Source organism: Nonomuraea phyllanthi (assembly GCF_006334985.2).
GTDB classification, from domain to species: domain Bacteria; phylum Actinomycetota; class Actinomycetes; order Streptosporangiales; family Streptosporangiaceae; genus Nonomuraea; species Nonomuraea phyllanthi.
Genome location: NZ_VDLX02000004.1, coordinates 570,882 through 627,051, shown reverse-complemented (window position 1 = coordinate 627,051; position 56,170 = coordinate 570,882). Strand labels below are relative to the sequence as shown.

Here is a 56,170-nt window from a genome sequence, read left to right as displayed (position 1 = left end):
GGTGTCGGCCACCGCAACGCGTACGATCTGCCGTCAACGGCCATCTTCACGAACGGGTCCGTGCCGCCGGCGGAGAGCTCCACGAGCGCGCCCTCGACAATCGTCTTGGGCCGCAGCTTACCGCTCTGCTCGATCAGAGTGGTGTCGATAGATGCCCATCCGCTGCCCCGCCTGGCCCGTACCGGACCGGCGGTCACCTCGATTTTGAAGCTCTTCCCGTCAGGCTGGGCGTGGGTGATGCTGGTCGCGGTCGTCTCGTCGGCGACCTCGACGGCCTTGCCCTGTGCGGCCGCCATCCGGGAAGCGGCGATCCGCGCCTGTGACGGCACGTTCGAGACCGCGTTCCCGCTCTTGCCGGCAATCCACGCCGCGGTGTCGTTCAGGCTCGCGTGGTGCTCGTTCCCGGAGGAGTCGGCAGCCGTGCGACCGTCTCCCTCGTCGAACGTCCACTGCGCCGCCGACTGCTTGAGCGTGGTGAAGGACCAGGTGTACGGCACCATGGTGTTCTCCCACGAGTCCATCGCACCCGACAGCTCGACCGTGTAGGTGGCTCCCGCCTTCAAGGGCTGGTCCGGGTCGAAGGTCAGTACCGTTTCAGTGCTGTCGTACGTCAGTGTCCCCACCGCCGGGGCGCCCGCGGCGTCCTTGACGACCATCTGAGCCTCACCGACCGGCTCCGAGAAGGTGGCCTTCACCAAGGTGTCCCGAGGGACGTCGACGGCACTGTCCGCCGGCTCGACCGCGATCACTCGCGGAGCGCCGTTGTCCTCACCGTCGCCGGTGCCTCCGATGCCACTCTCGTCAAAGTCGAGTTGGTCCGTGCCGACCTGGTACTCTTGACCGTCACGTTGCCCGGCGACGCGGGCGGCCACTTCCTTGCTTATCGTGACGTCCTCATCGCCGCCGAGCGGCTGATACATCGACATGGCGATGGCGTCCTCGTACTCGGGAAGATTCGTCAACTGCGTGCCGGTCAGCATGACGACTTCCTCCAGGGGGCCTTCCATCTCGAAGTCCACCGTGAGGATGGGCGGGTGCAACGTGCCCTTGCACTCTTCCCGCGGGGCCGTGGTGCAACCGCCGGCCTCGTCCGTCCGGTAGCGCCGCCAGTTGGTGATGTCCGATTCGCTGCCGGCAGCGAGCTGGATGCCATAGTTGGGAGCGCCGTCGACCCATGCCTGCACGATGTCGTCGACCGAGTGGATCAGATCCCAGGCGTAAGCCATCGAACCGGTGCAGTCGTAGTCGCTGTAGGCGCCGTACTCCGTGTCCGCGCCCACGCTGGTGACGGACGGCTGGGTGTTCCAGGTCAGCGACGCCTCCTCCCAGTCGGAGGTGATCTGACGCGCCGTGATGCCGGAGCCCACGTGCTCCCCGCACGCGTTGGAGTAATAGTTCCACAGGATCAGGTCGGCGTTCTCCACCTTGGCGCCCGCGAACTCATCCGGCACGTCGGGGAACCGGAGGTAGGTCCGCCAGCGCACGTCTCCGCCGTTGGACTTGCCGACCAGGACTCGGTCGAGGCGGAAGTTGTCCCAGCTGTCCTGGTACTCGTAGTCGTTGACGAAGGTGTCCTGGCCGCCGAGGTGATACTCGCTGGTGTCGGTCTCCCACCAGTCGTTCACGGCGGCGGCCATGGTCACCGGGTAGGTGACCATGGGGTCGGCGAGGAAAGCGGGGTCGGGCGTGAACACCAGGACCTCACCATCCCCGGCGAGCGTGACGGCAGCCTTGCCCACCTTGCCCGCATCGATCGGGGCTGTCGCGTCAGCGGCTGTGGCGTCCTGTAGCAGGGTCGGCCGCACCTCAGTGAGCGTCTTGCCATCCTTCCCCACGATAGTGGGCCGGCCGGCGGCGTTCTTCGCGAAGGACAGCCCTTCGGGCAGGTCTACAGGCATCCGGAAGGAGACCGGTCCTGTGGGCCGCTCGGCGATGATGACCTGCTGCTGAAAGCCGGTCGCGGTCGCGTCACCACCAGGTCGCGGCCTTTGCCGTAGGCACCCGGGTAGGTTGCGGTGTCACCCTTCAGCCGGGGCTCGAGCAGTGTAGACGGCCAGCTGATCTTCGCGACGGCATCGGCCGCCTGGCTCTTGAGGAGGGTCTTGTCCCGGCCCGCGGACAGGACCAGGCCGCCGTGTGCGGCCATCGGCTTGATGACGCCATCCGCCTCGACAAGCGTGGTGTCGATCGGCTGAAAACCTTCGCCGTCGGCGTCCTTGACGCGGATCGGCTGGGTGTGCATCTCCATGTGGACGGTTTTGCCATCCGGATTGGCGTAAAAGGTGGCGCTCTCCGAGCGCATCGACTCGATCTCGACGCGCTTGTTGTTCTTCTTAGCCTGCGCCAGCGCCTCATTGGCAGGCGTGGTCAAGGCGCTCGGCGGCGACGTCGCGGGGGTGGGGGATGGCGTGGGGCCCTGGGCGATCGCGGGCGCGCTCATCAGTGAGAACGGCAGCGTCAGAGCGGCGATCAGGGCAGCGTGGCGCCGCGTCCGAGCCGATAAGCCGGACGCTGATCGTGGTGTGTTCACTCATGCCTTTCGAACAAATGTGAGCAAAACGGGTTGATCATCACATGGGCCGCGACTGAAAGTAAAGATCCTTCCGGTCACAGCCGAACCGGTCTCCGTGATCACTGACGGCGTCGCCGGTCAACGGTGCCCCACATGAGATCAACCTCCGCCCAGCCCGCGTTCCGCGTAATTCAGCGGCATGGAGGTCCGAATACGGGCTCTGAATTGGGCTGACATGGGTGTGGCCACCTGGAGGGCGTTTCTCTAGGCGGTGGTGTTCGTGCTGGTCAGCGTGCTGCAGGTTTCAGGTCGATGACCTGCTTGGGGGCGGGGACGGCAAGCTTGGCGAGCAGGTCCTGCTGGGGCTTGGTCAGGGCGGTGACCTTCCCGAACACACCTGGCTGGCCGACCGCGACCGTTGCCAGGCGGCCGGCGTCCCGGACGAGGCAGCCTTCGCCACCAAGCCAGCCCTGGCCACCGCCATGGTGCTGGCCGCGCTGGAGGCCGGCGTGCGAGCGGCCTGGACGACGGGCGATGAGGTCTACGGACAGGACCCGCGCCTGCGTGCCGCCCTGGAAGCACGCCGGATGGGCTACGTGCTGGCCATCGCCGGCAACCGGCGTGTCGATCTGCAGGGCGTTGTCCTGAGCGCGGCTGAGGTCGCGGCGCGGGTCAATGATCGGCACTGGCACCGCTATCGCGCCGGTCAGGGAGCCAAGGGCCCGCGCTGGTATGCCTGGGCCTGGGCCCGCATCGACGAAGGCGCCTGCGATGGCTATCGGTGGCTGCTGATCCGGCGCAACCTGACCACCGGCGAGCTGGCCTTCTACCGCTGCTACGCGCCCGACCGGCAGCCGCTCATGGCTCTGGTCAAGACCGCCGGTATTCGCTGGGCGGTGGAGGAGTCCTTCCAAGCCGCCAAAGGCCAGGTCGGCCTGGACCACTACCAGGTGCGCGGCTGGAGGCCCTGGCACCGGCATATCACCTTGGCCATGCTCGCCCTGGCCCTGCTGGCAGCCATCGCCGCCGCCCAGCCGCCCAGCACCGCCGATGACCGCATCTCGCTGACCCTGCCCGAGATCCGCCGGCTCCTGGTTGCACTCGTCCTGACCCGGCACCACTCCACCACGAACGTTCTGCGCTGGTCAGACTGGCGCCGCCGACACCAAGCCAGAGCCCGACACTGCCACTACCAGCGCAGATCCGAACCATGATCGCGAAGTGTCACTGGAGTACTAGCGCCGCTGGCGGCCCATGGTCGAACGCGTCGTGGCCTGGCTGGTCCCCCGAGGCAACCGCCGCCTGCGCTACCGCGGCACCGCCGTTGACACAACCGCTGGCTCCACCACCGCACCGCCGCCCTCAACCTCCGCCGCCTGGTCAACCTCGGACTCACCCACACCAGCGGCTTCTGGACCTTCGCTCCGACCACGCCCTAACAGGAGGGTGAGCCAGCTGATGCCGACTCACCCGCCAAGATCTTCAGAACATTCCTAGCGAGCGGCGCCCACGCGGCTTGGCGTGACGTTCCGTTCCGGGCTCATCCGGACGGCGCGCTCTTGCAGAGGCCGGCGAGTTGAGGCTTGCCGATTGCCCGCAGCACGATGAATGATCGCTCGATCGGCGGGGCCGGCTGACCGGCCCCGCATGCCCGGCCGGACCCCGCTGAACGCCCGGCCGGGACCTACCCCACCGGCAGCACGTCACCCCGGCGGCACCTGGCCGTTCTTCGCCACTGGCACACCCAGCTGCACGGCACCGGTGAGCGTCGCCCGCTCCGGCGGCAACGACCCCAGCACCGGGTTCAGGTGCCGCAGGCTCAACGTCACCGGCGCGATCGCCGGAGCGACCGTGTCGAACTTCTCCAGATCCACCCAGCGCACCACCTGCAGCACCTCCGGCGGAATGACGTCTCCACCCTTCTGCATCGGCACGCACAGCTGACGGGCGTAGGTCACCCGCACCGTCGCTGCGGGAATCTGGTCGGTCAGCACCGGGTTCAGCTGCCTGAGGTTGAGCGCCCGGTTCATCGGCGTGTTCGGGGTGACTCCGTAGCACAGCAGGTCGATGTGCTGCACCAGCCGCATGACCTCCGCGGGCGGCGCGACGCCGTTCTTCGCCACCGGCACGCACAACTGCTCCGCCCTGCCCAGCACAACCTCCGTACGGGGCAGGTCCTGCAGCACCGGGTTGAGATGGCTGAGCACCAGCGCCTTGCCGGGCGCCGGGGTGACGACCCGATAGCAGGCCAGGTCGACGAACCTGACGAAGTCCAGCACCCCGGGCGGCGGGATGACGTTGTTCTTGGCGACCGGTACGCACAACTGCTCACGCGCGCCCAGGGTGACCTGCTCGATCGGCAGACCCTCGAGCACCGGGTTGAGGTGCCGCAGCGTCAGCCCGACGGCCGGCGGCTGGTACGGGTCGGTCTTGAAGCACTCGAGGTCGAGGTACGACACGAAATCCTTCGGCGTGGGCAACGCCGGCGCAGCGGCCGACGGCGCGGCGACAAATGCCATGATGACAATTCCCAGAGCCACGGATAACGCGCGCCGGATCGTCGGCCGGACGCGCCGGAGCCCGCTGACGGGTCGGTCCACCGTTCCTCCATCGGTCGTGGTTCCTCCTGGTCACCCCTCACTTTCTGCGCACCATGGAGCCTTGACAAGATTAGTGACGGCTTTTCGCTATTTCTCAATCGACGCCGGGCTATAAGTGCCGCCCATAACCGCCCCGAGAACCATCTGGGCATTTTCCGCACATTCCCCCCGAACAATTCGGGCGGTGCGGTATTCGGGCCGTTCCGCCGCTCGTCCCTTCCCCTGGGGGCCGTGCCGCTGGAGTACGCCTCGGCACTGTCGTTGATCTGGTCCTCCTGGAGGGCTCCCTCCAGGAGGGCCTCAAAGAGACCACCCCCACATGACGCAGCTCACCGCCGAGCAGCAGGACGCGCAGATCTCCCGGACTCACGACGTCATCGCGCGGGTCACCGGCGCCACGCCCCGCCTGTTCCGCCCGCCCTACCTGGAGACCGACGACGGGCTGCGCGCGGCGGAGCGCCGGCACGGCCTCACCGAGATCAACGCCGACGTGGAATCCCAGGACTGGAACAACGCCACCGCCGACCAGATCGCGGAGAAGGCCAGACAGCTGCGGTCCGGGCGACGTGATCCTCATGCACGACCGGCCAGCGAACACCGTACAGGCCATCCCGCAGATCGCCGCCGACCTGCGCGAACGCGGCCTGTGCGCCGGAAGGATCTCGCCCTCACCGGCCGGGCGGTCGGCCCCGGCGACGCGTGCGCCGCCGCGTACCGGACGATCGCCGCTCGCGACGGCGCCTTCCGCGGCGAGGTCGTCGTGACCAACACCGGCAGCACCCCGCTCGACGACCGGCACGTCACGCTGGCCCTGCCCGCTGGGGCACGGATCAGCGCCCTGTGAGACGGCATCGCCACCGGCAACACGGGAACGGTGACCGTCACCGGCACCCACCACAACAGCGCCGTCGGGCCCGGCAGGTCCACCGCGTTCGGTCTCACCGGCACCGGCACCGGGGACGGGGCCGTCGCGGGCGTCACGTGCGCCGACCCGTCCGGCGACACCCTGACCAGCGCCCGCACCGCCGGCCGGGTCGAGGACCTGAGCGACAGCGTGCGCTACACCTGGCCGGGCATCACCTTCGAGGGCCGCTTCCAGGGCACCGGGGTCGGGATCGCGCTGAACGACGCCGCCAGCGACTACGGCGTCCAGATCGACGGCGCCGCCCCGATCACGCTGCGGACGCCCGGCAGGACCACGCACTGGGTGACCGGCCTCGGCGGCGGCGTGCACACCGTACGCCTCGCCAAGCGGACCGAAGTCGCCCCCACGGCCACGCTCGTTGGCGATGTCCGCGTGGGGCCGAGGGCGCGCGTGATGTACGGTGCGATGCTCGAGCCGAGGGGTCTCGGATCGAGATCGGAGAGGCGGCGGTGATCTGCGAGAACGTAGTGTTGCGCGGATCCGCGGTCGCTGGCGATCAGCCGGTGCTCGTCGGCGACCACGTCTTCGTGGGGCCGCACGCCACGCTGCTGGGCTGCGAGGTTGGCAGGTGCAGCTATGTGGCGACCGCCGCGACGGTCCTGCAGTGCGCACGGCTGGGGGCCGGCTCGGTTGTCGCTGTCGGCGCGCTCGTCCATGCGCGTACCGTGTTGCCGGACGAGTACTTCGTGCCGCCGCACACCGTGGCGCTCGACGCGCCGGTGCGGCTGCCGGCACCCGGCGATCCGGGCCTGGCCGAGGCCGTCAGGCAGGTGGGCTTCGCACAGGTGGCGTTCGGCGTCGACACGGAGTGGACCGACCGGATCAGCAGGTACGAGCACATCGCGGAGGTGCGCGTCGCCGAGTTCGGCACGCACGCCGACGACGAGGTTCTGAATCCCGGCTAGGCGGGGAAGAGGCTTCACCTCACCCGGAGGATGACCTTGCCGGTAGTGCGGCGGGTGACCAGGGCGGTGAGGGCGGTAGCCGCCTGGTCGAGAGGGTATTCGGCGCCCACCAGAGGCCGGATGTGGCCCGAGGCGGCCAGGGCGAGCAGATCGTGGAGCGGCGCGGCGGCACGGCTGCCGGGCAGACGGAGATGGGCACCCAGCCAGTAACCGCCGACGGCGATGTTGCGCTCGCTGAGAACCCCGGGGTCAAGGGGAGCAGGGTCGATCCCGCCGGAGGTGCCGTAGGTGATCAGGCGGCCGAAGGGGGCCAGCGCATGAGGGGCTGCCGCGAAGACCGGGCCGCCGACGGCGTCGAGGATCACGTTCGCTAGGGCGCCGCCGTTGGCTTCGCGGATGCGCTCGGCGTAGCCGTCGGCCTCGCCGGCAATGGCGGCGTCCGCGCCGAGCTGGAGGACCAGGGCACGCTTGTCGGGGGTGGAGGCGGCGCCGATCACACGTCCGGCGCCGAATTCCCTGGCCAGCTGGATCGCCAGGTGACCGACGCCTCCGGCTGCCGCGTTGACGACAACGGTTTCACCGGGGACGATCCGCGCCGCAGTACGCACCAGATGCCAGGCGGTCAAACCCTGAACCAGCAGGGCGAGCGCGGCGCCCGCAGGCAGGTCCTCGGGGATCTCGACCGGGTCCTTGACCAGCGCCTTGGTGGCGAAGCCACTGCTGGTGAAAGCGAGCACGCGACGTCCGTCCGGGCCTCGGCCGACGACCTCTCCCCCGGGGACGAACGGCAGCTGCGGCGGCAAGTAGGCGCCGCGCAGGCGTTCGGCGTCGGCGAAGTTGAGACCGGCGGCCTCGACCTCCAGAAGGGTTTCACCGGGGCCCGGCGTCGGGTCGGGAAGGTCAGCGGGGGTCAGGACATCGGGTTCGCCCAGGCGTTCTGCAACCATTGCTCTCATGCCGACAACGCTAGGAGCCACACGATTGCGCAGGTAGCAGGTGCCGTTTGTGGATGAGGCGGAATGTATGAAGATCTTTCATACGTTGCCGCTCGTGTGGATGACTTGAGCGTGGCCGAGCTGCGCGTGCTGGTGGCGCTGGACGGCGAGGGCAGCGTATCGGCGGCAGGGGTACGGCTGGGGCTGACGCAGTCGGCGGTCTCACACGCCCTGCGCGCGGCGGAGAAGAAGATGGGCGCGGTGCTCTTCCGACGCGGACGAGGTGGCGCCACGTCCACGCCCGCCGGACATGCCGCGGTCGGGCACGCCCGGCGCATCCTGAGGCAGATCGAGGTCATGAAGGTCGACACCCATGCCGCCGCGCGGGGCGAGGTCACCGGAGCGATCCGGGTGGCGGCCTTTCGCAGTGCCGCCTTCCACCTGCTGCCCAGGGTGCTGGTGCGGTTCGGGCAGCGGTACCCGAAGATGACGGTGACCGTACGCATCGTGCCTGACCTGGGACGGGGGATCGCGGGAGAGGTGGCGGACGGGCGCGCCGACGTCGGAGTGGTCTCACTGCCGGTGTACGTGGACGGGCTGGTGACGAAGGAGCTGTACGCGGAGCCGTACCTGCTGGCTTTTCCGGAGGGGCATCCGGATCCGCGGTCGCTGCCCATGATCGATTGGCATGAGAACTGCGCGAGCGAGACCCGGCGCTGGCTGGCACGGCAGGAGTGGATCCCACCCGGCGACATCACCGTCGAGGACGACGGGGTGGTGATGTCGATGGTGGGGCACGGACTCGGTGCGGCGATCGTGCCCAGGCTGTCCACGGTCGGTGCGCCTGCCAAGGTCGCGACGGCAGGGCTCGGCGACGGTGCGCCGCAGCGCCGCGTGGGATATGTGACCACGCCGGAGCTGACCGGATCGGCGATCATCCGCGACCTTCTCGGCGAACTGCGAACCATGAAGGGCGTGCCCAGCCCCGTCGGCGGTTGAACCAGCGGGCGGCCGCAGGAGTTGAACCAGATGGCGAAATGACCATAGTTGATGATCGCGACGAGTAGGTGAGGTGCCCAGCAGTCTCCGGACAGTCGACTACATAAGCTGACAGAAGTCTGGAAGAGGTAGGTACGTGACGAGGTGTCGCAGGCAGTTCTCGCCCGAGTTCAAGGATGAAGCCATTCCCATGGTCCTGGAGGGCGATCACACGGTCGCGGCGGTGACTCGAGAGTCCGGGATCAGCGCCAGCACCCTGGGGGCTGGGTGACCCGGTAACGGGTCGTGCATGGCCCGGAGGAGCAGCCGGTCTCCGGACCGGAGCGGGCCCGGATCCGGGAACTGGAGCAGGAGAACGCCGAGTCGAGAAGCCGACGTTCTTGAAAAAGCTTCTGGCAAGCGCCGAGTAGCAACGATTGGCCGGCAGCCTGGGACCGGCCGACCACCTGGCGGCGGCCGCGCGATACACGGACGCACTGGCATACCGGGGACCGGCACCTGCACGGGGAACCCGGGGACGATCACCTGTTCGGGCCGGACAAAGTGCACCCCCTTGACGATGCACTGCGACGTTGGCTGGACGGCCATCCGGAGGATGTCGCTGCACTTCAGGTTGCCCGCCAACAGGGCCCGCTCGCGGTCACCCACCGCACTGGGCGCAGAAAAGACTCGCCCGGAACCGCGCGGCGCTTCGACTCCGTCTGGATCAGCAGCCACTGGACGGTACGGCGGATCCAGCATCTCTACGATGAGGGCATCGCCGCGGGCAGTGATCACGCCCCTGTTGTCGTCGATCTCGACTTGACACCCGATCCAACGCCAGGCTGACAGACGCGCCCATTGCGGCAGATGAGGATGCGCAACGAGGCCTGGCCGGCCGCGCAGCCGACCGCCTGGCGCGACCAGATCGCCGTGGTGGCCATCGACATGAGCACCTCCGAAGCCAGGGCGGTGCGCACCGCGCTGCCGCACCCCCATCTGGCCGTCGACCACTTCCATGCGATCCAGGCCGCCAACAAGGTCATCGATCTGCTCCGCCGCCGCGCCTGCTACGGCCGTCGCGGCCGAGCCGGGGATCCGGAGTACGGCATGCGACGCACGCTGCTGCGCAACTGGGAAGAGATACCCGAGACGCGGGCGAACGCGATGTGGGGGTCTTCCTGGCCGCCGGAAGCGATGGCGAGCAGGTGCTGGCCTGCTGGGTGGCCAACGAACAACTGCGCGCCGTCGATTCATACGTCAGCTTAGACACACCGCTACTCAAGTGACCAGCCCGAGCAAATATGCCACTTTATAACAGGAGTATGCGTGCTTGAATTCGATCGAAAGTGGATCGCCGACCTACTTGATATCTAAGATTGTGCCATCGACTGGGCCCAAGACCTTCCACACGCCCTCGAGGACCAACGGCATGGTGGCCGGTGCACTACCCCTTGACCCGATCAGCCATGACGTCCCGGAAGTTGCGGGAACGCAGCCTGAGCCGCGGTAGCGTACGCCTTACTGCCGTTGGTGTGGCAACATATGGTCATGGCCGCATCGGACGTCAGCTTCCCGCCTCCACGTGTGTTCATCTCCTATTCATGGGATAACGACGACCACATGGCGTGGGTACTTCAGCTCGCAACTCGGCTGGTAGGCAACGGGATAGATGTCGTGCTCGATCGTTGGGATGCCTACCTGGGCGCTGATCTTCCTCTCTTCATGGAGCAGGCGGTTAGCTCCAGCAGCCGGGTGCTTGTAGTCGCAACTTCCCAGTACTCCGAAAAGGCGGACGCCGCCAAGGGCGGTGTCGGCTACGAGCGCCGCCTCCTTACGGTAGATATCATGAAGGATCTGACCAGCGATCGCATAATAACACTCTTGCGGAATAACCCGACTTCAGTGCTACCGCGCTTTCTAGGTGCTCCCATCTACCTGGATTTCCGCGACGATGACGACTATGAGACTCAATACGCTGAGCTGATTCACAATTTGTACGGACGGAAGATCCTGCCGCGCCCTCCTCTCGGCCTGAGCCCGTTTGCAGCGGTACCTGCGGAGGAGGTTCCGTCGATACTTCGGCATGAAGCTGCGCGATACGCCAGCCCCAGCCTTTCCGGAGCCGCAGTGTTTGACTACTCAAATAACGACGGCAAATACACCCTCGGCTCGGGCGACATGGTTTTCACGCTCAAGACTTCGAATTCAGGCCCAGGGAGCATCTACGTCTACAACGACCCAGACAATATCGTCACCGTTGCTTTAGCGATGAATGTCCGCACACCGTCGGAGGTGGAGGACGCTAGCATGTATGACGCTTCTTCGCGGGTACGAACAATCTGCGTGGGGGACGCCGCCATTCTACGGAACCGCAACGGCTATTGGGCAGTCGTCTGCATCGATGAAGTTCATACCAGAGAAAGTTCGCCTGACGGGAAGCCTTTCGTGCGATTCCGTTACGCGATTCAACCGGACCGTACAGTGAACGCTTTTCATCCTGAGTAGCGGCCCTCTTCGATGAGCTGCAGGACGAGGATGGCCTGCACGATCGGGGTGGTGCGGTGCGGACAGCAGCGCAGCTGGGTCAGAACCTTCCAGGTCTTCAAGGTGGCAACGGCGCGTTCGCCGCGGGCGCGGATGCGGGCGTGAGCACGGTTGACCAATCGCTGATGACGCGACAGCGGCGGCCGGAGCCGGTGCCGCTTGAACGGGTGCGGATCGTGCCGCCTGCGTCCCTGGTACCCCTAATGCGGTGACCACATACGTTCGCCGGGTCTGCGACACGCTGGATCGACCACTACCTTGGCACCGCCGTCGACCGTCTGTGGCGCTAATTCGGTCGCTCACCGATGAGTTTTGGCCTGCCGGGTGGTCAACACCAGCACACCGAGACGAACGGAGCATCCCATGGGCAAGGTGCGCTGGCATTTGATGATGTCGCTGGACGGGTTCGCGGCTGGTCCTGGACACTCGATGGACTGGATGTCCGGGGTGAGGGTCGGCCCCGACACCCATCATGAGTCGATCGCGACCCTGGGTGCCGTCCTGGGGGGTCGTCATGGCTACGACGCGCTCGCTGAGCGGCATCCCGGCCAGGCGAGTAAGCAGCCGTACGGCGGCGCGTGGAGTGGCCCGGTGTTTGTGCTGACCCACCATCCTGAGGACGCGATCCCGGACCCCGGCGTCACGTTCCTCACCTGCGATGTGGCCGAGGCGGTCGCGATCGGGCTGGCCGCGGCGAAGGGCAAGGATCTGGAGATACACAGCCAAGACATCGCCCGGCAATGTGTCGAGCGCGGTCTGATCGACGAGTTCCGTGTGCATCTGGCGCCGGTCATGCTCGGCGCCGGAGTTCGGCTGTTCGACTGCCCCGGTATCGAGCCGGTCCGGTGGGCCCGGATTCACGACGGGGACCCCGCACAGGCCGTGGACCTGCGATACCGACCAGCCTGACATCTGCACCCTCATCCTTGACGACACCGTCACGTGGCTGGCTATGACGATGTCTCTGAGGGATCTGGATCAAAGCTGTGAAAGGGTGACGGTTTGTGATGGACAGTGAGCGCTAGTGTGATGACCACGAACGTTGACCGGGTTTGATCACGCGGCTCTTGGGCGGGGTCGGCCCCAACGCTGCTGGCGTTCACTGCGGATGCGGGCACGTTCACGACGCTGTGCGGCCAGCACGTCGGGGTGGCGGGCGTTGGCGTTACGCCAGCGCAGGTAATCCTGCAGCTCGCGGGCCAAGACGGTGTGGTTGGGATGGTCGGAGCCGGCGATCACAAAGGTGCGCAGCGGCCCGAACTGCGGCTCGATCGGGTTGGCCCAGGAGGCATAGGTCGGGGCGCCGTCCGGGCGGGCGGCACGGATCCATTTCAAGGCTGCCAGGGTGTTGGCGCCGCTCTTGCCGCGCCGGGTGACGCCCCACAAGGTGTCATCGCCGAGTGCGTAGCAGCCGTGGAAGTAACGCACGCCGTGAGTGCGTGTATAGGTCGCCGGCAGCCGGCCCGGTTTGCCGCGCTCGGCCCAGCCAGTGCCCTGGACGGGTCGGATCGATAACGGCCCGAACTGGTCTAAGGCGAAGCACCGGTTCGGGAAGCGGCCGTTGACCTCCTCGATCCGGTCCAGCTTGGCCTCGAAGTCCGGATCGGTGGAGGTCTTCCAGGTACGGGTGCGCTGGAAGGTGACGCCGTGCCGGTTCAGCAACCGGCGCAGGTGCTCGCGCCCGATGACGATCCTCCGCTCGCGGATGTGGCGGGCCAGGTGATCGGCGAGCTTGCGCACGCTCCAGTCCGTGAACGGACGCCCCAACCGGCCCGGACGCGTTTTGGCCGTCTGGATGATGAACGCGATGTCCTCATCTGTGATCAGGCGGCCTATCACCGAACGGACCGGTCTGCCCATCGCTGTCGCGATCAGCGCCGCCAACCTCCACGACAGCCTGGCGCTGGAACCGCTGGTGCGCAGCCTCCCGCCCATTCGCTCCCGCCGCGGGCCACGACGCCGCCGACCGGTCAAGCTCCACGGCGACAAGGGCTAAGACTATCCCCACCTGCGGTCCTTCCTGCGCGGCCGGGGCATCGTCCCGCGCATCGCCCGCCGCGGGATCGAATCCAGCCAGCGCCTGGGAGGGCACCGCTGAGCCGTGGAAAGGACGGTCTCGTGGCTGGCTGGCTGCCGCCGCTTACACCGGCGCTACGAACGCCGGGCGACCACTTCGCATCCTTCGTCGCCCTCGCTGCAGCCCTTGTCTGCTGCCGGGGCACTCACCTACATAGACATTTCAGCCCCCGACCTGAGGTTTTACTACCGCGGGTCGTTGCTTAGCCGACCTCGAAAGGCAGCCGAGAGCGCCCGTACGCAGGCGTACGACCATGATAGGGAACATATGGTTCAGACTCCCCTCAGCGGCTTACGATCCACAGCGCGCTGGCACCACCCTGGCGCACCCCCAGGCCAGAAATCTCCTCGCCCAAGGCTTCGACTCTTGTACGGTCACCCGCATGAACTGGCAGTACCAGCGCGACGCGGTAACAGCGGTGAATGCGCTGACCGCCCGATGGGTGAAGACCTGGTCGGGGGGATCGGTCGTGATGGCCGGTGCGGGCGCCTGGCCGCTGCTGGCCCACTTGGCATCGGCCTCCGAGGGAGAAGGCCGCAGGGAACTGCAGGAGGCGGTCGGGATGGACGCCGCCACCGCGTCCCAGGCGGCCGGAGCCGTGCTGTCGATCATGGAGAGGTCCACGGCGATCCGATCGGCGCTGGGTCTGTGGACCCGGCCGGACCTGCCGCTGCATCCGGCCTGGACCACCACGCTTCCAGCAGGCATGTACGGCGAGCTGACCTCGGATCCCGCCGCGGACCGGCTCCGACTCGACACCTGGGCCAAGGAGCAGACCGGTGGGCTCATCCCCGCCATGCCCATCCAGCTGACCGACCGCGTGCTCCTTGTCCTGGCCATGGCATTGACCGTTCGCACCACGTGGCTACGCCCGTTCACCGACGGCATCGACCTGTTGGAGGCCGGCCCGTGGGCGGGACGCGAGATCCATGTCCTACTCCGCAGAACGCACATACTCGACCGCGCCAGAGTCGCCGACACCCCCGCCGGCCCGCTCACCTTGCTCCGCGTCATGGGCTCAGGTGGAATCGACGTCCACCTCGTTCTCGGTGACGAATCGATGAAACCCGGCCACGTCCTCACCGCCGGCATCGACGTACTGGCCGGATGCCACCCCGCCACCCCGGCCGGCCTCCTGCCTGCGACCAGCCCGGGACCCGGAATGACCGTCCGCCACCTCCGCGACCGCGCCCCCGACGACGTACTGAACGTCAAGGTCCCCCGTTTCACCATCACCTCCACACACGACCTCCTGGACCTGCCCGAAGTCTTCGGCCTGGCAACGGTGACCGACCCGAGCCGCGGGCACTTCCCCGGCATCAGCAGCCGGCCGCTCGCCGTCACCCAAGCCCGGCAGAACGCCGTCGCCACCTTTCAAGCCACCGGTTTCGAGGCCGCCGCGACGACCGTCTTCGGTGCCGTCGCAGGCGGAATCGCCCCACCACCGCCCTACCGCGTCCGGCACATCGACCTGCACTTCAACCACCCTTTCGGATTCCTCACGGTTGACCGCCGAAGCCACCTCATCCTGACCGCCGGCTGGGTCGCCGAACCCGAAACCTGGCCCGAGGAACCCAGTAGCTGAGCGCCGCACCATGAAGGAAGCGTCTCGGCTCGACTCCACCGAGGTGGTGGACGACCTCGACCTCTGGGAAAGCGCGGTCAGGCGTTGCGGGGATGGCGGGTGAGGAGGACGAAAGTCAGCCTGGCCTTCGGGTGAACCAGCACGGCGACGCTCACGGTCTCCACGCCGGAGCCGGCACCTGCGCGGCCTCCTTGTGGAGCTGTTCTGCGCGGCGGCGAAGGTTCACTGCTGTGGCCAGGCACGAGTTCTCAAGCTCGTTCATCTCGCGTCTGCGACGAACGGCTGTGGCGAGGTACGCTCCGCCGCCGGTCCCTTCCAGAAGACCTCGCTTCCGCGAGGCCGGGACGATCGCCTCGATCGTCGTGGCCACCGACAACATGGACTGCTTCGCCGACACCTTCCGCCGCGTACGCACCACCCGGCGCCCGGCAGTCCACCGCCCTGCGGCAACGCCGGCCCAGTGGGCCTCCGCCTGCGACGACATGATCTGTTCCAGCGACATCGCGGCGCTCAAGGACGAGGGCGCGGCCGGGTGGTTCTTCGGGCCGTGGCTCACGCGACACGGCATGACCTTCCACGACGCGCTCCTCATCGATGACTCGGCGACCAACTGCGCCGACTTCCGGCAGCACGGAGGAACCGCACTGTGCTGGAGGTCGGGCGTCAACGACATCACCGAGGCCGCAACCGCGTTGAGCCAGATGGCTGGACGGACCGTTGGAGCCGTAGCGGCGTTCACGCTCTCAAGCGGACGAAGCGGGTTTGCACTGGTTATCCGGATGGTGTTGCCGCCGGTGTTCAGCGAGTCGTTCAGTGCCGTGGTGGACCAGGTCGTCCACGCGCCGGTGGGCTCGAACGAGACCGTCGCCACCGTGGATCCGTTGACGATCAGGTTCGCCGGCCGGGCGCTGCCGGTGCCGTTGGCGAAGCGGACCGCCAGCGTGGCCGGGCCGGACGCCGGCGCGTTCACCGTGACCTGGGCGTAGGCGCCGCTCGCGTTGTCACCGTTGCAGAACCCGCTGCCGGAGAAGCCGGCGTGGGCGCCATGAAGGCGGCTCTGCGGCGTCCCTCGCTGAAGGCGGTGGGGCGGGCGAGCCGCGGCGAGCGCTCCTCGCGGAACAGGGCTGAGGGCCGTGGACGCCGCCGGTCAGAGTGGTGTGGACGGATTCGGTGATCGAGGGGTGCCGTACGTCTCCGAGGCCGGGTCGGTCGCGGTCGCGGCCGTCTCCGCGTCCAGCTCCCAGCCTCGCGCGTACGCCGCGGCGAACCCTTCCCCGCCGAGCACGGCCTGACCGCGGCGGGTGAGCTCGCGGACCTGCGGGTCGGTGTGGTCGTGCGCGCCCCGCAGCCGGGCGGCGGTACCGAGCAGCACCGCCGACTCGTGGTGCCGCCCGCGCGCGTCGGCGAGTGCGGCCACGTTCACCGTTACCAGCGACAGGATCGGCAGTTCCCGGGTCGCCAGGGCCGCCGTGTACGCCTCCCGCAGCGCCTTGTCGGCGCCGGGCAGGTCGTCCAGCGCCAGGCAGAGCGCGGCCCGCGCGCCGGCGACCAGCGTCCGGGCGTGGTCCGCGGGGAAGGCGCTGCCGGCGAGCAGACCGCGCTCGGCGTCGGCGAGCAGGCCGGCCGCTCTGTCCAGGTCGCCGAGCCGCACCCGCAGGCCGGCCTCCCAGGCGTCGACCAGGACCAGCATTTCCGGCGAGGACACGTGCAGCGCCCGCTCCCGGGCGGCGTCGATCAGCGCGATCGCCCGGTCAATGTCGCCGCGCCGGAGGCACAGGTCGATCCAGCGCAGGTCGCCGTAGAGCTGGTCGCCGAGGCTGAGCGAGCCGAACTCGCCGGCCAGCGTCCGGGCTTCGCGCAGGTCGGCCAGCGCGCCGTCGAGATCGTCGTACCTGCGCAGCCGGGCGCGCCGCGGCAGCGTGGCGGCCCGGCCCCAACGGTCACCGGCCTGCCGGAAGCGGGTCAGGGCCGCCTCCACGTGGGCGCGCGTCCGGTCGAGCGCGCCGGCGTTCTCGGCGATCTCGGCCTGGAACATGTGGGCCAGCCCGGACAGCCACACGTCGTCGCCGTCGGCCAGGCGCTCAAAGGGCGCGAGCGCGGCCTGCTCCCCCTGGAGGAAGAGCAGGATCGGGCCGAACACGCGGTGGTGGCTCGGCAGTTCCGGATGCGCGAGCAGCCGGCCGGCGAGCTCGCGCATCTCCGCCCGGTCGTCGGCGGCTTGCCCCGCGGTGATCCCCGACAGGATGTCCGCCCGGTTGAGCAGGTAGGCGGCTCGGGCGCAGTCGCGCTCGGGCGTCGGCCCGCCGCCGGGCATCGCCAGGACCTCGCCCAGCCAGGAGGCGGCGTCGGTGTGGCGGCCGGACATCTGCCAGTACCAGGTCAGGGTCAGGGCGAGGGTGATCGCGCCGGTGGAGTCGTGGGTGGCGCACAGGTGGCGCAGGGCGGCGAGCGCGTTGTCGTACTCGCTGCCGATGATGTCCATGGCTGTCGACTGGCCGGGCCCGCGCAGCCGCGGGTCTTGGCGGGCCATCAGCTCGGTGAAGTGGGCGGCGGCCAGGTCACGGGCCATGCCGAGGTTTCCGGTGCGGGTCAGGCGGTCGGCGCCGTACTCGCGGATGGTTTCGAGCATCCGGTAGCGGCCGGTGCCGGGGGCGAGCTGCAGCAGTGACCGGTCGACGAGGACGGCGAGCAGGTCGGGGATGTCGGCGGCGGGCACGGTGGTGCCGGCGCAGACGGCGGTGGCTGAGGCGGGCGTGACGCCGCCGGGCAGGATGGAGATCCGTTCGGCGACGGTACGTTCGTGCTCGCTCAGCAGGTCCCAGCTCCAGGCGATCACCCCGCGCAGGGTGCGGTGCCGGGGTGGCGCGGTACGGCTGCCGGTGGTGAGCAGCCGGAACCGGTCGGACAGCCCGTTGGCCAGGTCGGGAAGTGACAGCGTCCGCAGCCGGGCGGCGGCCAGTTCGAGCGCCAGCGGCATGCCGTCCAGACTGCGAACCACCCGCCGGACCTCTGGCAGCGTCGTGTCGTCGACGTCGAAGCCCGGGAGTACGGCGGCGGCCCGCTCGGTGAACAGGCGCACCGAGGCCGCCCGCCGGGCCTGTTCGACGCTGTCGTCCAGGCCGGGCAGCGCGAGCGGGGCCAGCGGCACGAGCGCCTCGCCGTCGACCGCGAGGGGTTCGCGGCTGGTGGCGAGCACGCGTAGCCCGGGGCAGCGGGGCAGCAGCGCCGCGACCAGGTGGGCGACGGCGTCGATCAGGTGCTCGCAGTTGTCGACCAGCAGCAGGCTCTCCCGGCCGCCGAACTCGCCGACGAGGACGTCCAGCTCGTCGCCCTCGGCTCGTCGCCTGCGGGCGTCGAGCATCGCACCGCCCCGCAGCCCGATCCCGGCGAGCACGGCCGTGGCGACCTTCGCTGGTTCGGTGACGGAGGCGAGGTCGATGAGCCAGGTGCCGTCGCGGTACTCGTGGCGGTGGCGGCGGGCGGCCTCGAGCGCGAGCCGGGTCTTCCCGGCGCCGCCGGGGCCGAGGACGGTGACCAGGCGTCCGGTGGCGAGCAGGGCGCCGATGCGCGCGAGGTCGTCGTCGCGGCCGATGAAGCCGGTCAGTGGCGCGGGCAGATTGGCCGGCGGTATGGGGGAACTGTCGGGCGGCGCGAGGACGGGGTGGCCGGGGCGCAGCAGGCGCAGGTGGCGTTCCCGCAGGGCGGTGCCCGGGTCGGCGCCGAGCACGTCGGCCACGGTCTGGCGAACCCCCTCGTAGACGGCCAGTGCCTCGGCCTGACGCCCCTGGGCGGCGAGCGCGTCCATCAGCAGCGCGGCCGCCCGCTCGTGGACTGCCTGTTCGGCGAGCACCCCTGTCAGCCGGGCAGCGGCCGCCTCGGCCCGGCCCAGCGACAGCTCGGCCTCGGCGAGGTCGGCGACCGCCTCGATCGACAGGTGTGCCAGCCGGGTCGCGACCGCGGGCGCGGCGGCGGCGATCATCGCGGGTTCGGCGCCGGGATGATCGCCCCACAACGCCATGGCCTCGGCGAGCGCGGCGCCCGCGGCCTCCGGGTCGCCTGCCCGTAACCTCTCCTGACCGGCGGCGGTCAGCTGCTCGAAGCGCAGCGCGTCCACGTCGGCCGCGTCCACCACCAGCCGGTAGCCGCCCGTGACCTGCGCGACCACGCCACGGGCCGCGCCGGGAGGGGTAAGGGCGCGGCGCAGTCGGGAGACGAGAGTCTGCAGGGCGGGAGCGGGGCCGGACGGCGGCTCCTTGGCCCAGATCGCGTCGACGAGCGCGTCCGGCTCGACCGCGCGGCCGCCGGCGAGCGCCAGCCGTACGAGCAGGCTCTGCAGCCGCGCACCCGGAACGGGCAGGACGGCGTCACCGCGCGACACCTGGAACGCCCCGAGCAGCGTGATGCGAAGCCGTGCAACCCCGTCCATTCCCCTATCTTGGCGCGCTCGCTCGCACGACCCCAAAGGCAGGGCGGCACTGTCAGCACCATGTCAGCGCCGTGTTCGTCCCGTGTCAGCGGCCCGCGCCAGTGTCTTCACATCCGTATCCACGAGACACGAACCATGGAGGCAACAGATGACCGGGACGGACAACGGTGGCTGGGTCCGGAGCTGGGGCGCCTCTCCCCAGACGGCTCAGGGAGGGCTCGGGTCGCTCGACGGGTACCCGCCCCTCGACGGGGTGACCCTGCGCCAGGTCGTACGCGTCAGCGGCGGCGGGCGCCGGGTGCGCGTCCGCTTCACCAACGAGTTCGGGAGCGCACCCTTCACCATCGGCGCGGCGCGGGTGGGCCTGGCGGTGCCCGGCGGCGGGGTCCGGCCGGGCACCGAGCGGGTGCTGACCTTCTCCGGCGCGCCGGGCGTCACAGTCCCGGCGGGCGCGCCGATTCTCAGCGATCCGGTGGACCTGTCGCTGCCCGCCCTCGCCAAGCTGTCCATCAGCCTCTACCTGCCGGGGCGCGTGGAGACCTGCACCTGCCACGACCCCGCCCTGGAGACCGGCTGGACGATCCCGGGCGACGCCGTCGCCGCCCCCGCCCTTCCGGAGACCGCCGAGGTCCTGCCGGTGCGCGCCCTGATCTCCGCCGTCGAGCTGCTCCCCGACGGCCCGGCCAGGGCGATCGTCGTGGTGGGCGACTCCCGTACCGACGGCGCCGGCTCGACCCCGGACGCCAACCGCAGCTGGCCGGAGCTGCTGGCAGAGCGTCTCGCCGGGCGGGGCGCGGCCGCCCGGTACGTCTCCAACCAGGGCATCAGCGGCAACCGGCTGCTCAACGACGGCATCGGCGTCTCCGCCCTGGCCCGCTTCGACCGTGACGTGCTGGCGACGCCCGGCCTCGGCCACGTGGTGCTCTCGGTGGGAGCCAACGACATCGGCGTCTCCTTCGCCCCGCGCGACGACGGTCCCCTGGCCGATTTCCTGAAGATGTTCCCCGGCGCGCCGATGACGACGGACGACGTCATCGCGGGCCACCGCCAGCTGGTCGCCCGGGCGCGCGACTGCGGGGTGCCGGTCCACGCCACCACGATCGCCCCGTACGAGGGCGCGGAGATCTACACGCCGGAGGGTGAGAGCGCGCGCCAGGCGCTCAACGCGTGGATCCGCACCGGCGGCGCCTTCGACGCCGTGCTGGACTTCGACGCCGTCTGGCGTGACCCGGCCCGTCCCAGCCGGATCAGGGACGACTTCCACTGCGGCGACCATCTGCACGGCAACGATGCGGGGTACCAGGCCCTGGCCGACTCCATCGACCTGTCGCTGTTCGGCTGAGCGCGCCGGGAGGGTGGTCCGGGCGCCGGCCGTCCCGGCGTGGGCCGGGGGGCTCAGCCGTCCGCTGACGCGGTGATCGCCATCGTCGTGTAGGTCATGGTGAAGCCGCCGCCGATCGCGTCGATGGCGGCCCCGACCTCCTCCAGCACCTCGGCCAGCTTGTCGGCCGGGAGCCGGGTGAGCACGCCGGTGGTGGGCAGCAGGTCGAGCCATTCGTCGCGGCTGTAGTGCCGCTCCCAGTCGTAGCGCCGCTCCTCCGGCTCGCCGAACCCGGAGGTCTTCCTGATGCCGTCGGCGAACGTGGCGAACATGGTCTGGTACAGCTCCTGGGCCGGCTTCGGCGGTCCGGCGCTGAGCGGCGAGTCGGGCACCACCTTCCGCAGGGCGGCGGCGTACGCCTCCGCGACGGAGGGCGGCATGTCGTACGCGTGCGCGAACACCGCCAGCAGGCCGCCCGGACGCAGCACCCGCGCCGCCTTGGCCGGGCCCGCGACAGGGTCCACCCAGTGCCAGGACTGGCCGGCGACGACCGCGTCGAAGGTACGGCCGGCGGCGTCCCACTCCTCGAACGTCGCCACCTCGACCTCGACCCCGGTGCGGCGGGCGAACTCGGCCATCCGGGCGTCCGGCTCGACGCCCAGCACGGTGCACCCGGCGGCCAGGAACTGGCGGGCTTCGATGCCGGTGCCGCAGCCGACGTCGAGTATGTCGCGGCCGGGGCTGTCGGCGATGATCTGCCGCACCAGGGTGTCGGGATATTCGGGCCGGGCCCGGTCGTAGCGTTCGGCGTCGACACCGAACGACTCCGCCATCTGCCTGGCCTTATGGGGTTCGTTGCGCGGGGGCTCCGGCTGTTCCTGAGCTATAGTGGGCATGCGCCCAACCATAGTGGGCAGCCGCCCACTCGACAACCGGCCGGCGGTTCGCGGTGAGCGAAAGGCGGGCGAAGGCCCGTTGAGAAGGAGGAACGGGCGATGCCCACTGGAGTGGCTCTCCGTGACGCGCGGCAGCAGCTGTTCGACGCCGCCGAGCGCGTCCTGCTCCGCGAGGGGGCCGGCGGCCTCACCAGCCGGGCGGTCACGGCGGAGGCGGGCGTCGCCAAGGGCGTCCTGCACCGCCACTTCGAGGACTTCGACGCCTTCCTGGCCGAGCTCGTCCGCGACCGCGTCGCCCGGCTGGAGGGCCAGAGCGCGGCCCTTCACGCCTCCGCGGGGACCGGCGATGTCGCCGGCAACCTGACCTGGGCGCTGCTCGACCTGTTCGACCCGATCGCCGTGGCGATCGTCGGCCTCGTCATCTCCCGCGACGAGTTGCGTGCCCGGCTGCGCCAGGCCAGGCCGGCTCACGGCATCCCGGTCCTGACGGACGCCGCGGCCATGATCGCCGCCTACCTGCACAGGGAGTGCGAGCTCGGCCGCATCGCGGCGGACGCCGACGAGGACGCGCTGGCGCTCTCCCTGGTCGGGGCCGGGCACCTGCTGTTCGCCGGCCGGGAGGGAGGCGCGCCGGAGGCCGCGGAGGTCAGCAAGGTCGTCAACGCCGTCGTCGCCGACGTCGTCCAAAGACGGCTGCTTTGACGACGGCCTCGCACGCCTAACCGACGGCCTCGCGCGCCGTCGCGGACGCCCTCTAATCGCTCAGCGCCCGGCGCCCGGCGTTCAGCGCCCGGCGCAGCGTGGCCGCCCCCTACTCGCTCAGCGCCTGGCGCAGCGTGGCCGCGAACCCCTCCGGGTCGCCCGCCATCCCGAACGTGTCGTCCAGGAAGCCGCCATGATGGCTGGGGAAGGTCACCGGCTTGACGCCGAGGCGGTCGGCGACCGCCTCACCCGCGCGGTGCGCCATCTCCCCCTCCGACTCGGCCCCCACGCCGATCACGACGCGGGTGGAGGCCGCGCGCAGCGCCTCGAAGTCGTGCTCGTAGTGGGTGCAGCTGATGAGGTTCTGCGCCAGCAGCGGATCGTCGCGGGAACCGTCGTCCTCCGCCGGCAGGCCGAACGCGGCCGGGCCGGGGCCGGGGCGGTCGGCGAAGTCGGCGGAGATCTCGCCGCGCAGGCTGGTGACCGCGATGAACTTGGCCATCCCCGCCCCGAAACCCTCCCGCTCGTACGTGCGGCGCATGTCCGCTATCACGGCCAGCATGGCGTCCCTGTCGGGCAGCACCTGGGCGGCCGGCGGCTCGTGCGCCACCAGCGTGCGCACCTGCTCCGGGTGCCGCGCCACCAGCGCCAGCGCGTTGACCGCGCCCCCGCTGCTGGCGAAGACGTCCACCGGGCCACCGCCCAGCGCGCCGATCAGCCGGTGCAGGTCGTCGGCGTGCAGGTCCGGGGTCGACTCCACCGCGCCGTCGGTGCGCTTGCTCCGGCTGATCCCGCGCGGGTCGTAGGTCACCACGGTGCGGTCCTCGAAGTACCGGGCCAGAGCGGTGAACCCGCTGGCGTCCATCGGCGACCCGATCATCAGCAGCGTCGGGGCGCCGCTCGCCTCGGCCTGGCGTACGTCGTAGTGCAGGACGGCTCCGGGGACCTCAAGGGTGTGGGTCGTCGGCTCGGTCATGATGTCGCTCCCTTTGTCATCGTTCGATGGGTAGACCGGCGGGAGCGGCGGAACTCATCGGCCGACGCCCCGAAATTTCCCTCGATTTCCGGGGGCGTCCGGCACGGCGCCGATCGTCCGCTCGATGAAGTCCACCAGGTGGGAAAGCGCGTCCCTGATCGCTCGGAGCCGTCTCGCGGAGCTGCGTGTTGTCGCCACGAGCACGAGCCGCCATCTCTGTCGCGGTTGCAAGTGATCGTCAAGTGCGTTCGCCTACCTTGACCGCGAACGAGATGAAAGGGGCGGATATGGGCAGGCTTTCGCGGTCCGGCAGGACGACCGGGCTTGTCACGATGGGCGTGATCGTGGGCGGGGCGCTCGCCTGGAGCGGGGTCTCGGCGGCTGAGCACCTCTCGCGCACCGGCGCCGCGCAGAGGGTCACCGTCGTGACGGAGAGCAGAAAGGTCCCCCATGGCTACCTCGACACGAACGTGGTCTGCCCGAAGGGGCGGCGGGCCATCAGTGGCGGGTACGCCTACTACGGCGACCACAACCTGGAGAAGCCCCTGATCGTCGAGGAGAACGCTCCAGGCCGCACGAGCGACAAGCCAGACGCCGTGGCCGATGCCTGGAACCTCTTCTTCCTCAACAGCAAAGACAAGACGATCACTGTCGAGGTCCATGTGATCTGCATGCCGATCGACTAGGCCCGTGGCGGATGCACCATGGACTCCTGATAGAGGTCCGCGTAGGTGCGAGTGTCCTTCACCAGGTCGTCGCAGAAGGCCGCGACGTCGTCGCCGATGAGCTCCAGGACTCCCTTGCCGGCCGCCACGCCCTCCTCGAAGAAATCGAGGATGCCCGTGAGCAGGGACCCGTCGGCCAGCCCGACCGGCCCGACCTTGAAGAAGTATCTCTGAATCTCCTTGTAGACGATCTCGTAGTCGCGCGGGAGCGCCTTGACCCGGGCCATGTGCGCCCGCCACTGCTTCTTGCCCTCGATGATTGCCTGGATTCCCACGTCACCCTCCCAGCCGGCCCAGTTTCCTTGCGACGTTCCTGTTCAGCTGCTTGCGCCACCGGTCGCGAAAGCTCCGGGCCCCTTCGCCGCCGGCCAGCGCTGCGCAGAAGCCCTCGACGTCGTCACCCAGCACCTCGTGAATGCTCTGCCCATCGGAGGCCGTCTCTTCGAGCAGCCCCAGAGCACCGTCGAGGATCGGCATCAGGTTGCGGCCGCTGAAGTTCCCGTAAGGGAAGAGATGGAACTTGATCTTCTCCCACGCCGCCCGGTAGTCGGCCGGCAAAGCTGCGGCCCGGGCTTCGAACGTCTCCCATTCCCTGGTGAGGTCGCTGCCCGTGATGGTCTCCCAGAAGTTCATTCCCCGCCCTCCTTGAGCTTGTCGATCCGCGATGAGACGTACTCCCATTTCGCCCAGAACGTCGCGAGCTCTTCGCGCCCCGCGTCGTTGAGCGCATAGAACTTGCGCGGCGGGCCCAGCCCGGACGGTCGTTTCGTGACCTGGACGAGTCCGTTCCTCTCCAGGCGCAGCAGGATGGTGTACACCGTTCCTTCGATGACGCCGACGAAGCCGAGGTCGTTCAGCCGGCGCGTGATGGCGTACCCGTAGGTCTCCTCGCGGCCGATGATCTGGAGCACGCAGCCCTCGAGTGTGCCCTTCAGCATCTCCGTCAGGTCGTCCATCCCCGTCCCCCTGGCTCGGCCGGGTACTCCGTGACACCGAGTACCGCTATACCGTACCACAGAGTAGTGGCCGTAACCGAGAGGCATTCGGCCTCGCTAGGGCAAGGAGCGCTCGGAGTCGTGCAGGGGGAGCCGGAGCACGAAACAGGCGCCCCGCGGGCTGTCCTCGATGGTGAGCGTGCCGCCGTGGGCCTCGGCGATCTGCCGGGCGATCGGCAGCCCCAGCCCGGTGCCGCCCGAGTCCCTCAACCGGGAGGCCTTCAGCCGTACGAACCGCCGGAAGACCTCCTCCCGCAGGTGGCGGGGAATCCCCTCACCGTCGTCGGCCACCTCCAGGACGGCCTGCTCCGCCTGGTCACCCGGCCGGCGGGCGACGGTGACGGTGACGGCGGACTCGGCGTGGCGTTCGGCGTTGTCGAGCAGGTTGGTCAGCAGCCGCGACAGGCCGATGCGGTCCCCCATGACCGTGACGCCGTCGGTGAGGCGGCGGACCACCTCGACGCCGCGGGGCCGCCGGTCGAGCTCGCAGCGCACCAGGCCGGTCAGGTCGACGACCTCGGGCGGGCGGGCGTACCCGGCGTCCAGCCGCGACATCTGCAGCAGGTCGGCGACCAGGTGCTGCAGCCGCTCGACGCTGCCGAGCAGCATGTCGGCGGTCTTCGGCCAGTCGGTCTCCTCCGGGTACATCAGCGCCTGCTCGATCTGCGTGCGCATCGCGGTGAGCGGGCTGCGCAGGTCGTGGGAGGCGTCGGAGGCGAACCTGAGCTGCTGCTCGACCGCGGACTGGGCGCGGTCCAGCGTGCGGTTGGTGACCTGGGCGAGCTCGTGCAGCTCGTCGCTGTACTTGGGCATCGGCACCCGGTGGGTCAGGTCGCTCTCGGTGATCTTGGCGAGCTTGCCGCTGATGGCGGCCACGGGGGCGAGTGTCCTGCTCACGATGAGGTGCGTGCCGGCGGCGGTGATGGCCACGAGCAGGAGGCCGCCGAGGATGAGGGCCAGCAGCTGCGCCGGGTGGCCGTACCAGACGGGGGCCTTGGTGGCGGAGTACAGCTCCCAGGTGCCGTCGCGCAGGTGGATGGGGAACTTCAGCACGATCACGCACGTGCCGGGGAAGGCGGGCAGGTTGCACCGCTCCTGCGTGGTGTAGCTGATCCCCCCGTTGTCGGCGTCGCTCATCATCGGCTCGTGCAGCCCTTTGAGGTCCGGGCTGGACGCGATGAGCCGCCCGTCCGCGTCGAACAGCTGGGCGGCCTCGCTGACCCCGCCGGACAGGACGTGCGGCGGGCCGTTGAGCCGGACGTTGTCGCTGACGCGCACCGCTTCAGCGATCATGGCCTCGCGCTGGTACTCCGCTCGCTGCTGGCGCAGCCCGGCCAGGGCCATCATGACACCGAGGACACAGATCACCACCATGGTCGCGGTGGCGACCAACGTCAAACGGGACCTGATGGAATACCCATGCCACAAACCCATCTCCGTCACCGCCCCCCTTCGAGAGGCCCCCAGTCCTCAATTCCCTCCCTTCGGCAGCCAAAAGAAAATCCAGCGCCATAAGACGGCAAACCCGCTGGTAGGGGCCGCGAACCGCCGGCGCTCAGGAGAGGGCGTCGAGCGCGCGATCCACGTCGCCGGCGGTGGTGTAGACGTGGAAGCTCGCGCGCACCCGCCCCGCCCGTACGGCGGCGCGGATCCCGGCCGCCGCCAGCCGCTCGCCCGGCGCGTCCACGGAGACGATGGCGCTGTCGGACGGCTCCAGGCCGAGCCCGGCCCTGAACCGGTTGGCCAGGGCGACGTCGTGCTCACGGATCCGCTCGACGCCGAGGTCGTTCAGCAGCTCGATGGCCGGGGCGGCGCCGACGTAGGAGAACCACGCCGGCGACAGGTCGAACGCCCGCGCGTCCGGCGCCAGCCGCAGTGGCGGCCCGTAGAACGAGCCGCCCTCGTCGGCCCCGGCGTACCAGCCGGCGGACAGCGGGCGCATCCGCTCGCGCAGCCGGGGCGACAGGTAGCCGAACGCGGCCCCGCGCGGCGCCATCAGCCACTTGTACGCGGCGCAGGCGAGCACGTCGAGGCCCTCGACTCCGACGGGGAGCCAGCCGCAGGCCTGGGAGCCGTCGGCGATGACGAGCGCGTCATGGGCCTTGGCCGCCTCGACGATGTCCCGGAGCGGGGCGACGTCACCGGTGGCGGACTGGACGAGGCTGAAGGCCACGGCGGCGGTGGCGCCGTCGACGGCGTCGGCCAGCCGCTCGGCGGGGACCGTCACCACCTCGGCGGCCACCGCCCACGGGAACAGGTTGCTGGTGAACTCGACCTCGGGCACCACCACGCGCGCCCCCGGCGGCAGCGCCGTGGCCACGGTGCCCATGATCTGCGAGACGGTGGAGCCGACGGTCACGTCGGCGGCGGGCGCGCCGACCAGGCGGGCGAAGGCGGCGCGGGCCCGGCCGACGGAGGCGTCCCAGGGCTTCCAGTCGCCGCTGCCGTGCCGCCACTCGGCCAGCACGGCCTGCAGCTCCTCGAAGGCCCGGCGCGGGGGCAGGCCGTAGGAGGCGGTGTTGAGCCAGCCGGGCTCGGCGTCCCACAGCTTGCCCGCCGAGGCGATGTCCATGATGCCAGCCTAGATCCCGGCGCGGATCTCACCGCACCAAGACCAATAAGTTATGTCTAATCCTCTATTGACATGACTAAAGACTGCAAGGAGTATTTTGACATGTCAGAACGTGACCTACTGCTCCATGTGCAGATCCGCAGGGCGCTGGAGGCACGTATCCGCAGCGGCCAGTGGAGCCCGGGCACCCGGATCCCCACCGAGGTGGAGCTCTGCAAGGAGTTCGAGGTCTCGCGCATCACCGTGCAGCGGGCCCTGCGCGACCTGGCCGACGCCGGGCTCATCGTCCGCTTCCGCAAGCGCGGCAGCTTCGTCGCCCAGGCGGTCGGGCAGCACAACCTCCTCCGCTTCACCGGCCTGCTCATCCAGGGGCCGGAGACGCACGGCGACCATCGGGTGATCTCCGCGCAGGTGCTGCCTGCGCGGGCGGCGCGGCTTCGGCTGCCCGGCCTCCCCGGCGAGGAGGCCGTCGTCCAGATGGAGCGCCACAAGATGGGCGCGGACGGTCACGTGATGAACACCGAGCTGCACGTCCTGCCCTTCCGGCTGGCCCCCGACCTGCTCGACCAGCCGCTGGAGCCGCTCACCACCCACGCCTACCTGCGTGACCGGGGGGTGGAGCTGGTGCGGGCCAGGATGTACGTCGAGCCGCACGCGCTGGGCGAGGACGAGGCGGAGCTGTTCGGCCTGCCGGCCGGCGCGCCCGTCTTCCGCTGGACGCGCGAGACGTGGACCCGGCGCGGCGAGATCGCCGAGCTCCTGGAGGAGATCGTGCCCGTCAGGTCCGAGCGCTTCTACGTGGAGACCGATTTAAGCGGCTCCTCCGACCACTGACCCTCCGACGACCGAGAACGCCCGGCCCTCACCGGCCCCCCGCCTCGTACCCCCAAGGAGTCCCCCATCCCTTCGGAGGTCGCCATGACACCCAGATCCCTCACCGCCGGGCTCCTCGCCGGGGCCCTCGCCCTCGCCTCCTGCGGCGCGCCCGTCGCGCCGACCGCCGCCAAGAACTCCCTGGTCATCGCCGGGTACGGCGGCTCGTACGAGGAGGCGTTCAACAAGTCCGTCATTCCCGACTTCGAGAAGACCTGCTCCTGCCAGGTCACCTACATCGCCGGCAGCTCCACCGACACCGTCGCCAAGCTCAAGGCCCAGCAGTCCGCGCCCCAGATCGACGTCGCCCTGATCGACGACGGCGTGCAGAACCAGGCGGTCGAGGCCGGCCTGCTCGACAAGCTGGACCCCAGGACCGTCACCAACCTGCCCGACGTCATCGACATCGCCCGCCTGCCCGGCGACGTGGGCGTCGGCTTCTCGCTGAACGCCACCGGCCTGGCCTACAACACCGAGTACTACGCCGAGCACGGGCTCAAGCCGCCCGAGCGGCTGGCCGACCTGGCCGACCCGAAGCTCAAGGGCAAGCTCGTCATGCCGTCGATCACGCAGACGTACGGGCTGGGCGCGCTGCTCATCGCGGCCAAGGTCGGCGGCGGCTCGGAGTCCGACATCGACCCCGGCTTCGAGGGGATCAAGAAGGTCGCGGCCAACGCCGTCACCTTCGACACCACCGCCGACGTGTCCAACTACTTCCTGCAGGGCCAGGCCGTGGCCTCGGTGTGGGGCAACTCGCGGGTGCAGACGCTGGCCGGCAAGGGCTTCCCCATCAAGTTCGTCTACCCCGAGGAGGGGGCGCTGCCGCTGATCGCCACCGTGAACGTGGTGAAGGGCGCGCCGCACGCCGACCTGGCGCAGAAGTTCGTCAACCTGCTGCTCGAACCGTCGGCGCAGCAGGAGCTGGCCAAGGCGGCCTACAACGGCCCGGCCGTCAAGGGCGTCACGCTCGACCCCGGGCTGGCCGCGAAGGTCGTCGGCCAGGACCGCGCGGCGGGGCTGCGGACCCTCGACTGGACCGTGATCAACAAGAACCGTTCCGCGTGGACGGAGCGCTGGACCAAGGAGATAGAAACCTCATGACCAGGCTGCTCGCCGCGGCGCTGGCCCTGGCCGGGCTCACGGCCTGCGCCCCGCCAGGCCCGGCCGCCTCCGCCGGCAAGCTCGTCGTGGCCGGCTACGGCGGCTCGTACCAGGAGGCCTTCGAGCAGGCGGTGCTGCCCGGCTTCGAGAAGTCGTGCGGCTGCGAGGTCACCTACGTCGCCGGCAGCTCCACCGACACCGTCGCCAAGCTCAAGGCGCAGAAGGACGCGCCGCAGATCGACGTCGCGCTCATCGACGACGGCCCGCAGGCGCAGGCCGTCCAGGCGGGGCTGCTGGCCGAATTGGATCCCGGGACCGTCACCCGGCTGGACAAGGTGGCGAAGGTCGCCAGGCTCCCCGGAGACGTCGGCGTCGGGTTCGCGCTGACCGCGACCGGGCTCGCCTACAACAGCGACTGGTACGCCGACAACGGGCTGAAGCCGCCCGAGCGGCTGGCCGACCTGGCCGACCCGAAGCTCAAGGGCAAGGTCGTGCTGCCGTCGATCAGCAACACCTACGGCGTGGGCGCCCTGATGCTGGCCGCGCGCGCGGGCGGCGGCTCGGAGTCCGACATCGGCCCCGGCTTCGAGGGGATCGAGAAGGTGGCGGCCAACGCGTTCACCTTCGACACCACCGCCGACGTGTCCAACTACTTCCTGCAGGGCCAGGCGGTCGCCTCCGTCTGGGGCGGCTCGCGCGTCGAGACGCTGGCGGACAAGGACTTCCCCATCACGTTCGTCTACCCGGAAGAGGGCGCGATCCCGCTGGTGGCCACCGCCAACGTGGTCAACGGCGCGCCGCACGCCGACCTGGCCCAGAAGTTCGTCAACGCCCTGCTCCAGCCGGGCATCCAGGAGAAGCTGGCCGCCGAGGGCTACGACGGGCCGACCGTCTCCGACGCCACGCTCGACGCCGCGCTGGCCGCCCGGGTGGTCGGCCCCGAGCAGGCGGCCGGGATGACGCCGCTCGACTGGAACGCGGTCAACGGCGCGCGGGCGGCGTGGACCGACCGGTGGACGAAGGAGGTCGAGCGGTCATGAGCGTCGCCGAGGCTCCGCCGGAGACGGCCGTGCGGCGCGGGCGGCTGCGCCTGGACGGCGTGCGCAAGGCGCTGGGCGGCAGGGAGGTGGTCTCCGCGGTGGACCTGGAGACCGAGCCGGGCGAGTTCCTGACCCTGCTCGGCCCCTCGGGCTGCGGCAAGACCACCACCCTCAACATGATCGCCGGCCACCTGAGCGCCGACGGCGGCGTGATCGAGGTGGACGGCAGGGACATCACCGCCGTCCCGCCGCACCGCCGCTCCATGGGCATGGTCTTCCAGTCGTACGCGCTGTTCCCGCACATGACGATCGCCGACAACGTGGCGTTCGGGCTGCGCATGCGCAAGGTGCCCGCCGCGCGGCGCAGGAAGCAGGTCGCCGAGGTGCTGGAGATGGTGGGCCTGGACGGCATGGCCGGCCGCCATCCCCGGCAGCTGTCCGGGGGCCAGCAGCAGCGCGCCGCGCTGGCCAGGGCCCTGGTCATCCAGCCCGACCTGCTGCTGCTGGACGAGCCGTTCTCCAACCTCGACGCCCAGCTGCGGGTGCGCCTGCGCGAGGAGGTCGTCGCGCTGCAGCGCCGCATCGGCACCACCACGATCCTCGTCACCCACGACCAGGAGGAGGCGCTGGCGGTCTCCGACCGCATCGCGGTCATGGCCGACGGCGTCATCCACCAGCTCGACCGGCCGCGCGAGATCTACCTGCGGCCCGCGACGGACTTCGTGGCCCAGTTCATCGGCGAGGTCAACGCCCTGGACGGCACCGCGGCCGGGCCCGCGCGCGAGGGGCACGCCTGCGAGGTGGCCGGCGCCACCGTGGCCGCCATGCCGCCGGGCGAGCCCCCGGCCACGGGCGCGGCCGTGCGCGTGTACGTGCGGCCCGAGGTCGTGCGGCTCGCCGCCGACGGCGAGGGGCTGCGGGGCACCGTACGGGAGACCCGTTTTCTGGGGTCGCGCATCCGCTGCGTGGTCGCCACGAAGGCGGGCAAGGTGACGGTGGCGCTGCCGTTCGACGCGCGGGTCCCCGAGGTCGGCGAGGAGGTGACCTGCGCATGGCGGCCGTCGGACGCCTCGCTGGCGGCACGCTGAAGCGGCCCCGCTGGCGGACGGGCCTGCTGCTGGCCCTGCCCGCGATCGCGATCTTCGCGCTGCTGTTCGTGGCGCCGCTGTTCACGCTGGTGGCCAACAGCTTCAGGACGCAGGCCGGCGCGTTCACGTTCAGCAACTACGCGCGGTTCCTCGGCGACCCGTTCTACCGGGACGTGCTGTGGAACACCCTGAAGGTGGCCGCGCTGACCACGATCGGCTGCCTGCTCGTCGGCTACCCGTTCGCCCTGTACATGCGCGGCCGCTCCGCCCGCGCGCGCAACTGGCTGGCGTTGCTGCTGCTGTCGCCGCTGCTCATCAGCATGGTCATCCGCGCGTACGGCTGGCTGGTGGTGCTCGGCCCGAACGGGCCGATCGCGGCCGTGCTCACGTGGCTCGGCCTGACGCCGCCGCAGCTGCTCTACAACGACACGGCCGTGCTGATCGGCATGGTCCACGTGATGCTGGCGTACATGGTGCTGCCGCTGATGGGCAGCCTCGACCGGATCGACCCGACGCTCGTGCCCGCCGCCAAGGGGCTGGGCGCGCCCGGCTGGACCTGCTTCTGGCGCATCACGCTGCCACTGTCGGCGCCCGGCATGCTGGCCGGCGCGATGATCGTGTTCAGTTTGACCGCGTCCAGCTTCGTCACCCCGGCGATCCTGGGAGGGCCGAAGGTGAAGCTCATGCCGTACTTCGTCTACACCCAGGCCACCACCACGCTGGACTGGCCGTACGCGGCCGCCATCGGGTTCGTGCTGGTGGTGGTGACGACGGGGCTGCTGCTCGGCTACTCGCGGCTGCTGCGCCGCGGCCGGGGGGAGGTGGTGTTCGGATGACCAGGGTGCTCGGGGGCGCGTTCGCCTGCCTCGTCGGGCTGTTCCTCGTCGCGCCGGTCGCGGTCACCGTCGCCTCCTCGCTGACGGCCACCGCGTACGTGACGTTCCCGCCGCAGGGGATCACGCTGCGCTGGTACGCGGAGGTGTTCGCCAAGCCGGAGTTCCTGTCGTCGTTCGTGCTCAGCGCCGGGGTGGCGGTGGCCGCGGCGGGCGTGTCGGCGGTGGTGGGGCTGGCCTGCGGGCTGGCCATCCACCGCTACCGCTTCCCCGGGCGCGGCGCGCTGGAGGCGGTGCTGTCCAGCGCGTTCGCGGTGCCGACGATCGTGCTGGGCATCGGGCTGTTGCAGTGGTTCGCGCAGATGGGGCTGGCCTCCAGCCCGTTCACGCTGCTGCTGGCGCACCTGGTGCTGACCGTCCCGTACGCGGTGCGGCTCGTGCTGGCCGGCCTGGCCGGGCTGGACCGGTCGGCGGAGAAGGCGGCGGCCGGGCTGGGCGCCTCGCCGTTCCTCGTCTTCTGGCACGTGACGCTGCCCGCCGTGCGCGGGGCGCTGATCGGGAGCGCGTTCTTCGCGTTCATCACCTCTTTCGACGACCTCACGGTGGCGCTGTTCGTGGTCACCACGGATCTGCAGACGCTGCCCGTGCGGATCTTCAACTACATGCAGTACGACTACGACCCCACGGTCACCGCCATCGGCACCCTGATGGTGCTGTTCGCCGTGGTCGCGGCCGTCGTCATCGAACGTTTCGTCGGCGTGGCCAGGTTGTTCGGCGCCGATCAGGACCACAAGTGAAGGGAGCCAGCGTGCGAGTCGTCGTCATCGGTGCGGGGGTGGTCGGATCCGCGGTCGCGGCCGGGCTCACCCGGCGTGGCGCGCAGGTCACCGTGCTGGAGGCGCGTACCCCGGGAGCCGGTACGACGTCCACGTCCGTGGCGTGGGTCAACGCCAACAACAAGACGCCCCAGGCGTACTTCGACCTCAATCACGCCGCCGTCTGGGCGCATCACCAGCTGCCGGGCGACTGGTTCTTCCCCACGGGCAATCTCGAGTACGCGGTGACCGACGGGCACAAGGAGCAGCTGGCGGCCCGGGTGGAGCGGCTGGTCGGCATGGGTTACCCGGTGGAGCGGGTGACCGCCCGGCGGGCGCTGGCGCTGGAGCCCGACCTGGTGCCGCCGCCGGCGGGCGCCGAGTTCGTGTTCTTCCCCGTGGAGGCGTACGTGCAGCCGCTGCGGCTGCTCGGGCGGCTGCTGGGCGAGGCGCGCGACGCGGGGGCCGTGGTGGAGTGCGGCGCCGAGGTGGCGGGGGTCGAGACGTCGCCGTCCGGCGTGAAGGTGACGCTGGCCGACGGGCGTACCTTCGCCGGGGACGTGGTGGTGACCTGCGCCGGGCGCTGGACGCAGCGGGTGGCGGCGATGGCCGGGGCGCAGGTCCCGATGCTCGACCCGGCGGTGTCGGGCACGGTCACCAACGGCTTCCTGGTCACCACCTGCGCGGTGCCGGCCCGCCTGTCGCGCGTGCTGACCACGGCGGGGCTCAACCTGCGGCCGGACGGGGGCGGGCGGCTGCTGCTGCAGTCGCTGCCGCTGGACGGCCGGGCCGACCCCGCCGTCCCGGTGCCGCCCGACGTGCTGGACGCGATGCTGGCGCTGCTGCCGGACGTGCTGCGCGGCACGGACGGGGCCGCGGTGGAGCGGGCGGTGGTGGGGCAGCGGGCGATGCCCGGCGACGGGCTCACGGTGGCGGGGTTCGCCGACCCGGGGCGGCGCGTGTACACGTTGGCCACGCACAGCGGGGTGACGCTGGCGCCGCTGCTGATGGGCGAGGTGGCGGGAGAGGTCTACGGCGAGGAGTCGCCGTTGCTGGCCCCCTTCCGCCCGTCCCGCTTCGCCGACGGCACCGCCGGCCCGGCCCCCACCCCCGCCCGGCGGCCCGGCCAGCAGTGAGGCGGTCAGCCGGCGGGAAGGTCCTTGACGAAGGCGATCCCGTCCGTCTGGCCCAGCCGGCCGGGGTCCAGGGGGAAGTAGCTCTCGGTGGCGGCGGTGCGCGGCTTGAGCGCGGCATCGCCGACGGCCTCGGTCAGGCGTCCGGAGTCGATGAGGTGGTCGCCGCCGGGCAGCGCGTACAGGACGCCTTCCACGGTGTCGGGCCGCGGGACGTCCAGCCCGTGGTGGGGGGCGGCGCCGACGGCGGAGGCGATGAAGGCGTACGCGCCGCCCAGGTGGGCGCCGGCGATGGCGCCTGCGCTCCACCACTCCAGCGCCAAGCCGCCCGGCCGCCACGGGGCCAGCCAGGTGCTCTTGTCCCGCTGCAGGTGCCGGTTGTGGGCGCAGACCAGCGCCGGGCCGTACGCGTCGGCGATGGACAGGAGGTTGTCGGCCATCATCGCGTCGCGCAGTGACATGAGCCGCTCGACCCGGGACGGCGAGGTGTCGGCCATGCCGGCGTGGTAGCGCAGCAGGCCCGTGGCGGTGCGCCCGTACAGGGAGGCGCGCCACCAGGCCTCGCGCGAGGTGGCGGCGATCAGGTGCGGTGACTGGGCCAGGAGCGTGGCCATGAGGTCGTCGGCGATGAGGCGCAGGGAGACGGCCTCGGCCGAGCGGCCGATGGACCGGGCGGGGTCCAGGGTCGCCGCCGGGTCGGTCCAGCGCTCGTCGGGGCCGAGCAGGTCGTCGAGCGCGTCGAAGGGCGGGACGCGCTCGTGGTCGGGGTCGCCGACGTGCGCCGCGCCACCGAGGCCGGGGGCATCGTGGAGGTGGGCGGCGAGGTAGCCGTGCAGGCCTGCCAGGGCCTGCCTGGGCGCGGCGGGCCCGGCGACCTCCAGCGGCCCGTCGAACCCGAAGAACCGGACCCGCTCGGACGCCGGGCGCTCCCGGTTGTGCTCCCTCATCCACCGCACGAGCTCGCGGTTGGCCGCCGACTCGCCGAACCCGTGGCTGAAGCCGCGCCGCATGACGCCGTCGAGCGTGCCCGTCCCCTCGGTGACGTACGCGTCGACGGCCGTCCCGGCCAGGCAGTCGCTCTCGATCGCGACCGACCGGAAGCCCTCGTGCTCGACCAGGTGGCGGAAGATCGCGTTGCGCCGCCGCAGCAGGGCTTCGGCGCCGTGCATGGCCTCGCCGAGACCGAGCAGGCGGGGCGGTGTATCGAACGTACGCAGCAACGTGGTGACCGCCGCGCCCTCCAGGGGCCAGGCGGCGTCGGCGGGGGTCGCAGATCGCATACCTTCGACCGTATCGTTGAACCCTTCGTGTAAACTTTGCCGATGCCCCGAGAGCGACTGCGGCCGGTGGACCTGGCCCGCGAGCACGGCCTGTCGGCCCAGGCGATCCGCAACTATGAAGAGGCGGGCATCCTGCCGCCGGCCGCGCGCACGCCCAGCGGCTACCGCGCCTACACCCCGGTCCACGCGCAGGCCCTGCGCGCCTTCCTCGCCCTGGTGCGGGGGCACGGGCACCGGACGGCCACCTCGATCATGCGGGCGGCCGGCGAGGGCGCCGTGGAGGAGGCCCTGCGGCTGATCGACGAGAGCCACGCCCAGCTGCTGGACGACCGCCGCACGCTGCTGGCCGTCGAGCAGGCGCTGCGCGACCTGACCTCCGGCGACAAGCCCGCCGAGCGCCCCGGGCCCGGCCGCGTCACCTTCATCGGCCCGCTCGCCAGGAGGCTCGGCGTGCGGCCCGCGACCCTGCGCAAGTGGGAGCACGCGGGGATCGTCCAGCCGCGGCGCGACCCTCAAACCGGCTACCGTGTCTACACCGCCGCCGACGTGCGCGACGCCCGGCTGGCCCACCAGCTCCGGCGCGGCGGCTACCTGCTGGAGCAGATCGCGCCGCTGCTCGCCCAGGTGCGCGCCGCGGGCGGGCTGGCGCCGCTGGAGTCGACGCTGAGCGACTGGCACGCCCGGCTGTCGGCGCGCGGCCGCGCCATGCTCACCGGCGCCGCCGAACTGGACACGTACCTGAACGAACTCCCCCCGGAAATTCCCTCCTGATCTGGGCGGACGGCAGCCGGTCCGGGGGTGAGCAGGCGTGCGGCATCGCCCGTCCGCCGATGGGGCCGCCTCGATCAGGGCCGCTGGTGAGAAGCGGGGTGCGGTGGGTAGGCGCAGGTGCGTACCGGATGCCGCATCCCTGATCGGAGGGCCGATGTTCGGACTGCCCCGCGGAGTCCGCGGATGCCTCTTCGACATGGACGGCGTGCTGACCCGCACCGCGACGGTGCACGCCGCCGCGTGGAAGTCGATGTTCGACGAGTTCCTGCGCACCTGGGCCGACCGCACGGGCACCCCGTTCGTGCCCTTCGACGCGGTCGCCGACTACGACCAGTACGTGGACGGCAAGCAGCGGATGGACGGCACGCGCAGCTTCCTGCAGGCGCGCGGCATCACCCTGCCCGAGGGCTCGCCGGACGACCCGGACGACGCGCTGACCGTCCGGGCGCTGAGCGACCGGAAGAACGCCCTCGTCCAGGAGATCATCGACAGGGACGGCGTGGAGACCTTCCCCGGCTCGATCCGCTACCTGCGGGCGGTCCGCGACGCCGGGCTGCGCAGGGCGGTCGTGTCGTCCAGCGCCAACACCGCTCGGGTGCTGGCCGCCGCCGGGCTCGGCGACTATTTCGAGGCGCACGTGGACGGCGTGGACGCCCGGCGGCTGCACCTGGCGGGCAAGCCGGCCCCGGACATGTACCTGGCGGGCGCGCAGGCGCTCGGCCTGGAGCCGTCGGAGGCGGCGGTGTTCGAGGATGCCCTGGCGGGAGTGGCCGCCGGGCGGGCGGGCCGGTTCGCGTGCGTGGTCGGCGTGGACCGGACGGGCCAGGCGGACGCGCTGCGCGAGCACGGCGCCGACATCGTGGTGAGCGACCTCGCCGAACTGCTGGAGCGGTGACCCCCATCAGGTGAGCGACAGGAAGGTGGCACGATGATCCGGCATACTGCGTTCGCGCTCGCACCGTGGTCGATCCGCGAGTCGCGGCTGGACCTGGACGTGCTGGCACAGACGGAGTCGGTGTTCGCGCTGTCCAACGGCCATCTCGGGCTGCGCGGCAACCTGGAGGAGGGCGAGCCGTACGGCGAGCCGGGCACCTACCTCGACGGGTTCTACGAGGCCAGGCCGCTGCCGTACGCGGAGGCCGGCTACGGCTACCCGGAGTCCGGGGAGACGGTGGTGAACGTCACCAACGGCAAGGTGATCCGGCTGCTGGTCGACGACGAGCCGTTCGACGTGCGCTACGGCACGCTGCACCAGCACGAGCGGGTGCTGGACCTGCGGGCGGGCACGCTGACCCGGCGGGCGCACTGGAGCTCCCCGACCGGCGGCCAGGTGCGGATCACCTCCACGCGGCTGGTGTCGTTCACGCACCGCGCGGTGGCGGCGATCCGCTACGAGGTCGAGGCGGTCGACCAGCCGCGGAACGTGGTCGTGCAGTCGGAGCTCGTCGCCAACGAGACCCAGCAGTACATGAGCGGTGACCCGCGCGAGTCGGCCCGGCTGGAGTCGCCGCTGGTCCTGGAGGAGAACGTCACGGTCGAGGACGGCATGGCGATCATGGTGCACCACACCAGGGCGAGCGAGCTGCGGGTGGCCGCCGCCATGTCGCACGAGATCGACGGGCCGGACGGCACCCGGATCGAGACGCGGGGCGCGGGCGACGTCAGCCGGGTGACCGTGGCCACCCGCCTGTCGCCCGGCGAGCGGCTGCGGCTGGTCAAGTACTTCTCCTACGGCTGGTCGGCCCAGCGCTCCCGCCCGGCCATGCACGACCAGGTCGTGGCCGCGCTCGCGGCCGCCCGGCTGGTCGGCTGGGACGGCCTCTGCTCCGACCAGCGGCGCTTCCTCGACCGGTTCTGGGAGGGCGCGGACGTGGAGGTCGAGGGCGACGCCGAGGTGCAGCAGGCGGTGAGGTTCGCGCTGTTCCACCTGCTGCAGTCGGCCGCGCGGCTGGAGGACCGGCCCATCCCCGCCAAGGGGCTGACCGGGTCGGGCTACGACGGGCACGCCTTCTGGGACACAGAGATCTTCGTGCTGCCCGTGCTGACCTACACCTACCCGCGGGCCGCCGCCGACGCGCTGGAGTGGCGGCTGTCGACGATCGCGCGGGCGCGGGAGAACGCCAGGCAGCTCGGGCTGTCGGGAGCGGCGTTCCCGTGGCGGACGATCAGCGGCGCGGAGTGCTCCGGCTACTGGCCGGCCGGCACCGCGGCCTTCCACGTCAACGCCGACATCGCGCACGCTGCCACGCAGTACGTCGACGCCACCGGCGACACCGAGTTCGAGCGGGACACCGGCCTGCCACTGCTGATCGGCACGGCCCGGCTGTGGTGCGCGCTCGGCCACCACGACGCCGAGGGCCGCTACCGCATCGACGGCGTGACCGGCCCCGACGAGTACAGCGCGGTGGCCGACAACAACATCTACACCAACCTGATGGCCCAGCAGAACCTGCGCGAGGCGGCCGAGCTCTCCGTCCGCCACCCCGAGCGGGCCAGGCGGCTCGGGGTCACCGACGAGGAGATCGCGAGGTGGCGCGACGGCGCGGACGCGATGTCGATCCCCTATGACGAGCGGCTGCAGGTGCACCAGCAGAGCGAGGGCTTCACCCAGCACGGCATGTGGAACTTCGCCGCCACGGGGCTGTCGCGGTACCCGCTGCTGCTGCACTTCCCGTACTTCGACCTCTACCGCAGGCAGGTCGTCAAGCAGGCCGACCTGGTGCTGGCGATGCACCTGCGCGGCGACGCGTTCACCGCCGGGCAGAAGGCCCGCAACTTCGCCTACTACGAGGCGCTGACGGTGCGGGACTCGTCGCTGTCGGCCTGCACCCAGGCGGTGATGGCCGCCGAGGTGGGGCAGCTGGAGCTGGCCTACCGCTACCTCGGCGAGGCGGCGCTGACGGACCTGGCCGACCTGGAGCACAACACCATGGACGGGCTCCACATGGCCTCGCTGGCCGGGGCGTGGATCGCCCTGGTGGCGGGCTTCGGCGGGATGCGCGCCGGCAACGGCCGGCTGTGCCTGTCCCCCCGGCTGCCGGAGAGTCTCACGCGGCTGTGCTTCCGGCTGTGCTATCGCGGCAGCCTGGTGCGGATCAACGTGACGAGCGGCGAGACGACGTACTGGCTGCTGGAGGGGCCGCCGATCACGCTGACCCACCACGGCGAGCGGCTGGAGCTGCAAGGCAAGCCCGTCACCCGGCCGAACCCGCCGGCGCCCCAGCCGGGGCTGACGGTCACCCAGCCGCCCGGCCGCGAGCCGGCCCCCCGCCGCCCGGCGGAGGGCCCCTGACCGCGGCTCAGGGGGTCAGGACGACCTTGTTGCAGTCGTCCTGCTTGTCCTTGAACAGCTGGAAGCCGTGCGCCGCCTCACGCAGCGGGAACCGGTGCGAGACGACGAAGCTCGGGTCGATCTCGCCGGCGCGGATCCGCTCCAGCAGCGGCCTCATGTAGCGCTGGACGTGGCACTGGCCGGTGCGCAGCGTCAGCGACCGGTTCATCAGCGAGCCCATCGGGAACTTGTCCACCAGCCCGCCGTACACGCCGACGACCGAGACGACGCCGCCGTTGCGGCAGGCCATGATGGCCTCGCGCAGCGCGTACGGGCGGTCGCTCTCCAGCCGCAGGGCCTGCTTGATCCGGTCGTAGCCGTACATGGCGGGGACCGGGTCGTGGGCCTCCATGCCGACGGCGTCGATGCAGGCGTCGGGGCCGCGCCCGCCCGTGAGGTCGCGCAGCGCGTCCAGCACGTCCACCTGCTCGTAGTTGAGCGTGCGCGCGCCCGCGCGGCGGGCGTAGTCCAGCCGGTACGGGTGGCGGTCGACGCAGATGACCTCGCCGGCGCCGAGCAGGTAGGCGCAGGCCACGGCGAGCTGGCCGACCGGGCCGGCGCCCCACACGGCGATGGTCTGGCCGGGCTGGATGTCGCACATCTCGGCGCCCATGTAGGCGGTGGGCAGGATGTCGGACAGGAACAGCACCTTCTCGTCGGGCAGGTCGTCCTCGATCTTGATGGGCCCGACGTCGGCGAACGGCACGCGCGCGTACTCGGCCTGCCCGCCCGCGAAGCCGCCGAGCATGTGCGAGTAGCCGAAGATGCCGGCCGGCGCGTGCCCCATCAGCTTCTCGGCCATGCCCGCGTTGGGGTTGGAGTTCTCGCAGATGGAGTACAGGCCCTCGGCGCAGGCGAAGCAGCGGCCGCAGGCGATGGGGAACGGCACGACCACCCGGTCGCCGGGGCTCAGGTTGGCCACCTCGGGGCCGACCTCGACGACCTCGCCCATGAACTCGTGGCCGATGACGTCGCCCTTCTTCACCGTCGGGACGTAGCCGTCGATCAGGTGCAGGTCGGAGCCGCAGATGGCGGTGGAGGTGACGCGGACGACGGCGTCGTGGGCGTTGAGGATGCGCGGCTCGGGCACGTCCAGCACCTCGACCGTGTTGCGGCCGGCGTAGCAGGTGGCCTTCATGACGGGCTCCCCACGGGCTGGGCCGGGCGCTGACGCAGCTGCCGCAGCGCGCGCACGCCTTCGGGGCTGCCCTCCGACACCAGCACCTCGCCGGTCTCCATGATCTGCTTGAAGCGGCGCAGGTCGTCGCGGACCTGCTGCTCGGGGTGCTCGCCGAACATCCTGGCGACGGCCGTGCCGACGGTCCCGCCGGGGACGCGGTAGTCGAGGGTGACGTGCACGACGGTGCCGAGCCCGGCGGGGCCGTCGGCGAAGCGTACGGAGCCGCTCGTGGTCACCATGGAGCCGCGTGCCGACTCCCAGGCGATCAGCTCGCCGGGCCGCTCGTCGAGGATCTCCGCCTCCCACTCCACGTCCGTCAGCGGCGACCTGGCCCGCCAGCGGGAGCGGCGCTCTCCCATGGCCCGCACCGACTCCAGGTGCAGCATGAACGCGGGCAGGTTCTCCAGGTCGCGCCAGAAGGCGTAGACCTCCTCGCGGGGGCGGTTGACGGTGATCGAGGCCCGCAGCCGCATCGGCCGCCTGCCGCGCGGGCCCGAGGCGTACAGGGCGGCGGCCAGGTCCAGGGCCGTGATGCCGCTCACGGCGGCGGTGGCCGCGACCGCCCGGCGGCGCCTGCGGCCGGTGCGGGCCGCCGCCGCCCGCCCCAGCAGGGCCAGCTCCATCGCGTCGCCGGCGACCCGGCTCCAGGTCCACGGCGCGGGCCGGCGGCTGCCCAGCAGGACCGCGGCGTGCATCAGCTCGCGGATGCCCATGATGCGTACCGCCGTGGGGGCCAGGCGGGAGTCGTCGACGCCGCTGAGGCGGCTGACCGTGCGCGGCGCGGTCAGCTGCGCCGCGCCCAGCGCCAGGCTGACCCAGCCCAGCGCGCGGGCCAGGATGTCGGATTTTGTGCTCATGCGTCCTCACATGGCTGTGTCGAGATTCGTGCCGGACTCGCGGCGGACGTCTCCGGGCCATGAAGGTGTCGCTCTGGCGCGATCAGCTCGTGCCGGACTCCGCCGCGCTCCGGCCCGTACCCGGATGACCTGCCATGACACTCTTCTTCGCCGCAGGTGCCTAGCAGCGGGGCAGGCGGAGCACGAACCGCGTTCCCCGGTCGCAGTCCTCGGCCCGCAGGGTGCCGCCGTGCGCCTCGGCGATCTGCCGGGCGATCGGCAGGCCCAGCCCGGTGCCGCCGGCCTCCCTGTCGCGGGCGGTGTCCAGCCGGGCGAACCGCTGGAAGATCAGCTCCCGCTTGTCGGGGTCGATGCCGGGGCCGTCGTCGATCACCTCCAGCGTGGCGATGCCGTTCGGGAACCGCCGGAAGTCACGTTTGGGGGCGGGCTCGTGCCGCACGCGGAAGGTGACCGTGCCGGCGGCGTGCCGCTCGGCGTTGTCGATGAGGTTGGTGAGCAGGCGCGACAGGCGCACCCGGTCGCCGATCACCACCACGCCGGGCTCCAGCTCGTACTCGAACGTCCTGCTTGACCTGGGCCGCCTGGCGCACTCGCCGGTCACGAACTCGGCCAGGTCGATCGGCTCGCGTTCGACCTGCCTGCCGGCCTCCATCTTGGCGATGGTCAGCAGGTCGCCCACGACCGCCTCCAGCCGGTCCAGGCTGTTCAGGACGGTGGCGCCGAGCGCCGGCACGCTCGTCTCGCCGGGCGCGTGCAGGGCGTCCTCGACCTCGGCGCGGATCGCGGCGATGGGGGTGCGCAGCTCGTGGGAGGCGTCGGAGGTGAAGCTGCGCTGCTGCCGCATCGCGGCCTGCAGCCGGGCCAGGGTCCGGTTGGCGCTGGCGGCCAGGTCGTGGATCTCGTCCTGGCTCGCGGGGAGGGGCACCCGGCGCTCGGGGGAGGACTCGGTGATCTCGTCGAGTTCCGCGCGGATGGCGTTCACGGGCCTGAGGGAGGCGGTCGCGACCCGGTGCCCGAGCGTGGTGATGGCCACGGCCATCACCGCCGCGGCGCCGATCACGGTCGCGGCCAGCCACGGCTCGACGTACGGGGGGACGCCGGGAGAGGAGCTGTAGACGGTCCAGTCGTTCCCGCCGCGGTAGGCGGACTGGGCGACCACGATGTTGCACTGGCCGGGCGGGAAGACGCCTCCGCACACGACGGCGCTGGAGATGTTGTGGTGGTCGGGGGTGAAAGCGGCCATGACGGGTTTGCCGCGCAGCTGGGGCGTGGCGGCGACGACGACTCCCTTGTGGTCGACGACCTGCAGGTAACGGTCGTGGTGCTCGACCATCGGCCGGCCCACGTCGTCGTGCTCCAGCTGGTGGGCCACCCGGCCGCCGTCGGCGGTGACCTCCTTCATGAGGTCGCGGGTGGCGAACCGATGGATCGCGATCATGACGGTACCGGCCAGCAGCGCGGACAGCACGGTCGCGACCGCCGCGGTGAACAGGGTTATACGGGTTGTGATGGACCATCGTCGTGGAGTCATCATGGGTCGATCCCTTCACCCAGTCGAACACGCGGTTCGTAGCCGCGGGTGAAGGGAACACCCGAGGGTTGGCATCGGGATCGGCAAGACCTCGCCAAGTCCGGGCGACGGGTTATCGTGATCGCCAGGAGAGGGGAACGCGCATGGTGCACAAGGTCGACATCCTGCCCAAGGGGTTCGGCAGCCTGGCGCACGGGCTCCCGGCGGCCCCGGCCGGCACGCTGTTCGCGATGGGCGTGAACGGAGGGATGCGGGTGGCGCCTGATGCCGGGTTCGACCTGGTGTTCGGGCGTAGCGAGCTGGACGTGCACGTCTGCGTCGGCGGGAACGATCCGCACGTGAGCCGCCGGCACGGGCGCATCGCCTACGACGGCTCGCGGTGGGTGCTGCACAACCTCGGCAAGCTCGCGATCCGCTTCCCCGGCTCGCGGCTGGTGCTGGGCGGGCAGAGCGCGGAGCTGCCGCCGGCGTACACGCCGCTGTTCATCGTGGCCCCGCGCCGCGAGCACCTGCTCGAAGTGCGGGTCGCCACGGGCGCGCCGCCCCTCGCGCCCAGCCGGCCCGAGGCCAGCACGGCCAACGCGACCTGGGACCTGGAGCCGGTCGAGCGGCTGGTGCTGGTGTGCCTCAGCCAGCGCTACCTGCGGCAGGAGCCCAGCCCGCAGCCGCTGACCTGGGCCCAGGTGGCCGACGAGCTGGGCCGGCTGCGGCCGTCGGAGCAGTGGACGCGCAAGCGGGCCGCGCACATCGTCTCGGAGGTGCGCATCCGGCTCAGCGGGAGGGTGCGGGGGCTGCGCGAGGAGGAGATCCCGCCGCCCCTGGGCAACGCGCTCAACCACAACCTCATCACGGAGCTGCTGGTCACCGGCACGATCGCGCCGGCCGACCTCAGGCTGCTGGATCCCGCCTGACCGCCCGCCCGCGCAGCCCCTGAGGGCCGCCGCAGCGCGCTTCCATACCCCTCCCCCGTAATCACGTTGACACGGTCGGTTACTCTATGTCATTAAGTGGTTGCTTTGCGTTATAGGAGTGGTTCGTGTGAAGATTTCCTGTGTCGGCGGCGGCCCCGCGGGGCTCTACTTCGCGATCCTGATGAAGCGGATCGACCCGTCCCACGACATCACCGTCCACGAGCGCGACCCGGCCGGGTCCACGTACGGCTGGGGCGTGACCTTCTGGGACGAGCTGCTGCACACCCTCTACGGCGCCGACCCCCCGTCCGGGCAGGCCATCGCCGCCGGCTCGGTCCGCTGGGACAGCTGGGTGGCGCACGTCCAGGGCCGCGCGACCGTGGTGATCGAGCAGGGCGAGGTGGGCTTCGGCATCGGCCGCCGCGAGCTGCTCGCCATCCTCGCCGAGCGGGCCCGCTCCCTCGGCGTGACCATCGCGTACGAGAGCGAGATAGACGGCGAGGAGGATCTGGCCGGGGCCGACCTCGTCGTCGCCTGCGACGGCGTCAACAGCGCGCTGCGCGAGCGCCACGCCGAGCACTTCGGCACCGAGGTGGCGCTCGGGCGCAACATGTACGTCTGGCTCGGCACCACCAAGATCTTCGAGGCGTTCACCTTCGCCTTCACGCCGACCCCGCACGGCTGGATCTGGTGCTACGGCTACGGCTTCGGCAAGGACCACAGCACCTGCGTCATCGAGTGCTCCCCGGATACGTGGAGCGGGCTCGGGCTGCACGAGGCCACCGAGGCCGACGCGCTGGCCCTGCTGGAGAAGCTCTTCGCCGAGCCGCTGGACGGCCACCCGCTGGTCGGCCGCCCGCGCTGGCAGACCTTCCGCACCCTGACCAATCGCACCTGGCACCGCGGCAACCTCGTCCTGCTCGGCGACGCCGCGCACACCACGCACTACTCCGTCGGCGCGGGCACCGCGCTCGCGCTCGGCGACGCCGCCTTCCTGGCCGACGCCCTGCACGGCGAGAGCGGGCTGGAGGCCGCGCTCACCCGCTACGAGCGCCAGCGCATGGCCACGATCCGGCCGCTGCAGAAGACGGCCCGCCTCAGCGCCCAGTGGTACGAGAACCTGCCGCGCTACATCGGCCTGCCGCCCATGGAGATGTTCTCGCTGCTGTTCCAGCGGCACTCCCGGCTGCTGCCGCACGTCCCGCCGCGGCTGTACTACCGGCTCGGCCGGGTGGCCGACCGCCTGGAGCCGCTCTACCGCGCCACGGAGTGGCTGGGCTCCAAGGTCACGCGGCGCTCCGACGAGGCGGCCGCCGGCTGAGCGACGCGGCGTCACCGGGTCAGGCGAAAGGGGTTACATGCATTGGTTATATGCATGTCTGATATAAATGCCTTATGTTTCCCGACGCGCCCCGTACGGACGAGTTGCGGCTCGCGATCGGCCTGGCGCGGGTCAGGTCGATGATGCGCCTGCTCGAAGCCCCCCGGGACCTGTCGATGACGACCCTGTCCACGCTGGCGACCCTGGAGCGCCAGGGCCCGCGCCGGCTCACCGAGCTGGCCGTGATCGAGGGCGTCACGCAGCCGGCCATGACCCGCCTCGTCTCCCGGCTGGAGCACGAACGCCTGGCCGAGCGGCTGCCCGACCCCGTCGACGGCCGCGTGGTGGTGGTCGCCATCACCCAGCACGGGCGCGACGAGCTGGCCCGGCGCCGGGCCGCGCAGGCCAAGCGGCTGGCCGAGCTGCTGGCCGACCTGTCCGAGGCCGACCGGCAGGCCATCGCCGCGGCGCTGCCGGCCATCGACCGGCTGACCGCGCACGCGTTCGACTCGCTCACCAGCCCGGCACCGACCAGCCCCGCGCCGTCGCGTGAGGGCACCACCCCGACCCCCGGAGCACCTGCATGACCGACACCAAGGCCACCGCCCCGAGCCCGTTCCGCCAGCCCAAAGCCGTATGGGCGGTGGCGTTCGCGTGCGTGATCTCCTTCATGGGCATCGGCCTGGTCGACCCGATCCTCCCCGCCATCTCCTCCGACCTGCACGCCTCCCCCAGCCAGGTGACACTCCTGTTCACCAGCTACCTGGTGGTGATGGCGGTCGCCATGCTGGTCACCGGTTTCGTCTCCAGCCGCATCGGCGCGAAGAAAACGCTGATCGCCGGCCTCGTGCTGATCGTCGTGTTCAGCGCGCTGGCCGGCTCCACCGACAGCATCGGCGGCATCATCGGCTTCCGCGCCGGTTGGGGGCTGGGCAACGCCCTGTTCGTGGCGACCTCGCTGGCCGTCATCGTGGCCGCCGCCAGCGGCGGCTTCAGCGGCGCGATCATCCTGTACGAGGCGGCGCTCGGCCTCGGCATCGCGGTCGGCCCGCTCCTCGGCGGCGCGCTCGGCCACATCAGCTGGCGCGGCCCCTTCTACGGCGTCGCCGGGCTCATGGCCATCGCGCTCATCGCGACCATCACGCTGGTACGGCCGCAGCCCAAGCCCGCCCGCAAGACCTCCCTGCTGGACCCGCTCAAGGCGCTGCGCTACCGCGGCCTGCTCACCATGAGCCTGACCGCGCTCTGCTACAACTGGGGCTTCTTCACCGTTCTCGGCTACGCCCCCTTCCCCATGGAGCTGGACGCCATCCAGCTGGGCCTGGTCTTCACCGGCTGGGGCCTGATGGTGGCGATCTTCTCGGTGGCCGGCGCGCCCTGGCTGCAGCGCAGGCTCGGCCTGGCCCGCACCCTGTACGGCAACCTCGCGCTCTTCGCGGTCGTCGTCTTCGTCATCGCGGCCTTCGTCGACAACCGCCCGGTGCTGGTCACCGCCGTCATCGTGGCGGGCATCTTCATCGGCGTGAACAACACGCTCACCACCCAGGCCGTGATGATGGTCGCGCCGGTGGAGCGGCCGGTGGCCTCCGCCGCGTACGGGTTCGTGCGCTTCATCGGCGGCGGCCTGGCCCCGTTCGCGGCCGGGAAGCTGGCCGAGCACTTCAACGTCCACGTGCCGTTCGTGATCGGCGGCTGCGCGATCCTGGTGGGCATCGCCATCCTGGCGACCGGCCACCGCGACCTGGAGCGCGCCGAGCGCAACCAGGCCGAGGTCGACTCCCACGCCGGGCGCGGCGAGCGGGACGCCGAGCTGACCGAGGCCGCAGAGACGGCGGCCGGCACCGCCGGCTGAGACGTCCCGCCAGGGGGACGGCCGGCGCGGCCGTCCCCCTGGCCCGCTCCGGCGCAGGCCGCCCCCCTGGCCCGCTCCGGCGCAGGCCGTCTCCCGTGGCCCGCTCCGGCGCGTGCCGCCGCCGGGCGACCAGAGCGCGGGCTAGTCTGCCAGGGTGAGCATCACCGCTGGTAGACACAGGTTCGGAGCCGATTCGGGCCGGATGGTCGTCAAGACGACCCGTACGGGGCTGGGCTCGAAGGCCGGCCACGACCTCACCATCGAGGTCACCCGCTGGCACGGCGAGGCCACCGTCGACCTCGCCGATCCGGCCGGCTCCTCGGTGACCGTCGAGGCCGACGCGGGGTCGCTGGAGGTGCGCGAGGGCACCGGCGGCGTCAAGCCGCTGACCGGCTCCGACCGCGACCAGATCAAGAAGATCATCCGCGAGAAGGTCCTGCACACCGACCGCCACCCGTCGATCGGCTTCCGCTCGACGCGGGTGGAGGGCACGGCGGAGTCGTTCCACATCGAGGGCGACCTCACCATTGCCGGGACCACCCGGCCCCTCGTCGTCCAGGGCTACGTGGCCGAGGGCCGCGTGCACGGCTCGGCGACCGTCGTGCAGTCGCGCTGGGGGATCCGGCCCTACTCGGCGCTGCTCGGCGCGCTCAAGCTCAATGACGAGGTCGAGGTCAGGTTCGAGGTCGCACTCGAACCTGAGCAGTAGATCTCAGGCGCCCGGCGCCGCGGTCCGATACCGCCCGGCGCCGCAGTCTCAGGCGTCCGGCGCCGGGGTCGCGGGCCTCATGGCGTGAGGATCGCCGGCCTGACGAGCGGCGGCGGGCCTCCGGCCGGGGCGGTGGGCAGGTGGGCGTACTGGCCGGACCTGGGGTGCACCGGGGTGTACACGCGCACGGGCTCGGCACCGGTGAAGTGGAAGATCAGCGGCACCGTGCCGGCGCCCACGCCGGTGACGGTGCCGATGGGCCGCTCGCCGGTGCCGACCGCCTGGTTGGGGGCCAGGAACGTGGGGCCCGCCAGCTGCACGAGGCCGCCGCCCTCGACGGTGATCCGTTCCAGCCGGGCCGGGCGGCGGCCGGCGTTGATCAGCACGGCGTACAGCGCGAGCTGCGGGGCGGGCGAGGCCACGTGCCCGGGGTTGAGGATGAAGGCGTTGCGCACGTAGAGCCCGCCCTGGGCGTTGGCGTTGCCCCCGTCGTTCGGCACGTGCGTCTGCGAGGGGAACGTCCCCGCCGCCATGCACCCGGTGGCGGCCATGGCCACGACGGACACGGCACAGATGATGGCACGCATCGCCACACTCCCCCGTACATCACGATGTGTAGTCGTAGCGCTACCCTACGACATACGTCTGGACCGCGATGCCTCGGGTGGCTTCAGGAGGTGCTGGGCGAGTTGACCGTGAGGTGGACGCGGACGTTCATCCCGTCCGGGACGACCATCAGCCGGCGCACCAGCTTGCCGTCGAATCCCACGACCCGGAGCTCGACGTCGTCGGTGTTGTCCCGCTCCCAGCAGTACAGGTGGGTCTCGTCGTACCAGCCGAGCACCGTGTCGCAGTCGGAGGTGAACGTGCGGATCTGCTTGCCGGTGGCGGAGTCCCAGAGGCAGTGCTCGCCGTCGCCGCCGTCCGGGCAGTCGGTCACGAACGTGCGGCCGGACGGCGAGAAGATGTCCGCCCGGTTGTACGGGATGGGACCGACGCCGGGCACGTCGCGCACGGGCTTGCCGGCGGCGTCGAAGAAGCGCAACCCCTTGTCCTCGCCGTAGACGACGACCACGCCCTCCTCCTCGGCGTCCCAGCCGAACTCGTGGTCGCCGATCGAGTCGTCGCTCACCTCGACCACGCTGACCTCGCTCTTGGCGATGTCGTTCCTGGCCACGGTGACGATGGCGAAGCCCAGGGTGACCCAGTCCTCCTTGCCCTTCTTGTCCTTGATCTGCTTGTTGATGTTGAGCAGGATCTTCGAGCTGTCCTTCGTCCAGGCGCGGACGGAGCTGTCCAGCGGCTTGCGCACGGTCCTGACCCGGAAGCTCGACCCGGCGGCCCGGTCGGTGATGAGGACCGAGTCGTAGTCGTCGGAGGTGTAGTCCTTCGGCCTGCTCGCCAGGTAGCGGCCGTCCGGCGAGACCCGCGACTCCAGGTTGTCGGAGTACTTGTCGAACGTGCCCCCCAGCGACTGCCTGGCGTAGTCGACGTAGCTGTCGGAGCCCTTGTCGTAGATCTCGTACGCGGTCAGCGTGGCCTGGGCGGACGGGTACTCGTACAGCGTGAGCTTCCCGCCGGGCAGCGTGGTCTTGACCGGTTTGGGCGCGGCCGTGGTGCGCGGCGGCCGGGTCGGCTGCTCCGGCGTCGCGCTCGCGGATCCGGTGGGCCCGCCCGCCACCGGGCGGCCCGGCAGCACCCGGGCGATCACCATCCCGGTCGCCACGAGCAGCAGGGCGACCAGGACGCCGCCGGCGGCGAGGACCGGCTTGCGGCCGAGGAACGGCGTGCGCGCCGGGGCCCGGCCGGGCGGCGGCGGGGTGGCGGGCGTCCTCGGCGAGGCCCGCCTGGTCCCCTCGGCGAGCAGGTCGGAGCCGGCCGGCGGGTTGTGCAGCAGCCGCATGATCACTTCTTTGGCGGCCGGCCGCTGCTCCGGGTCCTTGGCCAGGCACTGGCTCACCACCTCGCGCAGCGGCCCCTCCAGCGCGCCAAGGTCGGGCGGCTCGCGCAGCACCCGGCTCATCACGGCGTGCGTCCCGTCGCTGCCGAACGGCGCCCGCCCGCAGGAGGCGAAGACCATGGTCGCCGCCCACGAGAACATGTCGGCTGCCGGCCCGACCGCGCGCCCCATGATCTGCTCGGGCGACATGTACGCGGGTGTCCCGATCTGCGTGCTGCTGGTCATCGGGACGGGGCCGAGCGTGCGCGCGATGCCGAAGTCGATCACGCGCGGCCCGTCGGCGGCGATGATGACGTTGCCCGGCTTGAAGTCGCGGTGCACGACGTCGGCCTCGTGGATGGCGGCCAGCGCGGTGGCGGTGCCGATGGCCAGCCGGTCCAGCGCCGGGCCCGTGCGGGGGCCGTCGTTGCGTACGACCTGGTCGAGGGAGGGGCCCTCGACGTACTCGCTCATGATGTACGGCCGGCCGTGCTCGACGCCCGTGCTGAGCACCGCCGCGATGCAGAACGGCGCCACCTGCTGGGCGACCTGCGCCTCGCGCAGGAACCGCTCGACGCTCTGCGGGTCGTCGGACTGCTCGTGGCGCAGCCACTTGATGGCCATGTGCGCCCCCATGGGGGTCCTGGCGAGATAGACGACGCCCTGTCCGCCCTCTCCCAGCTTGCCCACGAGCTCCAGCCCGCCGAGTTCTTCCGGGTCGCCCGGCATAAGCGGCGTGAAGTACGGCATACGGTAATTGTTGCCCTACGGAGAGGATCTACGGACCGTTTACTGACTGGTAGTTTTAACAGAAGATCATTCTGTTGCAGGTGTCCTCCCGCGCCGGACGGGAAGGTGAAAGGGACAAATCGTCCCCTCTTGATCACTACGATATGGTCCGCGGCGATGCGGGCTCCGGGAGGTGACCGCGCTCGGGAAGGTGGCGTGCATGACGGTGGGTGCAGAATCGCAGATCACGGATCTGACGCTCAATGACCACGCCTGCCTGACGTTCGGCGAGCCGGAGGAGCTGCTCGACCTGACCGCGGCGTTCGTCAGGGACGGCCTTGCCGAGGGGCAGCGGGTCGTGTGGCTGGCCGAGGAGCCCGAGCGGCGGCTGGCCGAGCTGGGGCGGCGGGGCGTGGTGCCGGGCGATGCCGCAGCCGGGCGGATGACGATCATCGGGCCGCAGGACGAGCTGCTGAAGGACCGGGCGTTCGAGGTCAAGCACGCGATGCGCTGGCTGCGCGACCAGATGGCCCGCACGGCCCACGAGGGGTACGCGGGGCTGCGGGTCGCGTTCGACATGAGCTGGGCGTTACAGCCCATCTGCGGCATCGAGCAGCTGCCGTCGTTCGAGGAGGAGATCGCCGCGACCCTGACCGGCACGAGCGCGGCGGTCCTGTGCCAGTACGACCGCGAGCGGTTCGACCCGGTCACGCTGGCCTCGGTCTCCGGCTACCACACCCGTTCGGTCGCCGCGGCCACCTATCACCACGACGCGCTGCTGCGGATCTGCCGGCAGTACGCGCCGCCGGGCATCCGGCTGGCCGGGCAGATCGACCGGGCGGCCGAGGGCGCGCTCGGGCTGGCCCTGGGTGAGGCCATCCGGGTCGACGGCGACATCACGGTTAACATGGCGGAGCTGTCGTTCATCGACCTGTATTGCGCACGCATGATCATAGACGCCGCCCGTAGCCTGTCCCCGTCCCGCACGGTCGTACTACGTTGCAGTCCCGCCATCAGCGGGCGGTTCCTCCTGCTCGGCGCGACCGCCGTGCCCGGCATCAGCCTGGAGACCGCCCATGACACGTGATCGACCGACCGGCGGTCCGCCACCGGCCTCCGGCGGCGGACCGCGTGCCGAGGCGCCCGCCGTGGAGCAGCCCTTCGACGGCCAGTCCCTGTACGTGCTGCGGGCGACGCTGGAGGCGCACGCGATCCAGGCGGGGTTGCCCGAGGGGCGCACCGCCGACCTGGTGCTCGCCGTGCACGAGCTGGCCACCAACGTGGTCCTGCACGGCTCCGGCGCGGGAACGGTCCGCATGTGGATCGCCGACGGGAGCCTGGAGTGCCACGTCGCCGACCCCGCCGCCACGTCGCCGCGGGCCGGGGTGCCCGGCTGGCCGTACGAGCACGGGCACGGGCTGTGGGTGGTCCGCGCCCTCGGCGACGCGCACACCGTGAGCAGCGGCCCCGAGGGCACGGTCGCCACGGTCGCGTTCGCCCTGCCCCGCCCGCAACGGCCGCCCTTCCGGATGGCGCGCGACGACGGCGCCGGCCGCACCACGCTGCGCCTGTACGGGAGCCTGGACCGGCGGGCGGCGCTCGACCTCGTCAACGCCGTCCACGCCGAGCTCACGGGCCACGCCGCCACCGGCCACGCCGAGTTCGGCGGCGGCCCGCCACGGCGGCTCGTCCTGGACTTAACCGGCATGACGTCGTGGGACTCCGACGGCATCGCCGCCCTCCTGACGGCGCAGGAGCACGTCAACGCCGCCCCCGGCACCGTCCTGATCCTCTCCGGCGCCGCCGGGGAGTTCCGGCGCCGCCTCGACCTTCTCTCCCTCACCTCCCTCACGTACGAGGACCCGGCCGACTGATCCGGCCTCCTGGAGCTCCTCGTCCTGGCCGGCCGGCACTTAGTCCGATGGCCAGCGAAAGGTCACCGCTCGTCCGAAATTAGGCCCTTCTCGGTCGGCGAAACTCGGGTTACATTCACGCTACTTTGCCCTCTCTTATCCCCCCGAGCAGACCGAAGGGAGAGGCATGAGAGCGCGCACCGCACTCGCGGCCATGACCGCTGCGGCGATCCTCTTACCCGCCGCCACCACGCACGCCGCCGTCCACGCCGCCGCACCGGCTTCTGGGACGTCGGCGCCGCCGCCTGACAGCGACTTCCAGAAGGTGACGCTCAACGACAACCCGGGCGAGCCGATGGACCTGGCGGTGTTACCGGATTCGAGGGTCCTGCACACCACCCGCAAGGGCGAGGTCTGGCTGCACGACCCGCGGACCGGCCTCAACACGCTCGCCGCCCGGCTCGACGTCTACCGGCACGACGAGGAGGGGCTGCAGAGCGTCGCGCTCAGCCCCGGCTTCGGCAGGGGCTCCAAGGCCGACGACTGGGTCTACCTCTACTACTCCCCGCCCCTCGACACCCCGATCGACGACCCGGCGACGCCGGACGTCAACGAGGGCGACGCCCCGCTCACCGGCGCGCCGGAGGACTTCGCGCCGTTCAAGGGGCTGATCCGGCTGTCCAGGTTCAGGCTCACCGGCGCCACCCTCGACCTGGGCAGCGAGCAGCGCATCCTCGACGTGCCCGTGGACCGCGGCATCTGCTGCCACGTCGGCGGGGACATCGTCTTCGACGCCGCGGGCAACCTGTACCTGTCGACCGGCGACGACACGAACCCGTTCTCCTCCGACGGCTACAACCCGATCGACGAGCGCGCCGACCGCAACCCGGCCTTCGACGCCCAGCGCAGCGCCGGCAACACCGACGACCTGCGCGGCAAGATCCTGCGGATCACGGTCCGCTCGGACGGGTCGTACGCGATCCCGCGCGGCAACCTGTTCCGTCCCGGCACGGCGGGGGCGCGGCCGGAGATCTACGCGATGGGCCTGCGCAACCCGTTCCGCATCGAGCTCGACCGCTCCACCGGCGAGCTCTACGTCGGCGACTACTCCCCCGACGCGCGGGAGGCCGATCCCCAGCGCGGACCGGCGGGGACCGGCAAGTGGACACGGATCCGCCGGGCCGGCAACTACGGCTGGCCGTACTGCGCGACGGCGCGGCTGCCGTACGTCGACCACGACTTCGCGACCGGCGCGTCCGGCGAGGCGTTCGACTGCGCCGCGCCCGTCAACGACTCGCCGCACAACACCGGCCTGCGGGAGCTGCCGCCGGTCGTCCAGCCCGACGTGTGGTACTCGTACGGGCCGTCGGAGGACTTCCCCGGGCTGGGCACGGGCGGCATCGGCCCGATGGCCGGTCCGGCGTACGACTACGACCGGCGCGACGCGGCCGGCCGCGACTCCGTGGCCTGGCCCCGCTCCTACGACGGGGTCCCGCTCTTCTACGAGTGGACCCGCGACTACGTCAAGGCGTTCCACCGCGACGGGCGGATCGAGGACGTGCTGCCGTCGTTCGTGTTCGACAACCCGATGGACATGGAGTTCGGGCCGGACGGGGCACTCTACGTGCTGGAGTACGGCGACGGCTACTTCCAGGAGAACCCCGAGGCCCAGCTGGCGCGCGTCGACTACATCGGGCGCACCGGCAACCACACGCCCGTCCCGGTCGCCGCCGCGTCGGCGAGCGCCGGGCTGGCGCCGCTCACCGTGAGCTTCACCAGCGCGGGGACGGCCGACGCCGACGGCGACCGGCTGCGTTACGCGTGGGACTTCGACGCCGACGGCCGGGTGGACTCGCGCAGCCCGCAGGCGTCGTACACGTTCGAGGAGAACGGCCTCTACGACGCCACGCTGAAGGTCACCGACCCGAGCGGCAGGTCCGCCGCCACGTCGGTGCGGATCGTCGTGGGCAACGCCGCTCCGGTCGTGGAGCTGGTCCGGCCGGCGGAGGGCCAGTCGTTCAGCTTCGGCGACGTCGTCGAGTTCGAGGTGCGGGTCACCGACGACCAGCCGGTGGACTGCGCCCGCGTGACCGTCGACTACATCCTCGGCCACGACGACCACGGCCACCCGCAGACCACGGCCCGCGGCTGCTCGGGCTCCATCCAGACCACCGAGCCGAGCGGCCACGACCCGGAGACCGACAACCTGACCGGCGTCTTCGTCGCCGGCTACACCGACCCCGGCTCCGCCGACCTGCCGCCGCTGACCGGCAGCGACCAGGTCGTGCTCCAGCCCGCACGTTAGGAGATCACCATGTGTTACGGATACCGCCCCAGCAGGCGGTCGCTGCTGGCCGCGGGCCTGGGCGCGGGGGTGGCCGCCCTCGCCGCCGCCTCCCCGGCCGTGGCCGCCACGACGGGCCCCGACACCGCGCCGGGTCACTCCGGCGGCCGGCACCGCGTCCCTCCCGGGCAGATCAGCATGCAGCTCTGGACGGTCCGCGACGACCTGGCACAGAACTACGACACCACGCTCGCCTACCTGGCCGAGATCGGCTACCCGAAGGTCGAGCTGGCGCTCGGGTACTTCGGGCGGACGGCGCGGCAGCTGCGCGACTTCCTCGACGGGCTCGGCATCAGCGCCTCCTCCAGCCACGACGGCCTCACGACCGACCAGGCCGGGCTGGACACGAAGATCGAGAACGCTCTGACGCTCGGCCAGTCCTTCATGGTCGTGCCGTACCTGAACTCGACCAGCGAGGACGAGTGGAAGGCGTGGGCCGAGCGCATGAACGTCGAGGCGCGGGCCGCCCGCTCGGCCGGGCTGCGCTACGGCTACCACAACCACGCCCACGAGTTCACCACCGATCTCGGCGGCGGCAGGACGCCGTGGGACGTGCTCACCTCCGAGCTCGATCCGCGCCTGGTCCACCTGGAGATCGACATCTACTGGGCGGTCACCGGCGGCGTCGGGCGCGGCGCCGCCGACCCGGTCGGCTTCGCGCTCGACGTCATCCGCCGGGCGCCGCAGCGGGTGCTGCAGTTCCACGTCAAGGACCGGCATCTGGACGGCGACATGGCAGACCTCGGCACCGGCACGATCGACTTCCGGCGGATCTTCGACCGGCACCGCGTGATCGAGTACATCGTGGAGAACGACACGCCTGACGTGACCCCGCGGCGTACCTCCGAGGTCGGGTACCGCTACCTGCGCCAGGTGAGGTTCTGACCCGGGGCCGGGCCCGGCGTTCCCCGGTCCTGTGACCGGCGCCGGGCCCGGCCGCATGGTGAGACCGCTCTTGACAGCGAGGCTCCGCGGCCACGAGCCTGACTACGTAGTCAGCAG

General features: G+C 71.1%; 49 protein-coding genes and 6 pseudogenes (1 of these 55 running past the window's edge). 34 read left to right on the top strand and 21 right to left on the bottom strand.

The features are described from left to right. Both FH608_RS14350 and FH608_RS14345 read right to left on the bottom strand, forming a co-directional pair. Positions 1-1,898 carry the 5' end (the start) of a DNRLRE domain-containing protein gene (locus tag FH608_RS14350; protein WP_139630939.1) on the bottom strand. 3,763 nt of this gene lie to the left of the window's left edge, so only the first 1,898 of its 5,661 coding nucleotides appear in the window; the start codon lies at positions 1,896-1,898; the stop codon falls past the left edge of the window. Then, positions 1,889-2,440 (bottom strand): hypothetical protein, encoded by a 552-nt coding sequence (locus FH608_RS14345; RefSeq protein ID WP_139630938.1) that lies wholly within the window; start codon positions 2,438-2,440, stop codon positions 1,889-1,891. The genes FH608_RS14350 and FH608_RS14345 overlap by 10 nt, the downstream gene beginning before the upstream one ends. Positions 2,441-2,895: 455 nt before the next feature. Here FH608_RS14345 and FH608_RS14340 point away from each other — a divergent pair. Continuing rightward, positions 2,896-3,726 (top strand): annotated as a pseudogene (locus FH608_RS14340) (IS701 family transposase); the annotation flags it as partial. 25 nt (positions 3,727-3,751) lie between these two features. Further along, positions 3,752-3,951 (top strand): annotated as a pseudogene (locus FH608_RS52665) (IS5/IS1182 family transposase); the annotation flags it as partial. 264 nt (positions 3,952-4,215) lie between these two features. Here FH608_RS52665 and FH608_RS14330 read toward each other — a convergent pair. Beyond that, positions 4,216-5,031: a hypothetical protein gene (locus FH608_RS14330; RefSeq protein ID WP_139630936.1), complete on the bottom strand. Its 816-nt coding sequence runs from the start codon at positions 5,029-5,031 to the stop codon at positions 4,216-4,218. Between the two features lie 400 nt (positions 5,032-5,431). On the opposite strand from FH608_RS14330, the gene FH608_RS14325 reads away from it, so the two are divergent. The 3 genes from FH608_RS14325 to FH608_RS14315 are packed head-to-tail and all read left to right on the top strand — an operon-like array spanning position 5,432 to position 6,942. Beyond that, positions 5,432-5,956, top strand: coding sequence for a polysaccharide deacetylase family protein (locus tag FH608_RS14325; RefSeq protein WP_139630935.1), 525 nt, complete (start codon positions 5,432-5,434; stop codon positions 5,954-5,956). Positions 5,957-5,986: 30 nt separating this feature from the next. Then, positions 5,987-6,490 carry a hypothetical protein gene (locus FH608_RS51445; RefSeq protein WP_193318398.1) on the top strand — a complete coding sequence of 168 codons (504 nt, stop codon included), beginning with the start codon at positions 5,987-5,989 and terminating at the stop codon, positions 6,488-6,490. A 50-nt stretch (positions 6,491-6,540) separates the two neighbouring features. After that, positions 6,541-6,942, top strand: a complete 402-nt coding sequence (locus FH608_RS14315; RefSeq protein WP_193318397.1) for a hypothetical protein — start codon at positions 6,541-6,543, stop codon at positions 6,940-6,942. Positions 6,943-6,956: 14 nt separating this feature from the next. Here the strand turns inward: FH608_RS14315 and FH608_RS14310 are convergent, their stop codons facing one another. Beyond that, positions 6,957-7,898: a quinone oxidoreductase family protein gene (locus tag FH608_RS14310; protein WP_139630934.1), complete on the bottom strand. Its 942-nt coding sequence runs from the start codon at positions 7,896-7,898 to the stop codon at positions 6,957-6,959. A 96-nt stretch (positions 7,899-7,994) separates the two neighbouring features. Here FH608_RS14310 and FH608_RS14305 point away from each other — a divergent pair, with 96 nt between their 5' ends. From FH608_RS14305 to FH608_RS14290, 4 genes are all read left to right on the top strand, one after another. Further along, complete coding sequence (locus FH608_RS14305) at positions 7,995-8,876, top strand: LysR family transcriptional regulator (RefSeq protein ID WP_226899493.1); 882 nt, start codon at positions 7,995-7,997, stop codon at positions 8,874-8,876. 136 nt (positions 8,877-9,012) lie between these two features. Then, entirely contained in the window at positions 9,013-9,147 is a 135-nt protein-coding gene (locus FH608_RS54360; RefSeq protein ID WP_139630932.1) for a transposase, read from the top strand. Positions 9,148-9,731: 584 nt separating this feature from the next. Next, a complete protein-coding gene (locus FH608_RS14295) occupies positions 9,732-10,124 on the top strand; it encodes a transposase (protein WP_193318396.1) in 393 nt (130 codons plus the stop codon). Between the two features lie 282 nt (positions 10,125-10,406). After that, positions 10,407-11,363, top strand: a complete 957-nt coding sequence (locus FH608_RS14290; protein ID WP_193318395.1) for a toll/interleukin-1 receptor domain-containing protein — start codon at positions 10,407-10,409, stop codon at positions 11,361-11,363. Here FH608_RS14290 and FH608_RS14285 read toward each other — a convergent pair. Then, a pseudogene (locus FH608_RS14285) lies at positions 11,351-11,602 on the bottom strand (transposase family protein); the annotation flags it as partial. The gene FH608_RS14290 and the pseudogene FH608_RS14285 sit on opposite strands and share 13 nt — an antisense overlap. Before the next feature lie 163 nt (positions 11,603-11,765). Between FH608_RS14285 and FH608_RS14280 the strand changes: the two are divergent. After that, entirely contained in the window at positions 11,766-12,311 is a 546-nt protein-coding gene (locus FH608_RS14280) for a dihydrofolate reductase family protein (protein WP_139630929.1), read from the top strand. A 147-nt stretch (positions 12,312-12,458) separates the two neighbouring features. On the opposite strand, the pseudogene FH608_RS14275 reads toward FH608_RS14280, so the two are convergent. Then, a pseudogene (locus FH608_RS14275) lies at positions 12,459-13,265 on the bottom strand (IS630 family transposase); the annotation flags it as partial. Here FH608_RS14275 and FH608_RS14270 point away from each other — a divergent pair. Beyond that, positions 13,237-13,685, top strand: a pseudogene (locus FH608_RS14270) (transposase); the annotation flags it as partial. The pseudogenes FH608_RS14275 and FH608_RS14270 overlap by 29 nt on opposite strands. Positions 13,686-13,861: 176 nt before the next feature. Next, complete coding sequence (locus FH608_RS14265) at positions 13,862-15,064, top strand: serpin family protein (RefSeq protein WP_193318394.1); 1,203 nt, start codon at positions 13,862-13,864, stop codon at positions 15,062-15,064. 151 nt (positions 15,065-15,215) lie between these two features. Here the strand turns inward: FH608_RS14265 and FH608_RS14260 are convergent. Together FH608_RS14260 and FH608_RS14255 are read right to left on the bottom strand one after the other, a co-directional pair. Beyond that, positions 15,216-16,046: pseudogene (locus FH608_RS14260) on the bottom strand (hypothetical protein); the annotation flags it as partial. Positions 16,047-16,211: 165 nt separating this feature from the next. Further along, complete coding sequence (locus FH608_RS14255) at positions 16,212-19,490, bottom strand: BTAD domain-containing putative transcriptional regulator (RefSeq protein WP_139630927.1); 3,279 nt, start codon at positions 19,488-19,490, stop codon at positions 16,212-16,214. 148 nt (positions 19,491-19,638) lie between these two features. Between FH608_RS14255 and FH608_RS14250 the strand changes: the two genes are divergently transcribed. Next, on the top strand, positions 19,639-20,832 hold the full coding sequence (locus FH608_RS14250; RefSeq protein WP_139630926.1) for an SGNH/GDSL hydrolase family protein: 1,194 nt from the start codon (positions 19,639-19,641) through the stop codon (positions 20,830-20,832). 53 nt (positions 20,833-20,885) lie between these two features. On the opposite strand, the gene FH608_RS14245 is transcribed toward FH608_RS14250, so the two are convergent. Continuing rightward, entirely contained in the window at positions 20,886-21,707 is an 822-nt protein-coding gene (locus tag FH608_RS14245; RefSeq protein WP_139630925.1) for a class I SAM-dependent methyltransferase, read from the bottom strand. Positions 21,708-21,806: 99 nt separating this feature from the next. On the opposite strand from FH608_RS14245, the gene FH608_RS14240 reads away from it, so the two are divergent. After that, positions 21,807-22,409: a TetR/AcrR family transcriptional regulator gene (locus FH608_RS14240; protein WP_139630924.1), complete on the top strand. Its 603-nt coding sequence runs from the start codon at positions 21,807-21,809 to the stop codon at positions 22,407-22,409. 109 nt (positions 22,410-22,518) lie between these two features. Here FH608_RS14240 and FH608_RS14230 read toward each other — a convergent pair whose 3' ends face one another. Next, entirely contained in the window at positions 22,519-23,385 is an 867-nt protein-coding gene (locus FH608_RS14230) for an alpha/beta fold hydrolase (RefSeq protein ID WP_139630923.1), read from the bottom strand. Between the two features lie 257 nt (positions 23,386-23,642). On the opposite strand from FH608_RS14230, the gene FH608_RS14225 reads away from it, so the two are divergent. After that, complete coding sequence (locus tag FH608_RS14225) at positions 23,643-24,071, top strand: hypothetical protein (protein ID WP_139630922.1); 429 nt, start codon at positions 23,643-23,645, stop codon at positions 24,069-24,071. Here the strand turns inward: FH608_RS14225 and FH608_RS14220 are convergent. The 5 genes from FH608_RS14220 to FH608_RS14200 all read right to left on the bottom strand — a co-directional run bounded on the left by FH608_RS14220 (position 24,068) and on the right by FH608_RS14200 (position 27,677). Continuing rightward, positions 24,068-24,385 carry a DUF1048 domain-containing protein gene (locus FH608_RS14220; RefSeq protein ID WP_139630921.1) on the bottom strand — a complete coding sequence of 106 codons (318 nt, stop codon included), beginning with the start codon at positions 24,383-24,385 and terminating at the stop codon, positions 24,068-24,070. The two genes, FH608_RS14225 and FH608_RS14220, sit on opposite strands and share 4 nt — an antisense overlap. Before the next feature lies 1 nt (position 24,386). After that, entirely contained in the window at positions 24,387-24,743 is a 357-nt protein-coding gene (locus FH608_RS14215; RefSeq protein ID WP_139630920.1) for a DUF1048 domain-containing protein, read from the bottom strand. Then, positions 24,740-25,066, bottom strand: a complete 327-nt coding sequence (locus tag FH608_RS14210; RefSeq protein ID WP_139630919.1) for a PadR family transcriptional regulator — start codon at positions 25,064-25,066, stop codon at positions 24,740-24,742. The genes FH608_RS14215 and FH608_RS14210 overlap by 4 nt, the downstream gene beginning before the upstream one ends. A 96-nt stretch (positions 25,067-25,162) precedes the next feature. Continuing rightward, positions 25,163-26,503: a sensor histidine kinase gene (locus FH608_RS14205; protein WP_193318393.1), complete on the bottom strand. Its 1,341-nt coding sequence runs from the start codon at positions 26,501-26,503 to the stop codon at positions 25,163-25,165. Positions 26,504-26,660: 157 nt separating this feature from the next. After that, on the bottom strand, positions 26,661-27,677 hold the full coding sequence (locus FH608_RS14200; protein ID WP_139630917.1) for an aminotransferase class V-fold PLP-dependent enzyme: 1,017 nt from the start codon (positions 27,675-27,677) through the stop codon (positions 26,661-26,663). Positions 27,678-27,779: 102 nt separating this feature from the next. Here FH608_RS14200 and FH608_RS14195 point away from each other — a divergent pair, with 102 nt between their 5' ends. From FH608_RS14195 to FH608_RS14165, 7 genes are all read left to right on the top strand, one after another. Further along, entirely contained in the window at positions 27,780-28,511 is a 732-nt protein-coding gene (locus FH608_RS14195; RefSeq protein ID WP_193318392.1) for a GntR family transcriptional regulator, read from the top strand. 84 nt (positions 28,512-28,595) lie between these two features. After that, positions 28,596-29,651: an ABC transporter substrate-binding protein gene (locus FH608_RS14190; protein ID WP_139630915.1), complete on the top strand. Its 1,056-nt coding sequence runs from the start codon at positions 28,596-28,598 to the stop codon at positions 29,649-29,651. Continuing rightward, the gene (locus tag FH608_RS14185; RefSeq protein ID WP_139630914.1) at positions 29,648-30,691 is read left to right on the top strand and encodes an ABC transporter substrate-binding protein; all 1,044 of its coding nucleotides are present in this window, start codon (positions 29,648-29,650) and stop codon (positions 30,689-30,691) included. The genes FH608_RS14190 and FH608_RS14185 overlap by 4 nt, the downstream gene beginning before the upstream one ends. After that, entirely contained in the window at positions 30,688-31,779 is a 1,092-nt protein-coding gene (locus FH608_RS14180; protein WP_139630913.1) for an ABC transporter ATP-binding protein, read from the top strand. The genes FH608_RS14185 and FH608_RS14180 overlap by 4 nt, the downstream gene beginning before the upstream one ends. Further along, positions 31,743-32,615, top strand: a complete 873-nt coding sequence (locus FH608_RS14175) for an ABC transporter permease (protein WP_139630912.1) — start codon at positions 31,743-31,745, stop codon at positions 32,613-32,615. Before FH608_RS14180 ends, FH608_RS14175 begins: the two co-directional genes overlap by 37 nt. Next, positions 32,612-33,409, top strand: a complete 798-nt coding sequence (locus FH608_RS14170) for an ABC transporter permease (RefSeq protein WP_139630911.1) — start codon at positions 32,612-32,614, stop codon at positions 33,407-33,409. The genes FH608_RS14175 and FH608_RS14170 overlap by 4 nt, the downstream gene beginning before the upstream one ends. Positions 33,410-33,420: 11 nt before the next feature. After that, the gene (locus FH608_RS14165; protein ID WP_139630910.1) at positions 33,421-34,563 is read left to right on the top strand and encodes an NAD(P)/FAD-dependent oxidoreductase; all 1,143 of its coding nucleotides are present in this window, start codon (positions 33,421-33,423) and stop codon (positions 34,561-34,563) included. Positions 34,564-34,568: 5 nt separating this feature from the next. Here the strand turns inward: FH608_RS14165 and FH608_RS14160 are convergent, their stop codons facing one another. Further along, positions 34,569-35,840: an erythromycin esterase family protein gene (locus tag FH608_RS14160; RefSeq protein ID WP_139630909.1), complete on the bottom strand. Its 1,272-nt coding sequence runs from the start codon at positions 35,838-35,840 to the stop codon at positions 34,569-34,571. A gap of 42 nt (positions 35,841-35,882) precedes the next feature. Between FH608_RS14160 and FH608_RS14155 the strand changes: the two genes are divergently transcribed. The 3 genes from FH608_RS14155 to FH608_RS14145 all read left to right on the top strand — a co-directional run bounded on the left by FH608_RS14155 (position 35,883) and on the right by FH608_RS14145 (position 39,903). Further along, the gene (locus FH608_RS14155; protein WP_139630908.1) at positions 35,883-36,611 is read left to right on the top strand and encodes a TioE family transcriptional regulator; all 729 of its coding nucleotides are present in this window, start codon (positions 35,883-35,885) and stop codon (positions 36,609-36,611) included. A 154-nt stretch (positions 36,612-36,765) separates the two neighbouring features. Next, on the top strand, positions 36,766-37,506 hold the full coding sequence (locus tag FH608_RS14150; protein WP_139630907.1) for an HAD family hydrolase: 741 nt from the start codon (positions 36,766-36,768) through the stop codon (positions 37,504-37,506). 33 nt (positions 37,507-37,539) lie between these two features. Beyond that, on the top strand, positions 37,540-39,903 hold the full coding sequence (locus FH608_RS14145; RefSeq protein WP_139630906.1) for a glycoside hydrolase family 65 protein: 2,364 nt from the start codon (positions 37,540-37,542) through the stop codon (positions 39,901-39,903). 7 nt (positions 39,904-39,910) lie between these two features. On the opposite strand, the gene FH608_RS14140 is transcribed toward FH608_RS14145, so the two are convergent. From FH608_RS14140 to FH608_RS14130, 3 genes are all read right to left on the bottom strand, one after another. Beyond that, positions 39,911-41,080: a zinc-dependent alcohol dehydrogenase gene (locus tag FH608_RS14140; RefSeq protein WP_139630905.1), complete on the bottom strand. Its 1,170-nt coding sequence runs from the start codon at positions 41,078-41,080 to the stop codon at positions 39,911-39,913. Beyond that, entirely contained in the window at positions 41,077-41,979 is a 903-nt protein-coding gene (locus tag FH608_RS14135; RefSeq protein ID WP_139630904.1) for an SRPBCC family protein, read from the bottom strand. Before FH608_RS14135 ends, FH608_RS14140 begins: the two co-directional genes overlap by 4 nt. Positions 41,980-42,139: 160 nt before the next feature. Next, on the bottom strand, positions 42,140-43,513 hold the full coding sequence (locus FH608_RS14130; RefSeq protein WP_226899489.1) for a sensor histidine kinase: 1,374 nt from the start codon (positions 43,511-43,513) through the stop codon (positions 42,140-42,142). 140 nt (positions 43,514-43,653) lie between these two features. On the opposite strand from FH608_RS14130, the gene FH608_RS14125 reads away from it, so the two are divergent. From FH608_RS14125 to FH608_RS14105, 5 genes are all read left to right on the top strand, one after another. Next, the gene (locus tag FH608_RS14125; RefSeq protein WP_139630903.1) at positions 43,654-44,421 is read left to right on the top strand and encodes an FHA domain-containing protein; all 768 of its coding nucleotides are present in this window, start codon (positions 43,654-43,656) and stop codon (positions 44,419-44,421) included. Between the two features lie 127 nt (positions 44,422-44,548). Next, a complete protein-coding gene (locus tag FH608_RS14120; RefSeq protein WP_139630902.1) occupies positions 44,549-45,742 on the top strand; it encodes an FAD-dependent monooxygenase in 1,194 nt (397 codons plus the stop codon). Between the two features lie 74 nt (positions 45,743-45,816). Continuing rightward, the gene (locus FH608_RS14115) at positions 45,817-46,329 is read left to right on the top strand and encodes a MarR family winged helix-turn-helix transcriptional regulator (RefSeq protein WP_139630901.1); all 513 of its coding nucleotides are present in this window, start codon (positions 45,817-45,819) and stop codon (positions 46,327-46,329) included. Next, entirely contained in the window at positions 46,326-47,594 is a 1,269-nt protein-coding gene (locus tag FH608_RS14110) for an MFS transporter (protein ID WP_139630900.1), read from the top strand. The genes FH608_RS14115 and FH608_RS14110 overlap by 4 nt, the downstream gene beginning before the upstream one ends. A gap of 154 nt (positions 47,595-47,748) precedes the next feature. Beyond that, positions 47,749-48,303 (top strand): YceI family protein, encoded by a 555-nt coding sequence (locus FH608_RS14105; RefSeq protein WP_226899486.1) that lies wholly within the window; start codon positions 47,749-47,751, stop codon positions 48,301-48,303. A gap of 77 nt (positions 48,304-48,380) precedes the next feature. On the opposite strand, the gene FH608_RS14100 is transcribed toward FH608_RS14105, so the two are convergent. Both FH608_RS14100 and FH608_RS14095 read right to left on the bottom strand, forming a co-directional pair. Continuing rightward, positions 48,381-48,890, bottom strand: a complete 510-nt coding sequence (locus FH608_RS14100) for a hypothetical protein (RefSeq protein ID WP_139630899.1) — start codon at positions 48,888-48,890, stop codon at positions 48,381-48,383. An 83-nt stretch (positions 48,891-48,973) separates the two neighbouring features. Beyond that, the gene (locus tag FH608_RS14095) at positions 48,974-50,992 is read right to left on the bottom strand and encodes a WD40 repeat domain-containing serine/threonine protein kinase (RefSeq protein WP_139630898.1); all 2,019 of its coding nucleotides are present in this window, start codon (positions 50,990-50,992) and stop codon (positions 48,974-48,976) included. Between the two features lie 199 nt (positions 50,993-51,191). On the opposite strand from FH608_RS14095, the gene FH608_RS14090 reads away from it, so the two are divergent. From FH608_RS14090 to FH608_RS14075, 4 genes are all read left to right on the top strand, one after another. Continuing rightward, positions 51,192-52,058 (top strand): MEDS domain-containing protein, encoded by an 867-nt coding sequence (locus FH608_RS14090; RefSeq protein WP_139630897.1) that lies wholly within the window; start codon positions 51,192-51,194, stop codon positions 52,056-52,058. Continuing rightward, on the top strand, positions 52,048-52,845 hold the full coding sequence (locus FH608_RS14085; RefSeq protein ID WP_139630896.1) for an ATP-binding protein: 798 nt from the start codon (positions 52,048-52,050) through the stop codon (positions 52,843-52,845). Before FH608_RS14090 ends, FH608_RS14085 begins: the two co-directional genes overlap by 11 nt. A gap of 166 nt (positions 52,846-53,011) precedes the next feature. Then, a complete protein-coding gene (locus FH608_RS14080; RefSeq protein ID WP_139630895.1) occupies positions 53,012-55,129 on the top strand; it encodes a PQQ-dependent sugar dehydrogenase in 2,118 nt (705 codons plus the stop codon). 9 nt (positions 55,130-55,138) lie between these two features. Continuing rightward, positions 55,139-56,053 carry a sugar phosphate isomerase/epimerase family protein gene (locus FH608_RS14075; RefSeq protein WP_139630894.1) on the top strand — a complete coding sequence of 305 codons (915 nt, stop codon included), beginning with the start codon at positions 55,139-55,141 and terminating at the stop codon, positions 56,051-56,053. The last annotated feature ends 117 nt before the right edge of the window (positions 56,054-56,170 follow it).

Excerpts from the sequence above, each read along its gene's own strand:
- FH608_RS14325 (WP_139630935.1), top strand. The coding sequence starts at position 5,432 with ATGACGCAGCTCACCGCCGAGCAGCAGGACGCGCAGATCTCCCGGACT.
- FH608_RS14210 (WP_139630919.1), bottom strand. The coding sequence starts at position 25,066 with ATGGACGACCTGACGGAGATGCTGAAGGGCACACTCGAGGGCTGCGTG.
- FH608_RS14190 (WP_139630915.1), top strand. The coding sequence starts at position 28,596 with ATGACACCCAGATCCCTCACCGCCGGGCTCCTCGCCGGGGCCCTCGCC.
- FH608_RS14110 (WP_139630900.1), top strand. The coding sequence starts at position 46,326 with ATGACCGACACCAAGGCCACCGCCCCGAGCCCGTTCCGCCAGCCCAAA.
- FH608_RS14265 (WP_193318394.1), top strand. The coding sequence starts at position 13,862 with ATGAACTGGCAGTACCAGCGCGACGCGGTAACAGCGGTGAATGCGCTG.
- FH608_RS14135 (WP_139630904.1), bottom strand. The coding sequence starts at position 41,979 with ATGAGCACAAAATCCGACATCCTGGCCCGCGCGCTGGGCTGGGTCAGC.
- FH608_RS14345 (WP_139630938.1), bottom strand. The coding sequence starts at position 2,440 with ATGAGCGCGCCCGCGATCGCCCAGGGCCCCACGCCATCCCCCACCCCC.
- FH608_RS14290 (WP_193318395.1), top strand. The coding sequence starts at position 10,407 with ATGGCCGCATCGGACGTCAGCTTCCCGCCTCCACGTGTGTTCATCTCC.
- FH608_RS14180 (WP_139630913.1), top strand. The coding sequence starts at position 30,688 with ATGAGCGTCGCCGAGGCTCCGCCGGAGACGGCCGTGCGGCGCGGGCGG.
- FH608_RS14160 (WP_139630909.1), bottom strand. The coding sequence starts at position 35,840 with ATGCGATCTGCGACCCCCGCCGACGCCGCCTGGCCCCTGGAGGGCGCG.
- FH608_RS14245 (WP_139630925.1), bottom strand. The coding sequence starts at position 21,707 with ATGCCCACTATAGCTCAGGAACAGCCGGAGCCCCCGCGCAACGAACCC.
- FH608_RS14130 (WP_226899489.1), bottom strand. The coding sequence starts at position 43,513 with ATGATGACTCCACGACGATGGTCCATCACAACCCGTATAACCCTGTTC.
- FH608_RS14185 (WP_139630914.1), top strand. The coding sequence starts at position 29,648 with ATGACCAGGCTGCTCGCCGCGGCGCTGGCCCTGGCCGGGCTCACGGCC.
- FH608_RS14145 (WP_139630906.1), top strand. The coding sequence starts at position 37,540 with ATGATCCGGCATACTGCGTTCGCGCTCGCACCGTGGTCGATCCGCGAG.
- FH608_RS14080 (WP_139630895.1), top strand. The coding sequence starts at position 53,012 with ATGAGAGCGCGCACCGCACTCGCGGCCATGACCGCTGCGGCGATCCTC.
- FH608_RS14155 (WP_139630908.1), top strand. The coding sequence starts at position 35,883 with ATGCCCCGAGAGCGACTGCGGCCGGTGGACCTGGCCCGCGAGCACGGC.
- FH608_RS14230 (WP_139630923.1), bottom strand. The coding sequence starts at position 23,385 with ATGACCGAGCCGACGACCCACACCCTTGAGGTCCCCGGAGCCGTCCTG.
- FH608_RS14330 (WP_139630936.1), bottom strand. The coding sequence starts at position 5,031 with ATGGCATTTGTCGCCGCGCCGTCGGCCGCTGCGCCGGCGTTGCCCACG.
- FH608_RS14100 (WP_139630899.1), bottom strand. The coding sequence starts at position 48,890 with ATGCGTGCCATCATCTGTGCCGTGTCCGTCGTGGCCATGGCCGCCACC.
- FH608_RS14250 (WP_139630926.1), top strand. The coding sequence starts at position 19,639 with ATGACCGGGACGGACAACGGTGGCTGGGTCCGGAGCTGGGGCGCCTCT.
- FH608_RS14280 (WP_139630929.1), top strand. The coding sequence starts at position 11,766 with ATGGGCAAGGTGCGCTGGCATTTGATGATGTCGCTGGACGGGTTCGCG.
- FH608_RS14175 (WP_139630912.1), top strand. The coding sequence starts at position 31,743 with ATGGCGGCCGTCGGACGCCTCGCTGGCGGCACGCTGAAGCGGCCCCGC.
- FH608_RS14140 (WP_139630905.1), bottom strand. The coding sequence starts at position 41,080 with ATGAAGGCCACCTGCTACGCCGGCCGCAACACGGTCGAGGTGCTGGAC.
- FH608_RS14255 (WP_139630927.1), bottom strand. The coding sequence starts at position 19,490 with ATGGACGGGGTTGCACGGCTTCGCATCACGCTGCTCGGGGCGTTCCAG.
- FH608_RS14295 (WP_193318396.1), top strand. The coding sequence starts at position 9,732 with ATGCGCAACGAGGCCTGGCCGGCCGCGCAGCCGACCGCCTGGCGCGAC.
- FH608_RS14090 (WP_139630897.1), top strand. The coding sequence starts at position 51,192 with ATGACGGTGGGTGCAGAATCGCAGATCACGGATCTGACGCTCAATGAC.
- FH608_RS14075 (WP_139630894.1), top strand. The coding sequence starts at position 55,139 with ATGTGTTACGGATACCGCCCCAGCAGGCGGTCGCTGCTGGCCGCGGGC.
- FH608_RS14200 (WP_139630917.1), bottom strand. The coding sequence starts at position 27,677 with ATGGACATCGCCTCGGCGGGCAAGCTGTGGGACGCCGAGCCCGGCTGG.
- FH608_RS14095 (WP_139630898.1), bottom strand. The coding sequence starts at position 50,992 with ATGCCGTACTTCACGCCGCTTATGCCGGGCGACCCGGAAGAACTCGGC.
- FH608_RS14240 (WP_139630924.1), top strand. The coding sequence starts at position 21,807 with ATGCCCACTGGAGTGGCTCTCCGTGACGCGCGGCAGCAGCTGTTCGAC.
- FH608_RS14150 (WP_139630907.1), top strand. The coding sequence starts at position 36,766 with ATGTTCGGACTGCCCCGCGGAGTCCGCGGATGCCTCTTCGACATGGAC.
- FH608_RS14170 (WP_139630911.1), top strand. The coding sequence starts at position 32,612 with ATGACCAGGGTGCTCGGGGGCGCGTTCGCCTGCCTCGTCGGGCTGTTC.
- FH608_RS14115 (WP_139630901.1), top strand. The coding sequence starts at position 45,817 with ATGTTTCCCGACGCGCCCCGTACGGACGAGTTGCGGCTCGCGATCGGC.
- FH608_RS14195 (WP_193318392.1), top strand. The coding sequence starts at position 27,780 with ATGTCAGAACGTGACCTACTGCTCCATGTGCAGATCCGCAGGGCGCTG.
- FH608_RS14215 (WP_139630920.1), bottom strand. The coding sequence starts at position 24,743 with ATGAACTTCTGGGAGACCATCACGGGCAGCGACCTCACCAGGGAATGG.
- FH608_RS14085 (WP_139630896.1), top strand. The coding sequence starts at position 52,048 with ATGACACGTGATCGACCGACCGGCGGTCCGCCACCGGCCTCCGGCGGC.
- FH608_RS14310 (WP_139630934.1), bottom strand. The coding sequence starts at position 7,898 with ATGAGAGCAATGGTTGCAGAACGCCTGGGCGAACCCGATGTCCTGACC.
- FH608_RS14125 (WP_139630903.1), top strand. The coding sequence starts at position 43,654 with ATGGTGCACAAGGTCGACATCCTGCCCAAGGGGTTCGGCAGCCTGGCG.